Annotated in this window: 54 protein-coding genes and 1 tRNA gene (2 of these 55 running past the window's edge); 41 read left to right on the top strand and 14 right to left on the bottom strand. The window is 60.7% G+C overall.

Translation table 11 applies throughout. From position 1 onward, the window contains the following. Both JFN90_RS07495 and hrpB read left to right on the top strand, forming a co-directional pair. Nucleotides 1–370 carry the 3' portion of an HAD family hydrolase gene (locus JFN90_RS07495; protein WP_199394492.1) on the top strand. The gene continues 305 nt to the left of window position 1, outside the view, so only the last 370 of its 675 coding nucleotides appear in the window; its start codon lies beyond the left edge, outside the window; it ends in the stop codon at nt 368–370. A 4-nt stretch (nt 371–374) separates the two neighbouring features. After that, nucleotides 375–2852 (top strand): ATP-dependent helicase HrpB, encoded by a 2478-nt coding sequence (gene hrpB, locus JFN90_RS07490; protein ID WP_199394491.1) that lies wholly within the window; start codon nt 375–377, stop codon nt 2850–2852. Between the two features lie 3 nt (nt 2853–2855). Here hrpB and JFN90_RS07485 read toward each other — a convergent pair whose 3' ends face one another. Continuing rightward, the gene (locus JFN90_RS07485) at nt 2856–3527 is read right to left on the bottom strand and encodes a M23 family metallopeptidase (protein WP_328755409.1); all 672 of its coding nucleotides are present in this window, start codon (nt 3525–3527) and stop codon (nt 2856–2858) included. A gap of 387 nt (nt 3528–3914) precedes the next feature. Between JFN90_RS07485 and JFN90_RS07480 the strand changes: the two genes are divergently transcribed. The 6 genes from JFN90_RS07480 to gluQRS all read left to right on the top strand — a co-directional run bounded on the left by JFN90_RS07480 (nt 3915) and on the right by gluQRS (nt 10105). Next, nucleotides 3915–5996, top strand: a complete 2082-nt coding sequence (locus JFN90_RS07480; protein ID WP_215906734.1) for a glutamine synthetase III family protein — start codon at nt 3915–3917, stop codon at nt 5994–5996. 371 nt (nt 5997–6367) lie between these two features. Continuing rightward, nucleotides 6368–6706 carry a P-II family nitrogen regulator gene (locus tag JFN90_RS07475; RefSeq protein WP_012531513.1) on the top strand — a complete coding sequence of 113 codons (339 nt, stop codon included), beginning with the start codon at nt 6368–6370 and terminating at the stop codon, nt 6704–6706. A gap of 38 nt (nt 6707–6744) precedes the next feature. Further along, the gene (gene glnA, locus JFN90_RS07470; protein WP_199394488.1) at nt 6745–8157 is read left to right on the top strand and encodes a type I glutamate--ammonia ligase; all 1413 of its coding nucleotides are present in this window, start codon (nt 6745–6747) and stop codon (nt 8155–8157) included. Between the two features lie 191 nt (nt 8158–8348). Continuing rightward, a complete protein-coding gene (locus tag JFN90_RS07465) occupies nt 8349–8696 on the top strand; it encodes a hypothetical protein (protein ID WP_199394487.1) in 348 nt (115 codons plus the stop codon). A 65-nt stretch (nt 8697–8761) separates the two neighbouring features. Then, a complete protein-coding gene (gene ppnP / locus JFN90_RS07460) occupies nt 8762–9073 on the top strand; it encodes a pyrimidine/purine nucleoside phosphorylase (RefSeq protein ID WP_199394486.1) in 312 nt (103 codons plus the stop codon). Between the two features lie 105 nt (nt 9074–9178). After that, complete coding sequence (gene gluQRS / locus JFN90_RS07455) at nt 9179–10105, top strand: tRNA glutamyl-Q(34) synthetase GluQRS (protein ID WP_199394485.1); 927 nt, start codon at nt 9179–9181, stop codon at nt 10103–10105. Here the strand turns inward: gluQRS and JFN90_RS07450 are convergent. Both JFN90_RS07450 and JFN90_RS07445 read right to left on the bottom strand, forming a co-directional pair. Continuing rightward, entirely contained in the window at nt 10096–10302 is a 207-nt protein-coding gene (locus JFN90_RS07450; protein WP_199394484.1) for a hypothetical protein, read from the bottom strand. The two genes, gluQRS and JFN90_RS07450, sit on opposite strands and share 10 nt — an antisense overlap. Continuing rightward, nucleotides 10299–10733, bottom strand: a complete 435-nt coding sequence (locus JFN90_RS07445) for an acyl-CoA thioesterase (RefSeq protein ID WP_199394483.1) — start codon at nt 10731–10733, stop codon at nt 10299–10301. The genes JFN90_RS07450 and JFN90_RS07445 overlap by 4 nt, the downstream gene beginning before the upstream one ends. Before the next feature lie 261 nt (nt 10734–10994). On the opposite strand from JFN90_RS07445, the gene JFN90_RS07440 reads away from it, so the two are divergent. Further along, nucleotides 10995–11069: transfer RNA gene (locus JFN90_RS07440), tRNA-Gly, on the top strand. Between the two features lie 194 nt (nt 11070–11263). On the opposite strand, the gene mobB is transcribed toward JFN90_RS07440, so the two are convergent. Both mobB and mobA read right to left on the bottom strand, forming a co-directional pair. After that, nucleotides 11264–11767, bottom strand: coding sequence for a molybdopterin-guanine dinucleotide biosynthesis protein B (mobB, locus tag JFN90_RS07435; protein ID WP_199394482.1), 504 nt, complete (start codon nt 11765–11767; stop codon nt 11264–11266). Continuing rightward, nucleotides 11764–12360, bottom strand: coding sequence for a molybdenum cofactor guanylyltransferase (gene mobA / locus JFN90_RS07430; protein ID WP_199394481.1), 597 nt, complete (start codon nt 12358–12360; stop codon nt 11764–11766). The genes mobB and mobA overlap by 4 nt, the downstream gene beginning before the upstream one ends. Before the next feature lie 199 nt (nt 12361–12559). On the opposite strand from mobA, the gene JFN90_RS07425 reads away from it, so the two are divergent. The 17 genes from JFN90_RS07425 (at nt 12560) to JFN90_RS07345 (ending at nt 30925) form a co-directional block, all read left to right on the top strand. Next, complete coding sequence (locus JFN90_RS07425; protein WP_199394480.1) at nt 12560–13063, top strand: type VI secretion lipoprotein TssJ; 504 nt, start codon at nt 12560–12562, stop codon at nt 13061–13063. Continuing rightward, a complete protein-coding gene (gene tssK, locus JFN90_RS07420) occupies nt 13060–14454 on the top strand; it encodes a type VI secretion system baseplate subunit TssK (RefSeq protein ID WP_199394479.1) in 1395 nt (464 codons plus the stop codon). Before JFN90_RS07425 ends, tssK begins: the two co-directional genes overlap by 4 nt. 2 nt (nt 14455–14456) lie before the next feature. Further along, nucleotides 14457–15122, top strand: a complete 666-nt coding sequence (locus JFN90_RS07415) for a DotU family type IV/VI secretion system protein (RefSeq protein WP_199394478.1) — start codon at nt 14457–14459, stop codon at nt 15120–15122. A 15-nt stretch (nt 15123–15137) separates the two neighbouring features. Next, nucleotides 15138–18578, top strand: coding sequence for a type VI secretion protein IcmF/TssM N-terminal domain-containing protein (locus JFN90_RS07410; protein ID WP_199394477.1), 3441 nt, complete (start codon nt 15138–15140; stop codon nt 18576–18578). Nucleotides 18579–18586: 8 nt separating this feature from the next. After that, nucleotides 18587–19906 (top strand): type VI secretion system protein TssA, encoded by a 1320-nt coding sequence (gene tssA, locus JFN90_RS07405; RefSeq protein ID WP_199394476.1) that lies wholly within the window; start codon nt 18587–18589, stop codon nt 19904–19906. A 21-nt stretch (nt 19907–19927) separates the two neighbouring features. After that, nucleotides 19928–20455, top strand: coding sequence for a type VI secretion system contractile sheath small subunit (gene tssB, locus JFN90_RS07400; protein ID WP_199394475.1), 528 nt, complete (start codon nt 19928–19930; stop codon nt 20453–20455). 13 nt (nt 20456–20468) lie between these two features. After that, on the top strand, nt 20469–21953 hold the full coding sequence (gene tssC / locus JFN90_RS07395) for a type VI secretion system contractile sheath large subunit (RefSeq protein WP_199394474.1): 1485 nt from the start codon (nt 20469–20471) through the stop codon (nt 21951–21953). Nucleotides 21954–21987: 34 nt separating this feature from the next. Next, nucleotides 21988–22485, top strand: coding sequence for an Hcp family type VI secretion system effector (locus JFN90_RS07390; protein ID WP_199394473.1), 498 nt, complete (start codon nt 21988–21990; stop codon nt 22483–22485). Nucleotides 22486–22514: 29 nt separating this feature from the next. Further along, nucleotides 22515–23015 carry a type VI secretion system baseplate subunit TssE gene (gene tssE / locus JFN90_RS07385; protein WP_199394472.1) on the top strand — a complete coding sequence of 167 codons (501 nt, stop codon included), beginning with the start codon at nt 22515–22517 and terminating at the stop codon, nt 23013–23015. Between the two features lie 4 nt (nt 23016–23019). Next, complete coding sequence (gene tssF / locus JFN90_RS07380; RefSeq protein WP_199394471.1) at nt 23020–24786, top strand: type VI secretion system baseplate subunit TssF; 1767 nt, start codon at nt 23020–23022, stop codon at nt 24784–24786. Next, the gene (gene tssG / locus JFN90_RS07375) at nt 24783–25775 is read left to right on the top strand and encodes a type VI secretion system baseplate subunit TssG (protein ID WP_199394470.1); all 993 of its coding nucleotides are present in this window, start codon (nt 24783–24785) and stop codon (nt 25773–25775) included. The genes tssF and tssG overlap by 4 nt, the downstream gene beginning before the upstream one ends. Further along, a complete protein-coding gene (locus JFN90_RS07370; RefSeq protein WP_199394469.1) occupies nt 25772–27706 on the top strand; it encodes a type VI secretion system Vgr family protein in 1935 nt (644 codons plus the stop codon). Before tssG ends, JFN90_RS07370 begins: the two co-directional genes overlap by 4 nt. Before the next feature lie 56 nt (nt 27707–27762). Then, the gene (locus JFN90_RS07365) at nt 27763–28161 is read left to right on the top strand and encodes a hypothetical protein (protein ID WP_199394468.1); all 399 of its coding nucleotides are present in this window, start codon (nt 27763–27765) and stop codon (nt 28159–28161) included. Nucleotides 28162–28424: 263 nt separating this feature from the next. Continuing rightward, nucleotides 28425–29165, top strand: a complete 741-nt coding sequence (locus tag JFN90_RS07360; protein WP_199394467.1) for a DUF3793 family protein — start codon at nt 28425–28427, stop codon at nt 29163–29165. A gap of 46 nt (nt 29166–29211) precedes the next feature. Beyond that, nucleotides 29212–29502, top strand: a complete 291-nt coding sequence (locus JFN90_RS07355) for a DUF2325 domain-containing protein (RefSeq protein ID WP_199394466.1) — start codon at nt 29212–29214, stop codon at nt 29500–29502. 89 nt (nt 29503–29591) lie between these two features. After that, the gene (locus tag JFN90_RS07350; protein ID WP_199394465.1) at nt 29592–30239 is read left to right on the top strand and encodes a phosphatase PAP2 family protein; all 648 of its coding nucleotides are present in this window, start codon (nt 29592–29594) and stop codon (nt 30237–30239) included. Between the two features lie 239 nt (nt 30240–30478). Next, complete coding sequence (locus JFN90_RS07345) at nt 30479–30925, top strand: hypothetical protein (protein ID WP_199394464.1); 447 nt, start codon at nt 30479–30481, stop codon at nt 30923–30925. Nucleotides 30926–31221: 296 nt separating this feature from the next. Here JFN90_RS07345 and JFN90_RS07340 read toward each other — a convergent pair whose 3' ends face one another. Beyond that, nucleotides 31222–33492, bottom strand: coding sequence for a Tex family protein (locus tag JFN90_RS07340; RefSeq protein WP_199394463.1), 2271 nt, complete (start codon nt 33490–33492; stop codon nt 31222–31224). A 215-nt stretch (nt 33493–33707) separates the two neighbouring features. Here JFN90_RS07340 and JFN90_RS07335 point away from each other — a divergent pair, with 215 nt between their 5' ends. The 8 genes from JFN90_RS07335 to JFN90_RS07300 all read left to right on the top strand — a co-directional run bounded on the left by JFN90_RS07335 (nt 33708) and on the right by JFN90_RS07300 (nt 40480). Further along, nucleotides 33708–34163, top strand: coding sequence for a deoxycytidylate deaminase (locus JFN90_RS07335; RefSeq protein ID WP_199394462.1), 456 nt, complete (start codon nt 33708–33710; stop codon nt 34161–34163). Continuing rightward, the gene (gene nrdR / locus JFN90_RS07330; protein WP_183348112.1) at nt 34160–34612 is read left to right on the top strand and encodes a transcriptional regulator NrdR; all 453 of its coding nucleotides are present in this window, start codon (nt 34160–34162) and stop codon (nt 34610–34612) included. Before JFN90_RS07335 ends, nrdR begins: the two co-directional genes overlap by 4 nt. Nucleotides 34613–34620: 8 nt before the next feature. Next, nucleotides 34621–35724: a bifunctional diaminohydroxyphosphoribosylaminopyrimidine deaminase/5-amino-6-(5-phosphoribosylamino)uracil reductase RibD gene (gene ribD / locus JFN90_RS07325; protein WP_199394461.1), complete on the top strand. Its 1104-nt coding sequence runs from the start codon at nt 34621–34623 to the stop codon at nt 35722–35724. Between the two features lie 135 nt (nt 35725–35859). After that, nucleotides 35860–36504 carry a riboflavin synthase gene (locus JFN90_RS07320; protein WP_199394460.1) on the top strand — a complete coding sequence of 215 codons (645 nt, stop codon included), beginning with the start codon at nt 35860–35862 and terminating at the stop codon, nt 36502–36504. Between the two features lie 136 nt (nt 36505–36640). Continuing rightward, complete coding sequence (locus JFN90_RS07315; protein WP_199394459.1) at nt 36641–37843, top strand: bifunctional 3,4-dihydroxy-2-butanone-4-phosphate synthase/GTP cyclohydrolase II; 1203 nt, start codon at nt 36641–36643, stop codon at nt 37841–37843. A 133-nt stretch (nt 37844–37976) separates the two neighbouring features. Then, nucleotides 37977–38444, top strand: a complete 468-nt coding sequence (ribH, locus tag JFN90_RS07310) for a 6,7-dimethyl-8-ribityllumazine synthase (protein WP_199394458.1) — start codon at nt 37977–37979, stop codon at nt 38442–38444. Then, on the top strand, nt 38445–38882 hold the full coding sequence (nusB, locus tag JFN90_RS07305; RefSeq protein WP_199394457.1) for a transcription antitermination factor NusB: 438 nt from the start codon (nt 38445–38447) through the stop codon (nt 38880–38882). Nucleotides 38883–39172: 290 nt separating this feature from the next. Beyond that, the gene (locus tag JFN90_RS07300) at nt 39173–40480 is read left to right on the top strand and encodes a homoserine dehydrogenase (protein ID WP_199394456.1); all 1308 of its coding nucleotides are present in this window, start codon (nt 39173–39175) and stop codon (nt 40478–40480) included. A gap of 193 nt (nt 40481–40673) precedes the next feature. Here JFN90_RS07300 and JFN90_RS07295 read toward each other — a convergent pair whose 3' ends face one another. From JFN90_RS07295 to JFN90_RS07285, 3 genes are all read right to left on the bottom strand, one after another. Continuing rightward, the gene (locus tag JFN90_RS07295; RefSeq protein WP_199394455.1) at nt 40674–41222 is read right to left on the bottom strand and encodes a hemerythrin domain-containing protein; all 549 of its coding nucleotides are present in this window, start codon (nt 41220–41222) and stop codon (nt 40674–40676) included. Nucleotides 41223–41225: 3 nt separating this feature from the next. After that, nucleotides 41226–41684, bottom strand: a complete 459-nt coding sequence (locus JFN90_RS07290; protein ID WP_199394454.1) for an iron-sulfur cluster-binding oxidoreductase — start codon at nt 41682–41684, stop codon at nt 41226–41228. 66 nt (nt 41685–41750) lie between these two features. Then, entirely contained in the window at nt 41751–41987 is a 237-nt protein-coding gene (locus tag JFN90_RS07285) for a hypothetical protein (protein ID WP_199394453.1), read from the bottom strand. 210 nt (nt 41988–42197) lie between these two features. Here JFN90_RS07285 and JFN90_RS07280 point away from each other — a divergent pair, with 210 nt between their 5' ends. The 7 genes from JFN90_RS07280 (at nt 42198) to JFN90_RS07250 (ending at nt 50627) form a co-directional block, all read left to right on the top strand. Then, a complete protein-coding gene (locus JFN90_RS07280; protein WP_199394452.1) occupies nt 42198–42839 on the top strand; it encodes a peroxiredoxin-like family protein in 642 nt (213 codons plus the stop codon). Nucleotides 42840–43278: 439 nt separating this feature from the next. Next, a complete protein-coding gene (locus tag JFN90_RS07275; protein WP_199394451.1) occupies nt 43279–44364 on the top strand; it encodes a 6-phosphofructokinase in 1086 nt (361 codons plus the stop codon). Nucleotides 44365–44463: 99 nt separating this feature from the next. After that, nucleotides 44464–46455: a methyl-accepting chemotaxis protein gene (locus JFN90_RS07270; RefSeq protein ID WP_199394450.1), complete on the top strand. Its 1992-nt coding sequence runs from the start codon at nt 44464–44466 to the stop codon at nt 46453–46455. 566 nt (nt 46456–47021) lie between these two features. Continuing rightward, the gene (panB, locus tag JFN90_RS07265) at nt 47022–47825 is read left to right on the top strand and encodes a 3-methyl-2-oxobutanoate hydroxymethyltransferase (RefSeq protein ID WP_199394449.1); all 804 of its coding nucleotides are present in this window, start codon (nt 47022–47024) and stop codon (nt 47823–47825) included. Then, nucleotides 47822–48661 (top strand): pantoate--beta-alanine ligase, encoded by an 840-nt coding sequence (panC, locus tag JFN90_RS07260; RefSeq protein WP_199394448.1) that lies wholly within the window; start codon nt 47822–47824, stop codon nt 48659–48661. Before panB ends, panC begins: the two co-directional genes overlap by 4 nt. 4 nt (nt 48662–48665) lie before the next feature. Further along, nucleotides 48666–49070, top strand: coding sequence for an aspartate 1-decarboxylase (gene panD / locus JFN90_RS07255; RefSeq protein ID WP_183351179.1), 405 nt, complete (start codon nt 48666–48668; stop codon nt 49068–49070). A gap of 315 nt (nt 49071–49385) precedes the next feature. Beyond that, on the top strand, nt 49386–50627 hold the full coding sequence (locus JFN90_RS07250) for an amidohydrolase family protein (protein ID WP_199394447.1): 1242 nt from the start codon (nt 49386–49388) through the stop codon (nt 50625–50627). A 20-nt stretch (nt 50628–50647) separates the two neighbouring features. On the opposite strand, the gene JFN90_RS07245 is transcribed toward JFN90_RS07250, so the two are convergent. The 5 genes from JFN90_RS07245 to JFN90_RS07225 form a co-directional block, all read right to left on the bottom strand. After that, nucleotides 50648–53038 carry an ATP-binding protein gene (locus JFN90_RS07245; RefSeq protein ID WP_199394446.1) on the bottom strand — a complete coding sequence of 797 codons (2391 nt, stop codon included), beginning with the start codon at nt 53036–53038 and terminating at the stop codon, nt 50648–50650. 86 nt (nt 53039–53124) lie between these two features. After that, the gene (locus JFN90_RS07240; RefSeq protein ID WP_199394445.1) at nt 53125–54318 is read right to left on the bottom strand and encodes a cache domain-containing protein; all 1194 of its coding nucleotides are present in this window, start codon (nt 54316–54318) and stop codon (nt 53125–53127) included. A gap of 399 nt (nt 54319–54717) precedes the next feature. Then, nucleotides 54718–56112, bottom strand: coding sequence for an ArnT family glycosyltransferase (locus JFN90_RS07235; protein WP_199394444.1), 1395 nt, complete (start codon nt 56110–56112; stop codon nt 54718–54720). Further along, nucleotides 56021–56710 carry a glycosyltransferase family 2 protein gene (locus JFN90_RS07230; RefSeq protein WP_199394443.1) on the bottom strand — a complete coding sequence of 230 codons (690 nt, stop codon included), beginning with the start codon at nt 56708–56710 and terminating at the stop codon, nt 56021–56023. Before JFN90_RS07230 ends, JFN90_RS07235 begins: the two co-directional genes overlap by 92 nt. Before the next feature lie 36 nt (nt 56711–56746). Next, nucleotides 56747–56944 carry the 3' portion of a hypothetical protein gene (locus JFN90_RS07225; RefSeq protein WP_199394442.1) on the bottom strand. 102 nt of this gene lie beyond the right edge of the window, so 198 of the gene's 300 nt are visible here — the last part of the coding sequence; the start codon falls outside the window, past its right edge; the stop codon is at nt 56747–56749.

The following is a 56944-nucleotide window of genomic DNA, read 5'->3' as shown; positions in this document are numbered from 1 at the left end:
CGGCACCCTGCCGCTTGCCCTGTGCAGCGGCGCCTTGCAAAGCGACATCGAGCCGATCCTGGCCCAGTTGGAATTGACCGACGCCTTCGACGTCAAGGTGACCGCCGACGAGGTCGCGGCGAGCAAGCCTGATCCCGAGAGCTACCGGCTCGCCGTGCAGCGGCTCCAGGAGCGCTTTCCCGGGAAAGTCCAGGTGGCCGGTGCCATCGCCGTCGAGGACACCCCTGCCGGCATCGCCTCCGCGACCGGTGCCGGACTTAAGGTCCTGGCTGTCACCAACAGCTACCCGGGCGAGCGGCTGACCGGCGCCTGCCGCGTGGTCGATTCGCTTGCCGGTGTCGATCTCGAGGGGCTGCGTCTGCTGGCCTGATCCCATGCTTAAACCTGCCGTCATCGACTCCATACTCCCGGAACTCCTCGCGGTACTGCAAAAGGGCAACGTCGCCGTGCTGCAGGCGCCTCCAGGAGCGGGCAAGACCACGCGCGTCCCGCTGGCCCTGCTCGCTGCGCCCCAGCTTGAAGGCCGCATCATCATGCTGGAGCCGCGTCGCCTGGCCGCCGTGAACGCCGCCCGCTACATGGCCCAGTGTCTGGGAGAAGAGGTCGGGAAAACGGTCGGCTACAGCATCCGTTTCGAGCGCAAGGTGTCCAAGTCCACCCGCATCGAGGTGGTGACCGAGGGGATCCTGGCCCGCCGCCTGCAGGGCGACCCGCTGCTGGAGGGGGTGGCGGCGGTCATCTTCGACGAGTTCCACGAGCGCAGCCTCACCTGCGATCTCTCCCTTGCTTTGTGTCGCGACGTGCAGCTTGGGCTGCGCGAGGACCTGCGCCTGCTGGTCATGTCGGCGACCCTCGATGCCGAGCCGGTGTCGAGGCTCTTGGGGGGCGCGCCGCTGATCACCAGTGCAGGCCGCCAGTTCCCGGTCGACGTCCGTTATCTGAAGACAGAGCCGGCGACCAGACTCGCCGAGACCACCTGCGCCGGGGTCATGAAGGCGCTCGCCGAGACCGAGGGGGACGTCCTGGTCTTCCTGCCGGGCGCCGGGGATATCAGGCGCTGCGAGAACATCCTGCAGGGACAGATCGGCTCCCAGGTGATGATCGCGGTCCTGTACGGCGATCTCCCCTTCGCCGCGCAGGAGCTGGCCATCCTGCCGGGGGAGCGCCGCAAGGTGGTGCTCGCCACCAACATCGCCGAGACCAGCCTCACCATCGAGGGGGTGCGGGTGGTGGTCGATGCCGGCTACTCCCGCCAGCTCCGTTACGACCCCTCGACCGGGCTGAACCGCCTTGATACCATGCGCATCTCCGCGGCTTCCGCCCAGCAGCGTACCGGCCGCGCCGGCAGGGTTGCCCCGGGCGTCTGCTACCGCCTCTGGACTGAGCACACCCAGAATACCCTCCTTCCCTTCACTTCCCCCGAGATCAAAGTTTCCGACCTGGCACCGCTGGCGCTGGACCTTGCGCAATGGGGTGTTGCCGATCCCGCTTCACTGAGCTTCCTTGACGCTCCCCCGGCCGCCCATCTCGCCGAAGGTCGCGCCCTCTTGCGCGCCTTGGGCGCGCTCGACGCGCGCGGCACCCTCACCGATCTTGGCGCCAGGATGGCTGCGCTCCCCATGCACCCGCGCCTGGCCGCCATGCTGGTGGGGTCTCTCGCGGCGGGGCACGCGCCGCTTGCCTGCACGCTTGCAGCCATCCTTTCCGAGCGGGATATCCTGCCGCGCGGCAGCGGCAGCATCTCCGAAAGCGACCTTTTGGACCGCCTGGACGCGCTCCGTGAACGGCGCGACCCGCAGGGGGCACGTACGGTTGAGCGCCTGGCTGCCTACTTTCGCGGCACCCTCGGGGTGGCGGATGCGGCCGCGCATGCCGATGCTGCCACCGTGGGGCGCCTGCTCCTGATGGCCTACCCCGATCGGGTGGGGCGTGAGAGGAGCCCTGGTACCGGGCGTTACCTGATGGCCAATGGTACCGGCGCCAAGCTCTCCCAGCGCAGCAACCTGAGGGCGCAGCCCTTCATCGTTGCCGTCGAGGTCGAGGGCGGGGCGGCTGAGGCGGAGATCCACATGGCGAGTGCCGTCTCCCTCGAGGCGATCCGTTCCGGATGTACGGCAGGCATCACGCGCGAGCGCAGGGTGTTCTGGGATGAGCGCGAGGGGAGGGTGGTGGCCCGCGACGAGGAGCGCTTGGGCGCCGTGGTACTGTCTGAGCGGGCGGCGGTCCCCGAGAAGGAAGAGGTGGCTGCGGCGCTGTTGCAGGGGATCGTTTCCGGGTCGGGCATTGGCGGGCTTAATTGGAGCGAGCAGGCGGCGCAGTACCGTAACAGGGTCCGTTTCCTGGCCCGGGCGCTTCCCGAGGAGGAACTGCCCGACCTGTCCGACGAGACGCTCGCGGCCAGTATGGGGCAGTGGCTGCTACCTTACCTGCAGGGAGTGCGCAGTCTGGCCCAGCTGGCCAAGGTGGACCTGCTACAGCCGTTGAAGTCGATGCTCGACTACCGGCGGCAGCAGCTCGTGGAACGGGAGGCACCCACGCACCTGCAGGTCCCCAGCGGGTCGCGGGTTGCGCTGGAGTACCCCGCAGAGGGGGAACCGTTTCTGGCGGTGAAGCTTCAGGAGATGTTCGGGTTGGCTGAGACGCCGCGGCTGGCGCGGGGGAGGGTGCCGGTCCTCATTCACCTCTTGTCCCCGGCGCGGCGCCCCATCCAGGTCACCGCCGATCTGAAGAGTTTCTGGAACGGGGCCTATCGCGAGGTGTGCAAGGAGTTGAAAGGTCGCTACCCGAGACACCCCTGGCCCGACGACCCCTGGAACGCTCCGGCGACGAGGCATGTGAAAAAGAGAATGTGAGGGTCAGTTGATATTGGTAAAGACCAGTGACCCGTCCTTGTGCAGGTAGCTTCTGATGCTGCCGGTCATCTCGGGGATGCCGGCGCCGTTGTCGAGGTAGTTCCGCGTCACGTTGACGCCTTTTTTCCATAGCTCAAAATGCACGTGGGGCCCGGTCGATCTGCCGGTCGAACCAGAAAGCGCCACAGTCTGCCCCGCCTCCACCTGGTCCCCCACCCTGACCTCGAGCTGGGAATTGTGCCCGTACATGGAAACCATGCCGTCGGCATGTTGTATGGTCACCAGGTTCCCGTAGCCGCCATGCGCCGCGCTCTCTATCACCCTGCCTGCCGCAATTGCCTTCACGCTGGTGCCGGTCGGCACCGCTATATCAACCCCATTATGATGCCGCTGGTGGCCGTCGATCGGGTCATGCCGCATGCCGTAACCGGAGGTGATGACCCCCTGCACTGGAAGTTTTGCATCGATGCCGGAGAGGTCGGGAGCCTCCTTGCCAGGTGACGAAGGCTGCAGTTTCGCGCTTTGCTTGGGTTTGTTCGCTTCGCGCAGCACGCGGACGGCGCCGCTGTTGGTAGGGGTGTTGGTGAAGATCTCGACGCCGCTCTCGTCGGTGTAGCGGAAAAAATCAGCTCGCGCCGGCGAGACGCAGAACGCGCAAAGCACCGCTGCAGGCACGAGTGTACGCGCCAGCCGTGATGTTCTGTTCCACCGTCGTGCGATTGCGGTCGCCTGTTTCATCACCGATAATCCTCCGCCCAGACTCTGTGGTGCCTGATCCCGCACTTGCAGCAGCCGGTACTATAGTATGATTGCCCGCGCTTGGCAAGGGACGACTGGCTGGGAGCGTTGGCCGCGCAGGCCCGGCAGGCGCCGCCCGCCCCTGACCTGTCAGTGGGGTGGGTAAAGATTAATCAGGTGGGTGTGGGGCTGGGCACTTCTCTTGCTTAATATAGGTGGCTTTAGCGCGATTGAACTGTAAATCCCTGGAACTTCGAAAACCCATATAAGCGCTGTGCTTATTTTTTAGACACTGCTGCATAAAAAGGAGGCTGTATCGTGGAGATGTTTGGGCAAAACGTGTTTAACCAGTCCGTTATGAGAGACAAGCTGCCGAAAGCCGTTTTCAAGAACCTGAAGAAAACCATAGACGAAGGTCTGCCGCTGGATCCCTCCATCGCAGATGTAGTCGCAGCTGCAATGAAAGAGTGGGCCGTCGAGAGAGGCGCAACGCACTTCACCCATTGGTTCCAGCCGATGACCGGCATCACCGCTGAAAAGCATGACGCGTTCCTTTCGCCGACCGAGAGCGGGGCACTGCTGGAGTTCTCCGGTAAGGAACTGGTCAAGGGCGAGCCGGATGCCTCCTCTTTCCCCAGCGGCGGCTTGAGGGCGACCTTTGAAGCCAGGGGTTATACCGCCTGGGACTGCACTTCCCCCGCCTTTCTGAGGGAAGAGGCTGACGTCGTCACCCTCTGCATCCCCACCGCCTTCTGCTCCTACACCGGTGAGGCCCTCGACAAGAAGGTTCCTCTGCTCCGTTCCATGGAAGCGCTTTCCGCGCAGGCTGTGCGCGTTCTCAAGCTGTTCGGCAACACCGATGTCACCAGGGTTACCTCGACCGTCGGCGCCGAGCAGGAGTACTTCCTGGTTGATAAGTCTTTCTACCTGAAAAGGCCCGACCTGATGATGGCCGGCAGAACCCTTTTCGGCGCCATGTCCTCCAAGGGGCAGGAAATGGAAGATCACTACTTCGGCAGCATCAAGGAAAGAGTGCTGTCTTACATGAAGGAAGTGAACGAAGAACTGTGGAAACTCGGCGTCACCGCTAAGACCCAACACAACGAAGTGGCACCGGGACAGTTTGAACTCGCACCGATCTTCGAAAACACCAACATCGCCACCGACCACAACCAGATGGTCATGGAAGTTCTCAAGCGTGTTGCCCTCAGGCACGACATGGTCTGCCTGCTGCACGAGAAACCGTTTGCCGGCGTCAACGGTTCCGGCAAGCACAACAACTGGTCCATGAGCTCCAACGACGGCCAGAACCTCCTCGAGCCGGGTCACACCCCGCATGAAAATGCACAGTTCCTGACCTTCCTCATGGCAACCATCAAGGCTGTGGACACCTACGCCGGGCTGCTGCGCTGCTCCTGCGCCAACGCCGGCAACGAGTATCGACTGGGCGCCAACGAAGCACCTCCGGCGATCATTTCGGTCTTCCTCGGCGAGCAACTTGCCGACATCATCGATCAGATCGTAGCGGGCGTAACGAAATCGTCCTCCCTGAGCGGTCACATGGACATCGGCGTGAATACCCTTCCCTCGCTCCCGAAGGACGCCACCGACAGGAACAGGACCTCGCCGTTCGCCTTCACCGGCAACAAGTTCGAGTTCAGGATGCTCGGTTCGTCCTTCTCCATCTCGGGCCCGAACATCATCATCAACACCATCATTGCCCAGGCGCTGAAGGAATTTGCCGACGTGCTGGAGAAATCCACCAACTTCGAAGCCGATCTCGACCAGCTGCTGCAGGAAACCGCGAAAAAACACAAGCGCGTGATCTTCAACGGCAACAACTACTCCGACGAGTGGGTCCAGGAAGCAGCCAAACGCGGCCTGCCGAACATTCCCAGCACTCCCGACGCACTGAAGGAGCTGGTTTCCAAAGAAGCGCAGGAGGTGTTCGCCGCCCATAATGTCTTCAGCGAAAAGGAAGTTCACGCTCGTTACGAAATCATGCTCGAGCAGTACGTCAAGACCCTGAACATTGAAGCGCTGACCATGATCGACATGGCCAACCACAGCATCATCCCTACCGCCATTGAATATGCGACCACGGTGGCATCCTCCATCAATGCGGTTACCGCCGTATCCAGCAAACTGGATGTCTCCACGCAGAAGGGACTGCTGGAAGAGTTGAGCGACAAGCTGGCCGCGATGAGCGCCAACACCAAGGCGCTGGAGAAGGCGCTGGAAGATGCTCTTAATATCGCAGATGCCGACAAGCAGGCGGCCGCATTCAGGGCAAACGTATTCGCCAAGATGCTCGAACTGCGCGCCACCGCCGATGCACTGGAAAAAATTATCGCTGCCAAGTACTGGCCGCTGCCGACCTACAGGGAAATGCTTTTCGTCCTGTGATCCACGATTCTTTACTTGCCTGACAATAGGAGCCTCATGATGGGGCTCCTATTTTAGCTTTGCCACAGTCGGTCACATTGGCAGGATGCATTAATAAGTATCTGATTAATAACATCAAGGTCTCACGGACATATCGCAGGCAGTTGCCTGCATAACATTTAGGCAGCAGCGTTGCCGGCGTCAAGGTCGGAGATAGGCTGTTCCGGCTAAATGTCTGGAATTTGGTGTAGTAAGCAGATCGCTCTGGCCATTGGCCGATGTCTTGCAGCAGGGTCGTCAACCATCAGCCCTCGTTTTATTAGAACTTGCAATTCCATAGCAAGATATCTATAATTCGCGGCGCACTGAACAACAAGCGGAGGATAACTGCCTTGAAAAAAGTCGAAGCAATCATAAAACCTTTCAAGCTTGATGAAGTGAAAGAAGCACTCAATGAGATCGGCATCCAGGGTATCACCATCGGTGAGGTGAAGGGTTTCGGTCGTCAAAAAGGGCACACCGAGCTTTACCGCGGCGCCGAGTACGTGGTTGATTTCATCCCCAAGATCAAGATGGAAATCATTGTCTCTGACGAAGTGGTCGGCAAGGTTGTCGACGCCATCGAACAGGCAGCGAAAACCGGCCGCATCGGCGACGGCAAGATCTTTGTCACCCCCGTAGAAGAAGTAGTCCGGATCAGGACCGGTGAGAGGGGCGAAGACGCTCTCTAATTGGCTGATTCTTTACTTAATTTGAAAGGAGACAGTAGATGACACCAAAACAAGTAGTGGAATTTGCCAAAGAAAACGGCGTGCTGATGGTCGACTTCAAATTCATGGATTTCGTCGGCATCTGGCAGCACTTTACCGTGCCGATGAGTGAGTTCGGCGAGGATACCTTCGAGGAAGGCCAGGGTTTCGACGGTTCTTCCATCCGCGGCTGGCAGCCCATTCACGCTTCTGACATGATCATTCTGCCGGATCCGACCACCGCAAAGATGGACCCGTTCACCGCTGTTCCGACCCTCTCCCTGATCTGCGACATCTTTGACCCGATCACCAAAGAGAGCTATACCCGCGACCCGCGTAACATCGCGAAGAAGGCTGAGAGCTACCTGAAGTCCACCGGCCTCGCCGACGTCGCTTACTTCGGACCGGAAGCCGAGTTCTTCATCTTCGACGACGTCCGTTACGACTCCACCGCCAACTCCTCCTTCTACGCCGTGGACTCCGTGGAAGGCGCCTGGAACACCGGCCGTGAAGAGTTCCCGAACCTCGGCTACAAGCCGCGCCACAAGGAAGGCTACTTCCCGGTTGCCCCGACCGACTCCCAGAACGATCTCCGCAACGAGATGGTGATGGAGCTCCAGAAGGTCGGCATCCGCGTCGAGTGCCAGCACCACGAGGTCGCCACCGGCGGCCAGGCTGAGATCGACATGCGCTTCTCCTCGCTCGTCGACATCGCCGACCAGCTCCAGTGGTTCAAGTACGTCATCAAAAACGTCGCGAACCGCAACGGCAAAACCGTCACCTTCATGCCGAAGCCGCTTTACGGCGACAACGGCTCCGGTATGCACTGCCACATGTCCCTGTGGAAAGACGGCACCAACCTCTTCGCCGGCGACAAATACGGCGGGCTTTCCCAGATGGCTCTGTACTACATCGGCGGCATCATTAAGCATGCCCGCTCGCTGTGCGCCTTCACCAACCCGACCACCAACTCCTATAAGCGTCTGGTGCCGGGTTTCGAGGCTCCGGTGAACATGGCTTACTCCAGCCGTAACCGTTCCGCTTCCCTGCGCATCCCGATGTTCTCCACCAACCCGAAGGCGAAGAGGATCGAGTACCGTACTCCGGACCCGTCCTGCAACGGCTACCTCGCCTTCGCAGCACTGCTGATGGCGGGTCTTGACGGCATTGAGAACAAGATCGATCCGGGCCAGCCGCTGGACAAGGACATCTACGGTCTTTCCCCGGAAGAGCTCTCCACCATCCCGTCCGCTCCGGGCAGCCTGGAGGAGGCGCTCAACGCCCTCAAGGAAGACAACGAGTTCCTCTACAAAGGCGACGTCTTCACCCCGGACGTCATCGACAAGTGGATCGAGTACAAAACCGAAGCCGAAGTCAACCCGGTCCGCATGCGTCCGGTACCGCTCGAGTTCGCCCTGTACTTCGACATCTAGGCAGTTCTGCTCCTACGGGCAGCTAAAAAGGCGGGGGATTTTCCCCCGCCTTTTTCGTGTCTGATGCAGAGGGGTTGCGGCTCTGTTATGACGTCTGCAGGTAAGTCTTTATTCTTGAAGGCGCCTTGAAAAACTGTTACCTTCACCGTTCGCGGCTCCGCGCAGAACAGGGCGCCGGGCGGGAGGAACGATTGCAGCAGCATGAGAAGGTGGCAAAGCTGGTGGGATGGTTCGCCAAGGCGGCGGTGCGCCATGCCGAGGCGATGGAAGCCATGGCCGAAGACCTGGCTGCTGCCGAAGTCGCGGACTTGAACCGCTACTACAGCGCCCTGGAGCGGGAAGATGGTGTGGAGGAGTTGCTGCGTCTGCTCGAGGATCCCGATCCGGTCGTTGCCGGCATGGTGGCCGTGTATGCCATCCGGGAGGCTCCAGAGCGGTGCCTGGCGACGCTCACCGTGATTGCGAGGCAGCCGGGGCTGCTCGGCTTTCGCGCCCAGACCGCCCTGGAACGCTGGGAGAGCGGCGAGTGGCAGAAGTAGAGGCAGGTGTCTCAGATGCTTTATATAGGGTTTGTGTCCGATTTCACACTATGGAGGAGCTAACTGTGTCTGAATTCAACAACGTAACGGTGGTCAAAGAGGCCAATGTCTATTTCGACGGCGGGGTGACCAGCCGTACCATTTTCTTCGCCGACGGATCCCGCAAGACTCTGGGCATCATGATGCCCGGCGAGTACACCTTCAACACCGGTTCCGCGGAGCTGATGGAGATCATGGCCGGCGAGATGACCGTGCTGCTCCCGGGCTCCCCCGACTGGGTTACCATCAGGGGTGGCGAGGCCTTCGAGGTCCCCGAGAACTCCAGCTTCAAGCTGAAGGTCAGCGCCGTCTCGGACTACTGCTGCTCTTTCCTCTAAGACCAAACCGTTGGCCACGGAGAAACTCTGAGAACTTCTGAGGAACCTCACGTCGGGTTTCTCGGGGCGTCTCCGAATCTCCGTGGCTGATCTCTTTCGTGGTTTATGCCAACAGATAAAACTCAGACAGTCGGCCGCTTCGCGCCCTCCCCAACCGGGCCGCTGCACGTGGGCTCCCTGGTCGCCGCGCTCGGCAGTTACCTGATCGCGAAGAACGCGGGAGGTCTCTGGCTGCTGCGCATGGAGGACCTGGATCTGCCACGTGTGGTGCCCGGAATCGCCGACGACATGATGGCGACGCTGGAAAAGCTCGGCTTTCATTGGGACGGGGAGGTGCTGTTCCAGAGCAGACGCACCGAGCATTACCGGGCGGCCGCGGAGCAGTTGCAGCAGCGTGGGCTCGCCTACGCCTGCGGTTGCACCAGGAGCGAAATCGCCCAGATCGCTTCTGCCCCGCACGAGGATGGTCTGGTCTATCCCGGGCTGTGCCGCGATGGGCTGCCGGCCGAGAAGGTGGAGCGGGCGCTGCGGGTCAAGGTCTACGACGAGGTGATTTCCTTCGATGACGGGATCATGGGGCGCTACAGCCAGCACCTCACCGCCTCCTGCGGAGATTTTGTGATACACCGGGCCGACGGCCCCTACGCCTATCACCTTGCTGTCGTGGTTGACGACGCCGCCTCGGGTGTCAACCAGGTGGTGCGAGGGGCGGATCTCCTGGCCTCGACGCCGCGCCAGATCTACCTGCAGCGCATCTTCGGCTTCCCCACACCGTCGTACTGCCATCTGCCGCTGGTCACCGGGCCCGACGGCGCCAAGCTCAGCAAGCGCGACAACGCGGTTTCCCTCGCCGCCGGCCGTGACCTCACGCGGGAAGGGGGGGGGCTGCTGTTCGCGGCACTGTGTTTCCTCGGGCAATCCCCGCCGCCGGAACTGCAGCATGCGGCCCCGGCGGAACTTCTGGGGTGGGGTGTCGCCCATCTCGACGTCGCCGCCATTCCCAAAACCCCCGCGCCCTTTCCTCACCCCTGATCGAGGAAGGGGGGCGCCGCCTCCGGCACCGTCGCCGGTGGGGCCTTCTCCCGTCGCTCCAGTCCCCCGCGGATCTGGTCGCTGGTCCTTCCGCTCAGGCCCGGCTCTTTCAGCATGTGCCTGATCATGGCGTCGTTCAGCGTTTCGCATCCCGGCAGAAGGAGCGCCGACAGCAAAAGGAGCATGCGCGGACTCATCCCTTCTTTCTCCTTTTCTCCACCTCGCGCCATTTTTCCAGTTCCGCCTCGGTCACCGGCTGCCACTGCGGCACCGGCGCGGGGTGCCAGTTCTCGTCGACGGCCACCATGGTGAAGACGCCGCTGGCGGCCAGGCGCTTGTTGCCGTCGGTGACGTTCTCCGCCTCCACTTCCACCTCGACCTCCATGGAGCTGTGCCCCACGTGGATGATGGTGGCCCTGGAGTAAATCACCTCGCCCACGTTGATGGGGGTGTGGAACGTGATGCGCTGGGCGCAGGCGGTCACCACGCGCTTACGGGAATAGCGCCAGCAAACCACGCCGGCGGTCTTGTCCATGATGCTCATGATCACGCCGCCGAAGATGTTGCCGTACGAATTGGTGTCCTTAGGCAGCAGCGTCTCGATCAGCTCCGCTCTTCTGTTCTCCATGGAATTTTCCTCTTTGACCTTTGTTGGTTTGGGGAAGGTGCCCGATGGGGGGCCTGTCAGTGAGGCTGTCTCAGTGCGAGGACCATGAGCACGATGCACATGGGCTAGTCACTGTGTCGTCATTTTTCGTGTCAGCAGTATAGCCTATGGTGCCCGATATAGTACGACATTTAGCAATTTGAGAGCTGAAATTTTTTGCTGACATTAAAAAAAGAGGTTGACTGGCCAGGCCGCTTTTGCTATAAACAGGATCTCTGTTGAGCGGGAATAACTCAGTGGTAGAGTGCAACCTTGCCAAGGTTGAAGTCGCGGGTTCGAACCCCGTTTCCCGCTCCAATTAATTAACAAAACCCCGGTAGCCGAAAGGCTCCCGGGGTTTTTGCATTGTGGCGCGTGAGATGGTGAACACCAACCTTGGTGACTGGCCCTGTGCCGCGAACAGGTGTGCCGGTGCAGGTCGCGGCGGCTCACCCGTAAAAAAAGGGGCACCCGCCGGTGCCCCTCTGTTACATCCATTCCAGGCATGGTTGTTACTGGAGAAAGGTCTCCTCGATGAAGTCCGCGACGGCGCTCGGGTCGTTCAGGTCCAGCACAGGGACATCGAGATCGAGGTCGCCGTCGCTGGCCACCGCGACCAGGGTGGGATCATAGCTCTCGCCGCGGCAGAGGAGCGTGGTGCTCCGCTCCTGCCGGTTCACCTCGATCTTGGGCATGCCGCTTTTCTTGAAACCTTCGGTTACCACGATGTCCATATCGCCGAAATAGGTCTCGATCAGTTCCTCGATGGGGGGGGCTTGGGTGTGCTTCTTGATGATGGCGAGCTTCTCCGGCGACGAGATGAGCATGGTGTCGGCGCCGGCCGCGGTGAGCCGGTAGCTGTCCTTGCCGGGATGATCGATATCGAAACGGTGCGCGTCGTGCTTGATGACCCCGACCCTGTAGCCGCGTGCCTTGAGGTGAACGATGACCTTCTCCAGCAGGGTCGTCTTGCCGGTTCCGGATTTTGCCACAAAGGATACTGCCTTGACCGTCATGTAATTCCTCCTGTATTGACAACGTCTTGCGGTGTATTGAGATTGAGGAAGGCGGTGCCGGCCGGGTCGAGCCGGGCAATCTCCTCGGGACCAACCTCCTTGACCTTCGCCTGCGGGTACCAGGCGTAGGCGCAGCACTCGCCCCCCGCCAGGAGTTCCCCGATCGGTGCCAGGCACCTCTTCGAGTACAGCGCGAAGAGCGGTTCGTACCCCTGCCTGGTCTTGGGGACCACCGCGTCGAAACCTTCTCTGAGCGAGCACAGGTGCTGCAGGATCGATTTGCTGGGGAAGGGGAGGTCGCAGGAGGACACGAAGATCCATTCGCTGTCCGCGCCGGACAAGCCGGTATAGACCCCGCCCAGCGAACTGCCGGGGATGAGGTCGGGAAGGACGCGCACCGGGTAATCTGCGAAACGCTCCCCCCGGTCGCCCACCAGCACCACCTGGGCAAAGCACTCCCGGAACAGGTCAAGCACCCGCTCGAAGAGGGGCTTTCCCTGCACTTCGAGGAATGCCTTGTCCCGGCCCATGCGGCGGCTTTTGCCACCTACCAGGATCACCCCCGTTATGTCGTCCGCCACGAAATGCGGCATCACGCTGGCTCCGATTCTTCCCCTGTTGCTATCCCCAAACAAGCCTCGTTTATACCATAAGTCCCATCGGCGGTGGCACAAATTAAAATCCAGCCCCGGTGTTTGCAGTTAATAAATTTATGCTAACCTGTGCGTTGTCCTTGGGCGCGACATCCGAAAGCATGCCGCCTGGCATGTCAACACGCGCGTAGGAGAGCCCATGTTTAGGATACTTCTCGTCGCTGCATTCCTCGGTTGCTTGGCTGGCTGCACGATGAACATGCGCCTGGCGCAAAGCGGCGCCTCCACGCCGCCGGCCAACGTGATCCGGCTCAAGGTCCAGGCGGATCCCCTGCTTAATCGCTATGACAAGAGCTCCCACGCGCTGCTGCTGTGCCTGTACCAGCTCAAAGAGCCGGACGGCTTCAGGCAACTGGCGCTGAACAAGGACGGCGTGCCCAAGCTCCTCGAATGCGGTCGTTTCGATGCCTCGGTGATAAACGCGCGGCTCCTGGTTGTTCAACCGGGACAGGAGTTCAGCCAGAGTTGCGACAAGGGGGAAGGAGCCCGGTACTTGGGGCTCGCCACTGGATACTACACCCTGGGTAAGAGGAAGGTTACTGAACTGCTCTTCATACCGCCCGGCGCCGCGGAGAACGGACCGCAGGGGGTACTGCACCTGGACCTTGGGGCCCAAGAGATAACCAATGCGAGGGTCGAATGAACACGGCGCAGCGCTCCATCTTCTGGCATCAGGGCATGTTCCTGCAGCCGCAGCATTTCCAGCTTGCCGAGCGCGGCGCGCACTCCCTGCTGATCCCCTACCACAGCCACCTGGTGCCGCACTTCTGGGGCATCTCCCGTGCTGCGGTCAGAACCTCCTCGAAAGGTTTCCGATCCATCGAAGTTGACAGCGGTGCCTTCCTCTTTCCCGACGGCACCTACGTCGAGCTGCCCGGGAACGCCGTGGTGGAAGCGCGGCTCATCCCAGAAGAGGCGGTAGGCAAGGGCGCACCCTTGACGGTGTACCTGGGGCTTAAGAAATGGCAGGCGCGGGCGGAGAACGTGGCGGTCCGGGAGCCGGGTGATGCCGCGGGGCGATCCGATACGCGCTACCTGGCAGCTGCCGACGCCACGTCCTGCCCCGATCTGTACGCAGGCGGTCCCGCGGCGGAAGTACGGCAACTGGACTACGTCCTGAAGCTCTTCTGGGAGAGCGAGCTGGACCTTCTGGGAGACTACCTGCTGCTCCCTCTCACTAGGCTGGAGATGCGGGGAGAGGAACTCGAGATCGCTCCTGATTTCATTCCCCCTTCGCTCACTATCGCCGCTGTGCCGCTGTTTGCGGACCTGGTGCAGAGGATACGGGACCTGGTCGCGGTGCGCTCCCGTCGCATGGAAAGCTGCAAGAAGCAGCGCGGCATCCAAGAGGCCGAGTTCGGCTCCAAGGATCTGGTTTACCTCCTCGCCCTGAGGACGGTGAACCGTTACCTGGCCGAGCTCGACCACTTGATCCGAGCCCTGGTCCACCCTTGGCAGCTGTACAGCGTCCTCGCCCAACTCGTAGCCGAGCTCTCCTGCTTTTCCGAGTCCGTCGCCTGCTCGGGGGATGAACTGGCCGGCGGTACCACTTTCCTTCCCGACTACAACCACCTCGACCTGGGCGGTTGCTTCGCACAGGCACACGATCTGATCCTGAAGCTCCTGGACCAGGTTTGCACCGGCCCGGAGTACGCCGTGAGGCTCTGCTTTGACGGCACCTGTTTTCAGGCCGATCTCACCCCAGCCCACTTCCAGGGAAAAAAACGCTTCTATTTGGCGCTGACAACCGAGGCGGACCACGCTTTCGTTCTCGCGTCCCTCACCGGCCTGGCCAAGCTCGGCGCGCGGGAGAGGCTCCCTCTGCTGATTGCCCAGGCCTTGCCGGGCATCCCCCTGGAGCACTTGCCCAACCCGCCCCAGGAGCTTCCGCGCCGGGCCTCATCCCTGTACTTTGCCCTAGACAGCCGCTCCGAACATTGGGACCTCGTGCAAAAATGGAAAAACGTCGCTCTCTCCTGGGATCAGGCACCTGACGACCTGGAGGCCGAGCTGATGATCGTCACCAGGGGCTGATCATGAGACTTGTCGATTGCTTCATGCCGTTGCTGGCCCATGTCGTGGAGTTCCGTAACGCACTGCCGCAGTGTCCGCCGGAGTATGCCCTGGTCAAAGGGGAGATCCGGGAGCTCCTGGCACAAGCGGAATCGCTGTCGCTGGCGGCGGGGTGCGACCCGGATCAGTTCGACCAAGCCAGGTTTATCGTCTGTGCCTGGGTCGACGAGACCCTGCTGGCCTCGCAGTGGCCTGACCGGCAACACTGGCAGCATGAGCAATTGCAGCGACTTTTCTATCAGACCACCGATGCCGGCGTGGAAGCTTTCGAGCGCCTGGAGGCCCTGGGGCCGCAGCCGGAGGTGCACGAAGTCTATTGCACCTGCCTCGCCCTCGGCTTCAAAGGGCGCTACATCGGGGAGCAGGGGGAGTATCTGCTGGAGCAGTTAAGGTGCGCGCAGTTGAAGCGGTTTCTTGGGAGAACGGACTCTGTTCCGACGCTGGATGGCCTTTCCCTTTTCCCCGAGTCCCTGCCTGATGTACCGCCCACGGCAACTCCGAGGCCGCAGACTGATTTTGCCATCACCCCGCTGTCGGTGGTCCTGATGGCGGCGCCGGTCATCCTCTTCGCCATCATGTACCTCGTGTACCGATACGTGCTGAACGGTTTGACCCTTCCGAACCTCTAGCGGAGGAGGTGCGTCGTGAAGTTCACCGTGCTCACCTACTGTAAATATCTGCTCTTTGGCGCGGCGCTGCTTCCCACCGCGGTGATCTCTTTCGTCATGATCCCACTCCTGCCCTGGCCGTGGCGGATAGGAATCTTCCTCCCCTTTATCTTGCTCTTGCTGTGGGGAGCGCTGGAAGGGATCAAAAAGCTCGTCCAGCAGAGGAAGCCGCGGCCGGACGCGCTCCCTGCATCAGCGCAGCCGGCGCCCGAGGCATCGTTCCGGCTCGATGCCTCGCCGATGGAGCCGGCGCGGCGGGACCGCATTTTCGATCTGCAGCAGAGTTTTCGGGCGGCGGTCCGGACCCTGAAGGGATCGCATCTCAAGCAGGAAGGCGACCCTCTGCATGTGCTTCCCTGGTACCTGTTGCTGGGCGCCACCGGATCGGGCAAGACCAGCGCGGTGCGAAGCGCCCGGCTGCTGTCGCCGTTTTCGGAAGGGGCGGAGGAAGAGGCGACGACGAATTGCTCCTGGCACTTCTATGACCAAGGCATCGTCATAGACACCGCCGGGCGCTACGCGCTTCCGGTCGATCCGGCTGCCGATCACGACGAGTGGCTCACCTTTTTGTCATTGCTGAAGAGGTACCGCAGGAGCGAGCTCGTCAATGGCGTCATCGTCGCCGTGGCTGCCGACCAACTGGTGGCCGGGGACCACGCGTCACTGGAGGAGCAGGGACGGCAACTGCGCTGCCGCATCGAGGAGATGATCCGCCACCTCGGCGTCACCTTCCCGGTGTACCTGCTCATCACCAAGTGCGACCTGGTAACCGGCCTGACCGAGTTCTGCGGCGAGCTCCCTCCTGAGACTCTGGACCAGCCCATGGGGCTTTTGAACCGCGAGCTGGACGCCGATGTGCCGCACCTGCTGGAGCGGTTTTCCCACTCGATCGACTCACAGCTGCGCATGTTGCGTCTTTTGCTGCTGCATCGTGCGGCGATCACGCCACCCAGCGGCCGCCTGCTCCTCTTCCCCGATCGCTTGCGGGCGCTGCGCCCTGGGCTCGAGCTATTCATGCCAGCCGCCTTCGGCCGCAATCATTACCAGGAGACGCCGCTTCTGCGCGGCATCTACCTCTGTAGCGCTGTCCCTGTTCGCCCCACCCCCCACAGAAGCCACGGCGAGCCGCACCCACTGCCCGTGGCTCACGCACCGTTTCTCCACGACTTTTTCGAGAAGGTTCTGCCCCGGGACCGCGGTTTGTGGAGCCCCAGTGCCCGGACCATGAAGTGGCGGCGCCTCTCGGACAACCTGGCCCTGGTCTGCTGGCTGATAGTCGGTGTTTCTCTGTGCGCCATGCTCACCTGCGCCTTCGTGAAGAACATTGCCGTGTTGCGCCAGGCTTCCATTGCGTCGGCCGGCATGCCGCACCTGCAGGGGGATACCGCCGCCGATCTGGCCGCTCTGGAAAACATGCGTCGCGCCGTCGTGGACGTGGAGCTGAAGAACCGGAACTGGTGGGTGCCCCGCTTCGGCCTGACCCGCGCCAGCGAGGTCGAGCAGGCACTCAAGGCGCGCTACTGCCAGGAATACAAGAAGCACCTGCTGGCGCCGTTCGATGCGGAAATGGCGGGGGCGTTGGAAACCGTCTCGCCGGCGCTGCCTGATTCCGCGTTCGGAGGGTTGGTCCTGCACATGAGCCGACGCTGCAATCTCCTGAAGGGGAGGCGTTCGGGCGAGGATGGGACCGGACTGGCGGCCCGCCCGATTCCGGAGTACCGGGTGCTGGTGTCGCAATCGCAGGGGTGGTCCGATCCCGCAGCCGGCAACCTTTACCTCGCCTATGTCGCCTGGCTTGGCGATCCCGCCCAGATGTCCGAGGAGTTGCAGCGCCTGCAGCAGTTGCTCAAGCGCCTGGTGCTGTTGAAGGGAGCCGACTTCAGTTGGGTGCTGGGGTACGTGAACCGGGAGGAAACGGCGACTCCGATTGCGCTGCAGGAATTCTGGGGAGGATCGAGGGTGCTCTTGGGGGAACCCACGTTGGCCCCTTGTTTCACCCGCAAAGGAAGAGAGCGCATCACCGGGCTGCTCGGGGAACTCGCCGCCGCGTACCCGGAGCGGGACATCATGGAAAAGGCGCGGGCTGAGTTCTGGCGCAGCTACCGGGAGGCCACCTTTAATGCCTGGCAGACCTTTGCCGCCCAGCTGCCCAACGGCGCGCTGAGGCTGCTGGCGCCCAAGGAGTGGCAGAGCACGGCGGCCACCATGGGTGGCGAGCAGGGCCCCTACTTCACCTTCATGCGACGCGTCCTGACGGAACTGCAGCCCTTTGACTCCTCGGAATCGTTGCCGGTCTGGGTGGCCGAGCTGTACCGCTTCCAGGCATTGAAAGGCGCCGGGCCCGCCGGGGTTGCAGCTTCGCTGTCGGCACAGGCAAGCAGGGTGGCAGGGAGCATCGGCCGGCTAGGGGGCAACAAAGGGAGTCTTTCCGGCGACGGCCAGGGCGCCAACCAGGCCAGAGAATACCTGAACGCCGTGGCACAAATTGCTCCGGTGGCGAAATCAAGGACGCTGGCACACCGGATGGCGCTGCAGGCCTTCAGCGATTCCGGTGAGGCCGGCAAGTCGCCCCTGTTCCAGGCGGCAGAGGCCGCCCAGCGGCTGAACCAGCTCCTCGCGCAGGGGCAGGGAGACGATACCTTCGCCCGTCTCATTTACGGCCCCATTACCTTCTATGGCACCTACATCCGCATGGAAACGGCCTGCGCGCTGCAAGCCCAGTGGGAGCAGACGGTGCTGAAGGAGGTGCAGGGAAGCCGGGATCCCCAGACGCTGCAGTACCTCCTGGGCAAGGACGGGCCGGTCTGGAAATACGTCGGCGACTACGTGAACCCCTTCATCGGCTGGAGCCCCGCGCGCGGCTATTTCGCGAAGTCCGCCCTCGGCGGCTCCATCCCCTTCAAGCCCGAGTTCTACTCTTTCCTGGCACAGGGAGGAAGGGCCAAAGTTGCCACCGCAGCCGGTTCACCCAAAGCGGTGTACCAAGTGACCATCAAGGGGCTACCCACGGACGCCAACGCCGAAGCCCGCATCAAGCCCCAGGGGACGCGTCTGGAGCTGCATTGCGCCACGGGGGTGCAGTCCATCGTCAACATGAACTACCCGGTGAGCAGGCCTTTCGTCTACATGCCGGAGTCTTGCAGCGACGTCGTGCTGCAGATCGATGTGGGCGAAACCACCCTCACCAGAAGATATCCCGGCAGCCGCGGCTTTACCGAATTCCTGCGTGAGTTCCCAGCCGGGCGGCACACCTTTTACCCCAGCAACTTTCCCCATGAAAAAGAAGCCCTGCAGCGGTTGGGGGTGCGCTTCATAAAGGTAAATTACCAGCTTTTCGGCGCGGGAGACCTGGCTGCACAGCCGGCCGAGCCCCTCCCCGCGCGGGTCCCGGTAAAGATCGCCGAGTGCTGGGACTAGGGGGTGCCATGATCAGTGACCTTTGCATCGAGGATCTGTTGCAGCCCATCTCCTCAGAAAGCCCTGCCGGAAGCGACCTCCGCTACACGACCGTCTACGAGGAGATCATGGAGGCGCGTCGCTACGAGGATGCCACCGCCATGGGAGACTGGCAGCACGACGTCAAGCAGCCCAACTGGGAAAAGGCGATTTCCCTGGCTACCACTGCCCTCAGAGAAAAGACCAAGGACCTGCAGATCGCGGTGTGGCTTGCCGAAGGGCTCACGGTCACCGAAGGCTTTGCCGGTCTGGAGTCGGGGCTCGAACTGATCACCGGGCTCGCCGAGCGCTTCTGGGACACGGTTTACCCGCTGACGGAGGAGGGGGACCTGGAATATCGCGCCACTCCCTTTCAGTTCCTGAACGGGAAGGTTGCTTTGCAGGTCAGGCAGATTCCGCTTACCGACCCGGAACTCACTCCCGGATACTCCTGGCTTCAATGGCGTCAATCCCGGGAGGTGGGCTGCGAGGCAGATGTGACCAACCGCTATGGCGAAATCGACGAGGACAAAAAGAGCCGGCGCGAACAGCTGCTGGCGGAGTCGGCGGTGAGCGCAGAGGATTTTGATACCGCGGTCGCACGCTCGGGTGCAGGCTTTGCCGCGACGCTACGGACAGGGCTCTCCCAGTGCAACCACAAAGTGCAGCGGCTGGCGACGGTACTCGAGGAGAAATTCCTGGACGCGGCACCGACTCTAGCCGAGCTCGCCTCTGCCATCGACGGCTGCAGCAGGCTCGTCGACACGCTGTACCGCGCGCAGGTCGGACCAGCGGCATCCGCTACCCCAGTGGGACTGCAGCAAGAGGCATCCCTTACCGTTCTGAGCGAACTGCACGGGGAGGATACCCAAATACGCCTGCCCGATCTTCCCGCAGCCCCTTCAGGTGGGTCTGGAGCAGAACAGCCGGAGCACTCGCTGTGGCGGGATGCCGTGGCCATAGTCGGGGCCGGGCGGTTGCAGGATGCCCTCGCCATGCTGCTGCACGCCGGCAACGCCACCGATTCGGTACGGGATCGCGACCGGGTCCGGCTCCTGATGGCCAAGCTGTGCCTGGAAGCGGGAAGGGCGGACCTGGCCCGACCCATCGTGGAGGAGCTGTACGGCATTATCGAAGAACTACATCTGGAGCGCTGGGAGTCGCCGCTTTGGGTTGCCGAAGTGCTGGTGGCGTATTACCGGTGTCTGCAAGATGGGGGACCCCGCGATTGCGACGCGGATCTGGCCCAGCTCCTTTTCAAGCGTATCTGTCTGCTCGATGTCACCAAGGCAATGCCGTACCCCCACTAAGGGCGCGGCAAAGGAGAGATCATGGCTACTTCGGAGAGTTTGCAACACAGGCTGGAGCGGGTGAGGGCGCCCCGGGTCCGTATCACGTACGACGTCGAGGTCGACGACGGCGTGGAGGTGAAGGAGATTCCCTTCGTCGTGGGAGTGCTGTCCGACCTGTCCGGTTCGCCGGAACCCCCTCTGTCCAAGCTTAAGGAGAGGAAGTTCGTGGAAGTCGACCGGGATAGTTTTAACCGCGTAATGGAAGCAATCAAACCGCACCTTGCCTTCAGGGTCGACAACACGCTGTGCGGCGATGGCTCCCAACTCGCGGTGGATTTGCGTTTTGCCTCACTGGATGACTTTCATCCCGAGCGCGTGGCCCGGCAGGTGGAGCCGCTGCGCAAACTGGTCGAAGCGCGCGGGAGACTTTCCGATCTATTGAACCGGCTGGACGGAAACGACCGGCTGGACGAACTGCTGCGGGATCTTTTGACCGGTGGTGACGCGCTGAAGAAGATCTGTCACCGCCCCACCGGCGGCAGCGGTACCGGCGGCGAGAGCGCCTGAAAAGGGGGGAGCCATGGAAGAGTTCGACCAAGAAAAGGGGATCCGCTTCGCTGAACCACAGCCTGCCCCGGAACTGCTCGATCTGATCGTGAGCGAAGGGCGGCTTGCCCGCTACGAAGACCAGAAGCCATATGCCAGGGAGATGCTGGTCGAACTGGTGCAGCAGGTGCTGGCCGGGGAGATGGTGCCCGGCGGCGACATCGAGCGGATGATCCACACCAGGATCGCCGAGATCGATCATCTCATCAGCGATCAGGTGAACCGGATCATCCATCATCCCGAGTTCCAAAAGCTTGAGGCATCCTGGCGCGGACTCTCCTATCTCGTGCACCAGACGGAGACCGGCAGCGACCTGAAGATCCGCGTACTGAACGCCTCCAAGCAGGAACTGGCCCGGGACATGGAGAAGGCGTCAGAGTTCGACCAGTCGTCTCTTTTCAAGAAGGTGTACGAGGAGGAGTTCGGCAGCTTCGGCGGCGCCTCCTACGGCTGCCTGGTCGGGGACTACGAGTTCGGCAACACGCCGCAGGACCTGGCGCTGTTAACCCGCATGTCCGAGGTTGCCGCGGCGGCGCACGCTCCGCTCATCACCTCCGCTTCCTCGACCATGTTCGGCGTGGACAGCTACGCGGGGCCGGACGGGCCGAGGGATCTGGCCAAGGTTTTCCAGGGTGCCGACTACGCCCGGTGGCGTTCCTTCCGGATGTCGGAGGATGCCAAGTACGTGGCGCTGTGCCTGCCGCACGTGCTGATGCGGCTGCCCTACACGCCGGACAGCGACCCGGTTGAGTCGTTCCAGTTCGAGGAAGAGGTCGCCGGCGACCACGGTAAATACCTCTGGGGCAACGCCGCTTACTGTCTCGCTGGCCGCATTACCGACGCCTTCTCCAGGTACGGCTGGACCGCTGCCATCCGCGGCGTCGAAGGGGGAGGGGCGGTGGCCGATCTCCCCATTCACAGCTTCGACACCGGCGAAGGTGAACTGGCGGCGAAGTGCCCGACCGAGATCGCCATCACCGACCGGCGCGAGAAGGAGCTTGCCGATCTTGGTTTCGTCCCCCTGGTGCACTGCAAAGGAACCGACTTGGCCGCCTTCTTCAGTGTCCAGAGCGCCCACAAGCCCAAGATCTACGACACCGATGCCGCCAATGCCAACGCGAGGCTCTCGGCCCAACTGCAGTACATCCTCTGCGTGTCGCGCTTTGCCCACTACCTGAAGGCGATGATGAGGGACAAGATTGGCAGCTTCGGGACCAGGAAGAACGTGGAGGATTACCTGAACCGGTGGATCAGCCGGTACGTGCTCTTGGATGATGATGCGGGACAGGAGATGAAAGCGCGTTTCCCGCTGCGCGAAGCCCGTATCGAGGTCTTCGATCAGCCGGGCCGGCTGGGATGCTATCGGGCGGTCGCCCACTTGAAGCCGCACTACCAACTCGATGAACTGACCATCTCGCTGAGGCTCGTCGCCAACCTCCCTTCGCCCCGGACGAACTGAGCGAAGTTGAGACCACCATGAAAGGGAGGAAGTCATGGCCTTTGATGCGTTCCTGAAGATAGAAGGGATACCGGGAGAGAGCAGCGACGATAAGCACAGGGACTGGATCGAGGTCCTCTCCTACAACTTCTCCGTCACCCAGCCCACCTCCGGCACCGCCAGCAGCGCCGGCGGCGCCTCCGCCGAGCGGGCGAGCTTCTCCGATTTCAGCGTCGTCAAGGTGCTGGACAAGGCGAGCCCGAAGCTCTTTGAAGCCTGCGCCACCGGCAAGCACATCCCCAATGTCACCCTGGAGATCTGCCGGGCAGGCGGGGATAAATTGAAATACATGGAGTACAAGCTTTCCAACGTGATCATCAGCCTGAACCGCTCCGGCGGCAGCGCGCACGGCGGCGAAGCCATCCCCGTCGAGGAGATCGCCTTCAACTATGGCAAGATCGAACTCGCCTACACCCAGCAAAACCGCTCCGACGGCACCGGCGGCGGGCAGGTGGCCGCAGGGTGGAACCTGGAGACCAACAAGAAAGTGTGATTGAAACGGGCACGAACGCGGGAGGACCCATGCGTTACCAGCCGGAACCGAGAAGATCCTTACTCGACAGGCTCACCGACCCGGAGCCGGGCGGTCTCGCTGCATCCGCCTGCTCTCGTCGCGGCAGCGTCAAGTCGCTGATCGACTCGGTGCTGCGCGACCTGGAGAACCTCTTCAACACCAGGTCCTTCGCCACAACTTATCCTCACAGGGGGCTGGCTCCGCAGGTGCCAGTCCCCCTCCCTTCCCATCTGAAGCGCTCCCTTTTGAGTTACGGCAGCCGCGATTTCAGCTCGGACAACCCGCGCTCGCACCAGGTGCAGCAGGCGATACGCCTGGAAATCGTGCGACTGCTGGAGACTTTTGAACCGCGGTTGACGGAGGTGACCGTGAGGCTTGGCCAGGTCCAAGGGGAGCGGAGCCTCAGCTTCCGGATCGATGCCGTCTTGCAGGTTGAGCCGGTAACGGTCCCCACCGCCTTCGATACCCACTTCGACCTCAACAGCGGTTCCTACACCATCCTCTCGTGATCCTATGCCCGATGACTTCCTCGACTACTTCGAAAGAGAATTAAGCTTTCTGCGCGAGATGGGGAGCGACTTCGCCAGGAGGTATCCCAAGGTCGCCGGGAGACTCCTGCTCGAGCCCAGCAAGTGCGAGGACCCGCACACGGAGCGCCTCATCGAGGCATTCGCTTTCCTGTGCGCCCGCATCCAGCGCAAGATCGACGATGGCCTGCCTGAGATCACCCAATCGCTCTTGCAGGTTCTCTATCCGCAACTGGTCACCCCGATCCCATCCGTTTCCCTGGTGAAGTTCGGGCCTAACTTCAGGAATCTCCCCGAGGCAGGCTATCACATCCCAAAGGGAACGGAGCTGTTCTCAAAGCCGGTGCATGGAGTCTCTTGTCTCTTCAGGACGGTCTACCCCGTGACCCTCTGGCCCATCGAAGTCGTCGACGCCCGGCTCGAGGAACCGCGGCGTCAGGTCAGGGGCGCGCAGCAGGTAGTGAGGATCAGGTTGAGGGTGCACCGGGGGGCCTTTCAAGGCGATGTGCTCCGCTTCCACCTCAACGGGCAGCCCCAGCATGTGTTCCCGTTGTACCAGTTGTTGCTGAGCCACGTGTGCCTGATGGAGTGTGGCGCGGCGGATGCGCCAGCGAGCGAGAGGCTGGAGCTTCCACCTGGCGCCCTCCTTCCCGTGGGGTTCGCCGCGGAGGAAGGGCTTCTCCCCGCTCCCGAGCAAATGTTTCCCGGGTACCGGCTGCTCTTGGAGTACTTCACCCTCCCGCAGAAGTTCCTGTCTTTTGAGATAGTCGGGCTGAAAGGAAAAGCTTTCGGTGAGCTGCTGGATTTATTGCTCTACCTGGACCGGCCCGCGCCTGAGTGCCTTGTCGTCGGGAGTGACACCTTCTGCCTGTATGCCACTCCTGTGGTCAACATCTTCAACAAGGTGGCGGAGCCGATCCGGCTGGATCATGAAAGCTCCGACTACCGCGTCGTTGCAGACCTGAGGCGGGAGGACGGGATGGAGGTGCTCTCCATTGACGACGTTACCGCCGTCACTCCGGATTCGCCTTCGGAAGTAAAGCGTTACAGCCCGGTGTTCGGCGTTGAAAACGGGCCGGGCTGCGAGGGTGAACTCCCCCTGTGGCACATGCACAGAAGGCCTTCGTCGCGCCCGCATGACGGTGGCACCGATGTCTTTCTTTCCTTTAGCAATGGCAACGTGAATTGCCCGGTACCGGAGACGGTGCTGGTCCGGTGCAGCTGTTCAAATCGAGACCTTCCCGCGAAGCTCCCTTTCGGCGACCCGGCTGGAGATTTTCAAACTGAGCTGCCCGCACCGCTTCAAGCTATCTCCTGCCTCATCAAACCGACCACCTCCCTGCGTCCCCCCCTTGACGGCGGGCGACAACGAAGCCTCATCTCACACCTGTCTCTGAACTATCTTTCCCTGGTTGATACTGGTGCCGGAGCTTTGAGAGAGATTCTGCACCTCTATGACTTTTGCGGCTCTGCTTCCACGAGGCAAGAGATCAATGGCATCGAGTCGGTGAGCTCTCGTCCCGTCACCAGGCGGATGGGGGCGGGCTTTTGCCGCGGCGTGGAGGTGACCATCGAGTTCGACGAGGAGAAATACATCGGCAGCAGCCTGTACCTTTTTGCCGCGGTGCTGGAGCGGTTTCTCGGACAGTACGTGTCGGTGAACTCCTTCGTGCAAGTCATCGCCAAGACCACTCGTGACAACAGCATCTTCAAACAGTGGCCACCGCGCAGCGGTGACCGGGTGCTGTTATGACAAAAGATCCCGCCCGCCACGGACACCGCTTTTTCCCGACCGTGCATCGCCTGGAACGGGCGGGACGGTCCACTCCCGCAGTGGGAGAGGCCCTGTCACCGGGAGCCGAAACGATTCGATTCACCTCTGCCAAAGGGTTTGCCTTCCCCCCAAGCGATATCGGACGGATGACCGAAGACGAAGACGGCGTGGTGCATGTCGAGGTTGCCGCGCTGGGGCTGATCGGCCCATCCGGCGTGCTGCCGCATTGGTACCACGAACTCCTCTTGGAGCGTGACAAAGCCCAGGATACGGCGATGGGAGCTTTCTATGACATCTTTCACCACCGCCTGGTCTCTTTGTTTTACCGGGCATGGAAGCGCAACCGTCTGTTGCCGCAGAAAAAGGCCGACAACAGTGACGTTTTTTCGGGGCACCTGCTGAGTTTCCTGGGGTTGGGGACCAACGGCCTCAGGGAGCAACTTCCCCTTTCAGAGGAGGCGCTGCTTCACTTCAGTGGCCTTGCCGGCCGCCCGGCAGCAACTGCCGCTACCATCGCTCAGATCGTACAGTCGCTGTTCGGACTGGCCACCGAAGTGGAGCAGTTCGTGCCGCGTGTGGTCGAGTTGGAACCATCGGATTGGACTATCGTTGGGAAGGGGAACTGTAGGCTTGGCGTCGACACTGTCTGTGGCGGCCAGATCTGTGACATCACGTCGACGTTCCGGCTGTCTCTGGGGCCGATGGGATACCGTGAGTTTCGCGGGTTCTGGGAAGGGGACAAGCTGGCAAGGCTTCTGTCGTTGGTCCGGTTCCTGGCGGGGGCTGAATATGAGTGTGAAGTCCGGCTGAAGCTAAAGAAAGAGGAAGTCCCCCCATGCCGGCTCGGTGCAGCAACCTCCGATGCACCAAGGCTTGGCCGTTCCACCTGGCTCAAAGCGCCAGACTCCGTTCTTGACGCGGACCCGCTGGTGACCTTCAATCCCGACGAAGTGAGGCGTACAGCATGACGTTCACACAGCGCGACCGGCTCATTTCCATCCGCACCTCTCTAGGTGAAGACGCCCTTCTCTTGATGGAATTAACCGGAGAGGAGGGTATCTCCCGCAGTTTTAACTTCGAGCTGTCTCTGCTGTCCGAGCGTCACTCGATTCCGCTGCAAGCCCTGCCCGGCAGCAATGCAACTGTCTCCATCACCCTTGCTAACGGCAACAAAAGATACCTGAACGGGATCATTTCCACTTTCACGCAGGGCAGATCGGGCGGCGAGGACGGTGAAGATAGTCCGTTCTTCTTTTACAGATGCACACTGGTTTCCTGGTTCTGGACCCTTAGCAAGAGTGCCGACATAAGGATCTTTCAGAACCGCTCCACCCCCGAGATAGTAGAGCAGGTATTCCAGAGCCATGGTTTGTCCTGGTACCGCTTCGATCTGCGCGGAAGTTACGACAAGAGAGAGTTCTGTGTCCAGTACCGGGAAACTGCCTTCAACTTTATATCCCGTCTTCTGGAGGAAGAAGGTCTCTTCTATTTTTTCCGGCATGAGGATGGGACGCACACGATGATCATCGCCGATTCTCCCGATGCCAATCCGCCCTGTCCGTTTCAGCAGAACGTCTCGTCGCGCTCAAGCGCGACCGGCACCAGGGAGGAAGACGTCATCACCGCCCTCGAAGTCACACGCTTCATTCATCCCAGCAGATACTCCCTTAACGACTACAACTTCGCCATTCCAAGGACAGGATTAAAAACGGAATCTCCCTGTGTAGCCCAGTCACAGTGGGCAAAATGCGAGGTGTACGATGCTCCCGGTTGCTATGGCAGCAGGAGCGCAGGCGACAGGCTGGCACGGATACGTATGGAGGAAGAAGAAACTATGGCCACCGTTCTCTTTGGCAATAGCGATTGTCGTGCCTTTGCCAGCGGCTATCGCTTCAGGCTGAGAGATCACTGCAACCGCGACTTGGAGGGGAAAGAGTTACTCCTGGTGTCCGTAAAGCATGATGTAACGGAAGCATACGCTACCGGTTCCATTTCCAGTTACCACAACAGTTACGTCTGCATACCTCACCAGACGCCATATCGTCCGGCGCGTCTGACACCAAAGCCAGTCGTGCAGGGACCGCAGACGGCTGTCGTTGTCGGGCCTCCGGGAGAGGAGATCCATGCCGACCAGTACGGACGGGTGAAGGTAAAGTTTCACTGGGACCGGGCGGGGAAGGGCGATGACAGCAGCTCCTGCTGGATCAGGGTGGGGCAACCTTGGGCCGGTAACGGCTGGGGCGCCATGTTTTTGCCGCGTGTTGGCCATGAAGTCCTGGTCGAATTCCTGGAGGGTGATCCTGACCGGCCGGTCATCATCGGCCAACTCCATAATGGCGTGAACTTGCCGCCGTACCAACTACCCGCGGAGAAGACCAGAAGCTGCCTCAAGTCGTGCTCGACTCCCGGTGGAGAAGGGCACAACGAGCTTCGATTCGAGGATAAGAAAGGTGCGGAACAGTTGTATCTGCACGCGCAGCGGGAGCAGGTGAACCGGGTGGAGGAGGATTCGCTGGAGTGGGTCGGGCAGGACCGTCACCTCATCGTTACCCGGGACCGGCTGGAGAAGGTGTCCCGCGATCAGCACGTTGAAATTGTGGGCGACAGTAATGAAGCCATTGGCGGAACCCTTTCCCTTTCACTGGGAGCGGACCTGCAACTCAAGGTTTCCACAAAATGCGCTTTGCAGGCCGGGGAGGAGGTAATCATCCTGTCCGGAAAGGCTGTGGTGATCGAATCACTGACTCAGGTCTCATTGAAAGTCGGAGCAAACTTCATCGATATCAGCCCGGCGGGAGTCAACATCGTCGGTAGCAAAGTGCTGATTAACCAGGGAGGCAGTCCGGCGGTTTCTGTGCGAGCCTCGCCTGAGAAACCAAAGCCGCCCAAAGAGCCTTAGAAGACCCGGTTCGTGCGGTGACGATCCGGCCGCAGTCATCATCTGGGGGAGGAGTCATGGAAATTCGAGTGGAGCAGATGAACGAGGTGGCGCGCGCGGAGTTTGTCGAGAGGCTGGACGCGGCATTGATGCGCGACCTGAGCGACTACTACAAGATCGGACGGGACCAGCGCCTTGAGTTCCTGACTGCCGCGGTCGAACTGGCGGAGAACAAAGGGTTCAAGTCGGAACAGGGCGTGGCTTCGTACGTGCTGGCCCTGTGGTACCTGGACATCGACTTCGAGGAGAAGAGTTCCGCGCTGGAGTCGCTGCTGACTTCCCCTCTACCTGAGGTGCGTCGCGTACGCGCACTCAACCTGTGGGTGGAGACTGTTCTGGGTGACCCAGACAATATCGCAGCCGCTGATGATGCTCTGAGGAGATCACTTCAGCTCACTGAGCCTTGGGGGCACTGACAGTAAAAGTCTGGGGCTCGGCTTCTGCCGCACGGCAGAGGCCGGACCTCCTGGCAATGAGAGTCTCACCTTCAACCATCGCCGCCCTTAACATCCGCAAAAAGCATCCTTCCGAAATTAGCTGTTGACATCAGTCATCAACTTCTTTATAAAACTGATAACGGTTTTCATTATCGCGAATCAGTTCGGGTGAGTGATCTGTTGCCAGTGCGGATAAGCTGCTGAGAGATTGCAGATTCAATGTCAGGGACTGTGGAGGGGGCATGAACGGTTTGGTCGGAGTTAAAGACGGTCTTTTAAACGGCGTTGATGCCCCTGGCGCTACCCTTAAATCCAGGGCTGCGTGGCAGGATTTCGCCGGGCTCTACCCGACCGACGAAGAATGTCTCGCCTCCTTCCTGGCGCTGGAACTTGCCGAGGTGCTGCAAGGGGCCAAGCCAGCGAACCTGGTCTGCCTCACCAACAAGCGCCGCTCCTGCGGTCGCAACCTCTACCTCCTCTGGAAAGAACATGGCGCCCCGCTTCTTGAAGAGAGCGGGCTCAAGGTGCGGGTTCTCGACGACCGCGGCTCTTCGATCCTGCTCCTGCTCTACTCGCAGGAGGCCCTCGGCTCCCTCATCGCTCAAAAGAGTGTGCGCATCATCCTGGGGAAAGCGGGTTACCGCGACGTCGACCACTTCGACGGCGTTCTGGACGAACTGGCGACGCGCGTGACGGGGGAGGGCTTCCCTCACGAAATCGGCGTGTTCCTCGGTTACCCGCTGAAGGACGTCATCGGCTTCATGGGGTGGGCGCCGCTTGCCTTCACCGTGCAAGGGCCGTGGAAGATCTTCGGCAAGCCGGAGCAGAGCCTGCGCCTGGCCGAATGCCACCGCGAGTGCCGCAGCAGGATGTCGCTGCTGCTTGCTTCCGGTTGCAACCCGCTGGAGTGCCTGAAAAACAGCATTAACGACGCCGCTGATTCGTACCAGCAGCACGGCGCCCCTTTTTTGGCAGCATCGTGAAAGTGAATATCAAAGCCGAGGTGCGGACGCCTCGGAGGAGGGCAAGATGTGCATAGCTCTGATCGGCGGAATGGATCGCTTGGGAAAACACTACCTCGAGGAAGCGGAACGTGCCGGGGTGAAGCTGCAGTTTTTCAGCACCTCGGAAACCAACATAGCGGCGAAACTCAAAAAGGCAGACGCCATGGTGATCTTCACCAACAAGGTTTCCCATCGCGTGAAGATCGAGGCGATGCAGGTGGCGAAGGCAAATAACATCCCGGTGCTGATGGAACATGCCTGCGGCGTCTGCACCTTCAGGAACTGCCTGCAATGCCTGGCTCACAACTGTCACTAAGGCAGATGCTGCAAATTCGGCTTCATATTGGACCGCATCTGTGTTAGGTGTAGCCGTGTTCGACATCACGCCGCTGCACCAGGATCTGCATGACCGACGTTTCTGACAGGACATCCCGCAATCTGGCGCTGAGCGGGGCGCTGCTGGTCCCGTTCACCGTCCTTTGCGTCTGGTACCTCGATGTACCGCTTGCCACTTTCGTCACCGACTACCTTTACGCCAACCGGCACTGGCGCTTGGTCACCTCCGACCTTCCCGACCTGCTGCTTGCGGTAGTGATCGTCGCCACGGCCGGCTCTTTTTTCTTCTACCTCTTGCGCTCGGAGAAGGGGATCCTCGACCGCGCCACGCTTCTGGCCAAAGAGGTACTCTGGCTGGCACCCGCCTCCTATCTGGCCAAGGCACTGCTGAAGGTAGCCTTCGGCCGTTCCAACACGCGCTACTGGCTCACCAACCCCGGTGCCTACGGCTTTCACTGGTTCCAGATGAAAGAGCACTGCGAGGGTTTCCCGTCCGGCCACATGCTGGTGATCGTCGCCCTTTTGGCTGCCGTTTGGCGCTTCTATCCCGAAGCCCGCACCCTTGGCATCCTCGTCTCCATCCTGCTTGGAGTTGCCCTGATCGCCACCAACTATCACTTCCTGAGCGACGTTGCCGTCGGCGGTTACCTCGCCATCGTTCTCGAAGTCATGATCGCCCGCCTGCTTTTTTGCCGCCGCGGTACCGCGGCAGACTGAGCGGGGCAATCCCGTACTGCCGCGCCCAGTGAGCCTTCCCTTAGGGTTTTTTCCCTTGCATCGCCGGCCGAAATCCCTTATATTTCAACAGCACATCGAAGATATCATGAACGCTTAAACCAACGATACGTAAGCAGATGAGCGGGGAGTGCCGCCGCGATCAGATAACGCATGGAAAGGGTTTAGCCGCCGACGGTTAAGCCCTTTTTGTTTGAGCATAAAAAGGTCAGGGAGGCCCAATGGAAAGAAGAGCTTTAACGGCAGGAGACATGGTGGAATCGCAATGCACGCGTTGCAAGGCACTGCTGAACCACACCATCGTGGCGATGGTGGCGGGGCAGGTAGTCCGGGTAAAATGCAACACCTGCGGCAGCGAGCACAACCATCGTCCCGCGAAAGAACCAAAGGCCGCCACCGTGAAGGGAGCAAAGGCTGAAAAAGAGGCAAAGGCCCCGCGTACCAGGGCTGCCAAGGCACCGGCGATATCGGACGAAGCAATCTGGGAGGACATGATCCGTCCTTTCGACCCGGATCTCGCGACAGCCTACAGCATGGAAGGAAAGTTCAAGACCAACACGCTGATCAGCCATCCCACCTTCGGGACCGGCGTCGTGGCGTCATGCCAGGCAGGCAAGGTCGAGGTCGTCTTCAAGACCGGCCGCAAGCTTTTGAGAAGCGCCTGCTAACGGCGAATAAGTAGCGAGAACAAGAAAAGGGGCTGTCGGATCCATTCCGGCAGCCCCTTCTTGTTTAAAAAACAAACCATTGGCCACGGCTTGCGGACCGAAGCGCGTTAGCGCGTAGGTTCGAGAAAATCTGAGGAAATCTGAGAAAATCACAAACGTGACAGGGCTCAAGTCAGTGCATCATCGTTCCTTGTCAGCCGATTCAGAAACGGGACACGAAATGAAAGATCTTGAGCAATAAACAGGTTTGCTCCTCTCAGATGTTCTCAGATTTTCTCCGTGGCCAATGGTTTTGATTATTTCTTAATCCTGAACCCGGCGCGCTCCCACCCGGAGACATCGTTGGCAGGCTTTTGCTCCTTCGCCTTCGGTTGGTTCTTCGGCGTCGCGTTCTTCTGTGCCTGCTCCGGTGCGGCCTGCTTGATGGAGAGCGAGATCCGCTTGGCCTGCGGGTCCGCGGAGAGTACCTTCACCTTGACGATCTCGCCCACCTTGACCGCCTCGTTGGGGTCCTTGCAGTAGCGGTGCGACAACTGGCTTACGTGCACGAGTCCGTCCTGGTGCACGCCGATGTCGACGAAGGCGCCGAAGGCTGCCACGTTGGTGACCACCCCCTGCAGGATCATCCCCTCTTTCAAATCCGCTATGGTGACCACGTCATCCCGAAACGCCGCAGTCTGGAACTGCTCGCGCGGGTCGCGCCCCGGCTTCTTCAACTCCGCCAGGATGTCACGCAGGGTAGGGAGGCCGATGCTGTCGGTGACGTAGCGCTCCAGCTTGATACCGCCACTAAGGGCGGGGTCGGAGGCGAGTTGGGCCACGGTGACGTTGAGATCCGCCGCCATCCGTTCGACGACCGCGTAGTTCTCCGGGTGCACCGCGGTGTTGTCCAAGGGATTTTCTCCGCCGCGAATGCGCAGGAAGCCTGCCGCCTGCTCGAACGCCTTGGGGCCGAAGCGGGCCACCTTCAGGAGCGCCTGCCGGGTCGGGAAGGCCCCGTTCTCATCGCGGTGTTTCACGATGGCGCGTCCCTGGCTTTCGGAGAGACCGGAGACGTAGGAGAGGAGTGCCCAGGAAGCGCTGTTCAGATCCACGCCGACGTAGTTGACGCAGGATTCCACCACCGCGTCCAGCGCCTTTTTCAACAGCGACTGGTTCACGTCGTGCTGGTATTGGCCGACGCCGATGCTCTTGGCGTCGATCTTGACCAGCTCCGCTAGCGGGTCCTGCAGCCTGCGGCCGATGGAAATGGCGCCGCGGATGGTGAGGTCGAGTTCCGGGAACTCCTCGCGGGCGATGTCCGAGGCCGAGTAGATCGAGGCGCCCGCCTCGTTCACCATGACCGTTTCGGCCTTCACCCCGGCCGAACGCAGCGCCTCGCGCACGAATACTTCCGTCTCGCGGCCGCCGGTGCCGTTGCCGATGGCGATCAGGCGCAGGTCGTGACGCTCCACGAGCCGGACCAGCTCGGCCCCGGCGCTCTCTGCCTTGGGCCCGCCGGTGTGCGGGTAGATGGTGGTCTGCTCCAGGAAACGTCCGGTGTCACTGATGGCGGCGAGCTTGCACCCGGTCCGCAAGCCGGGGTCGACGCCGAGTACGCGCCGTCCTCCAGCCGGGGGAAGGAGCAGCAGGTTTCTCAGGTTCTGCGCGAAGACGGCGATGGCGGCCTCGTCGGCCCTGGTCTTCGCCTCGAGCCTCAGCTCCACCTCGATGGACGGCGCGATGAGCCGCTTGTAGGCGTCCGCCGCGACCGCTTCCAGCACACCCTTGAAAATGCTTTCCCTCTTGATCAGCCCGCCCTTCAGGCGCGCCACGATCTCCTCTTCCGGCGCGAGCAGGGTAAGACGCAGCACCTCTTCCTTCTCGCCGCGCCTCATCGCCAGCATCCGGTGTGACGGTATCGTTTTGAGAGGCTCCTGGTACTCGTAGTACATCTTGAACTTCCCTTCCCGGTCGGCGCCTTCGCTTAAAAGCTGCGCGGAGAAGATCCCCTGTTCACGGGTCAGGTCGCGCACCATGGCGCGCCGGTCGGCGTCCTCGGCAAGCTGCTCGGCCAGGATGTGCGAGGCTCCTTCCAGTGCGGCGGCCGCGTCGGGGACTCCCAGGTCCTCGTTGATAAACGGTGCCGCGGCAGCCGCCGCCGAGCCGGCGGTGAGTTCCTGGGCGAGGACCAACTGGGCCAGCGGCTCCAGGCCGCGCTCGCGCGCGATGGTCGCCTTGGTGCGACGCTTGGGCTTGTAGGGGAGATAGAGGTCTTCGAGTTCGGTCTTTTTGCGGCAGATTGCGATGCGCTGTGAGAGTTCCGGGGTCAGTTTCCCCTGCTCCTCGATACTCTTCAGCACGGTCGCCTTGCGCTCGGCCAGTTCGCGGTGGTAGTTGAGCAGGTCCTCGATCTCGCGGATCTGCACCTCGTCCAGTTCGCCGGTCTGTTCCTTGCGGTAGCGCGCGATGAAGGGGACGGTGCCCCCCTCGTTCAAAAGCGCCACCGTCGCCAGCACGCCGCCGCGCGGCAATCCGCTTTCTTCTACAACTATTTCAAGTAACTGTGCTGTATCTGTCGCGTGCATGTTCAATCTCCTCAGGAAAAAAGAGGTACTTCTTACACTCTTTGGCCGCACTGGGCAAGAACTTTCCAGTCCGTTGCACCGGGGAGAGCGACCGGCCCAGTACGGGAAGCGCTGCCGCCACTTCATGAGAACCCGCGGCCATGTTCTTTCACGCCGCTTGACCGGGCCAGCGAAAACGGCTATTCTGGCCAAATTTCACATGAGAGGGGCTCGTTATGGTGCGTCCGAGTTGGGATGAATATTTCATCGAGATCACACGCCTGGTTGCCAAGCGTTCCACCTGCCTGAGGAGGCAGGTCGGCGCCGTCCTGGTGAAGGACAAGAACATCCTGGCGACCGGCTACAACGGCGCGCCTTCCGGTACCGCCCACTGTCTGGATATCGGCTGCCTCCGCGAAAAGATGGGGATCCCCTCCGGCGAGCGCCACGAACTCTGCCGCGGCCTGCACGCCGAGCAGAACGCCATCATCCAGGCCGCCAAGCACGGCACCTCTATAGAAGGGGCGACCCTGTACTGCAACACCATGCCCTGCATCATCTGCTCGAAGATGGTGATCAACTCCGGGATCAAGCGGGTGGTCTACCTCTCCGGCTACCCCGACCAGCTGGCCGAGGAGATGATCCGCGAGTCCGGCATCCTGGTCGAGAAGTACGAGGAGCCGCAGCCATGAAATGTCCCTTCTGCAGTTTCAGTGACAGCAAGGTGGTCGATTCCCGCCCCGATAAGGGAGGCGCCGCCATCCGTCGCCGGCGCGAGTGCGAGTCCTGCGGCAAGCGTTTCACCACCCACGAGCGGGTCGAGGAAGTGCTCCCCCTGGTGACCAAGCGTGACGGCCGGCGTGAACCGTTCGACCGTCTCAAGCTGGTGAACGGCCTGCAGAAGGCCTGCGAGAAGCGGCCGGTTTCCGTGGAGACCATCGAGAAGCTGGTGGACCGCCTGGAGACCCGCATGCAGGAGAGCGGCGAACGCGAGATTCCCACCACCACCCTGGGCGAGTGGATCATGAACGAACTGCACGGCATCGACCAGGTCGCCTACGTCCGTTTCGCCTCCGTGTACCGCTCCTTCAAGGACATCAACGAGTTCATGGTCGAGCTGCAGGACCTCCTGAAAAAATAAAGGGAACCATGTCCGGAGAGCATCTCAAAATGATGCGCCTGGCGCTGGCCGAAGCCAGGAAAGGCGTGGGCAAGACCGCTCCCAATCCGGCGGTCGGCTGCGTCATCGTGAAGGACGGCGCCGTGGTCGGCAAGGGGTGGCACAAAAAAGCGGGGACGCCCCACGCCGAAGTGCATGCCTTGCGCGCGGCCGGAGCTCTCGCCGAGGGCGCCGACGTCTACGTGACCCTGGAGCCCTGCTCCCATTTCGGCAAGACTCCTCCCTGTGCCAAGGCGCTCGTCGAGGCCCGGGTCGCGCGCGTCTTCGTGGCCATGGTCGATCCCAACCCGCTGGTATCCGGCCGGGGCATCGGCATGCTGCGCGAGGCCGGCATAGAGGTCGAGGTGGGGCTTTTGGAGGCGGAGAGCCGGGAGCTGAACCATCCTTTCATCAAGTGGATCCAGACCAGGCGCCCCTACGTGGTGCTGAAGAGCGCCCTCACCCTGGACGGCATGAGCGCCACGGTCAGCGGCGATTCCAAGTGGGTCACCAGTGACGCCGCGCGGCGCGAGGTGCACCGGTTGCGTGGCAGGTTGGACGCCATCATGGTCGGCGTCGGCACCGTGGTGAAGGACGATCCGCTTTTGACCTGCCGGGTCCCCGGCGGCAAGGACCCGCTGCGCGTCATCGTGGACTCGACGCTCAGGATCCCACGCCACGCCGCCCTGTTCAGCTTGAAGTCGCAGGCGCCGACCGTCATTGCCACCTGCTGTGACGATCCGGCGCGGGTCGAGGCGGTGGTGGCGCACGGCGTCGAGGTGCTGGTCTGCAAGGAAAAGGAAGGCCGGGTGGATCTCGATGACCTCCTGGCGCGGCTAGGCGAGCGCGGCGTGCAGTCCGTCCTCTTGGAAGGGGGGCACCATCTCGCGGGCGCCTTCGTGCGGGGCGGGCTTATCGACCACTGCATGTTGTTCCTGGCGCCCAAGTTCGTCGGCGGCGCCGGCACGGGGCTCTTCGCCGGCGAGGGCGTGCAGCTCATGGCGGACGCCATCAAACTCGAAGAAGTGAAAGTAAAGCGCATCGGCGTCGACCTGCTGGTGGAAGGAACGCCGGTAAAAAAGCAAAACCATTAGCCACGGAGAAATTCGGAGAACATCGGAGAAAGACGAAAAGCCTGGAAAGGCTGTAAAGTTTTACACCTTCAAAAGGTTTTGCTTCTCTCAGATTTCCTCAGATTTTCTCCGTGGCCAATGGTTTAAGAGGTTTTGATGTTCACAGGTCTCATAGAAACAGTAGGCGAACTGGTCTCCATCGAGCGCCGCGGCGCGTCGGGGAGCCTCACGGTCAAGACCTCGCTCCCCCTGGACGAGATCAAGATCGGCGACTCCATCGCCATCAACGGCGCCTGCCTCACCGTGGTGCGCAAAGGAGGCGGCGCCGTCACCTTCGACGTCTCCCCCGAGACCATCGACCGCACCGCCTTCAAGAACTTGAAAAGCGGCGCGCCGCTCAACATGGAACGCGCCATGCGCCTGTCCGACCGCCTGGACGGCCACCTGGTCTCCGGCCACGTCGACTGCGTCGCCACCGTCACGCAACGGCGCGAGGTGGCCAACAACCTCGTCTTCACCTTCCGGTTCCCGCCGCAGTTCGCCAAATACATAGCGGCCAAGGGATCGGTCGCCATCGACGGCATCAGCCTCACCGTCAACGAGGTCGGCGCGGACAGCTTCAGCGTCAACATCATCCCGCACACCGCGGCGAAGACGACCCTCATCTCCAAGCGGGCGGGGGACGAGGTGAACATCGAGACCGACCTCCTCTGCCGCTACCTGGAACGTCTCCTCGCGGGAAGGGGAGCAAACGAAGGCGGGGTCACCATGGACCTCCTGGCTAAAAACGGCTTTATCTAGCTGCTTTTGCTTCCACTTGGACGAAAATTTTGATATGGTCAACGCCCTAAGGTTTGTTGTCCAACCAAATCGGCGCGAGCGACCTGTGGCAAGGCCGCTTCTGCAACCCGATACTGAACGAGGAGAGGTTACATAAATGTCTGTTGCAAGCATCGAGGAAGCCATTGAGGAGATCAGAGCCGGGAGGATGGTGATCCTGGTGGACGATGAGGACCGCGAGAACGAAGGGGACCTCACCATGGCGGCCCAGTGTGTGACCCCGGAGGCGATCAACTTCATGGCGCGGTTCGGCCGCGGCCTGATCTGCCTCACCATGACCGCGGAGCGCTGCGACCGCCTCGACCTGCCCCCGATGGTGCAGGACAACACCTCTTCTTTCGGCACCGCCTTCACCGTTTCCATCGAGGCGAAGAAGGGGGTCACCACCGGCATTTCCGCCGCCGACCGCGCCCACACCATCCTGACCGCGGTGGCGCCCGGCGCCCAGGCCTCCGACCTGGCACGCCCGGGTCACATCTTCCCGCTGCGCGCCAAAACCGGCGGCGTTCTGGTCCGCTCCGGTCAGACCGAAGGCTCGGTCGACCTGGCGCGCCTGGCCGGCCTCGAGCCTTCTGGCGTCATCTGCGAGATCATGAACGAAGACGGCACCATGTCGCGCATGCCCGAGTTGAAAAAGTTCGCCAAGGAGCACGGCATCAAGGTCTGCACCATCGCCGACCTGGTGGCATACCGCCTGAAGCACGAATCGCTGGTGCGCCGCTCCGTCGACGTGGCGCTCCCCAGTTCCTTCGGCAACTTCCGCGCCATCGCCTTTGAAAACGACATCGACAAGCTCGAGCACCTGGCGCTGGTCAAGGGCGAGGTCAAAGGGGACGAGCCGATCCTGGTGCGCGTGCACTCCGAGTGCCTGACCGGCGACGTGTTCGGTTCCGTGCGCTGCGACTGCGCGGAGCAGCTGCACGCCGCAATGGAGCAGATCGAGAAGGAAGGAAAGGGCGTCATTCTTTACATGCGCCAGGAAGGGCGCGGCATCGGCCTCACCAACAAGCTGAAGGCCTACGCGCTGCAGGACCAGGGGCACGACACCGTCGAGGCGAACCTGGCACTGGGGTTCAAGGCCGACCTGCGCGACTACGGCATCGGGGCGCAGATCCTGGTCAACCTGGGCGTGAAGAAGATCCGTCTGATGACCAACAACCCGAAGAAGCTGATCGGTCTGCAGGGCTACGGCATCAACATCGTCGAGCGCGTCCCCATCGAGATCAAGCCTTCCAAGGCCAACGAGAAATACCTGAAGACCAAGCGGGAGAAGATGGGTCACCTGCTGGAAAATATTTAAAACAGATAAAGATTAAGACTAAGACTAAGATCCAGGAACCCCATAACCTCAGGCTGTGGCTCCGTGAGCCTTATTCTTTGTCTTAATCTCAATCTTTGTCTTAATCTCAATCTCGATTTTCACTGGAGTTACTATGCCTAAATATTTAGAGGGAAAGCTGAACGCAGAAGGGCTCAAGGTCGGCATCATCGTCGGCCGTTTCAACAGCTTCATCGGGGAGAGGCTCCTCGAGGGCGCGCTGGACGCCCTGTTGCGCCACGGCGGCGATGACCAGAACATCACCGTGGCACGCGTGCCGGGTGCCTTCGAGATCCCGCTGGCCGCGCAGAAAATGGCGCAGACCGGCAACTACGACGCCCTGATCTGCCTGGGCGCCGTGATCCGCGGCTCCACCCCCCACTTCGACTACGTCGCGTCCGAAGTATCCAAAGGGATCGCCCATGTCTCCCTGGAGACCGGCATCCCCGTCGCTTTCGGCGTGCTGACCACTGACACCATCGAGCAGGCGATCGAGCGCGCCGGCACCAAGGCCGGCAACAAGGGCTTCGAGGCCGCCGTTACGGTGATCGAGACCGCAAACCTGTTCAGGGAGATGAAATAATTGACCACACGCAGAGAAGGTAGAGAACTGGCGCTGCAGGCGCTCTACTCCAAGGACCTGGTGACCCAGGACCCGAGCAGCACGCTCAAACGCATCGTCGAGAGCTTCGGAGAGGGTGAAGACCCGACCCTGTCGGCCAATTCCAAGGCGTACGCCTTCGCGGCCGAACTGGTGAACGGTGTTGCCAGCCACCTCCAGGAGATCGACGGACGCATCGCCGAGAAGTCGAAGCACTGGAGCATGGCCCGCATGGCGCGCGTGGATCTGAACATCCTGCGCCTGGCCGTGTTCGAGCTGTTGTACCGCCCCGACATTCCGAAGAACGTCACCATGAACGAGGCCATCGAGGTAGCCAAGAAGTTCGGCGCCGACGATTCCGCGTCCTTCGTCAACGGCATCCTGGACGAGATCGCCTCCACCGTGACCGACAAGGAATAACCGGGTAAACCCCAAAGAAATTAACAGGGATAAAGGGGATAAAAGGGATACACCCACCCCAGGGATACCAAGTCCGACCAGGATCGAAATCGCCAACGAGCGATGCTGACCGGTTAGGCGACAATGCCGGCCCAACGTCCCCCCCTTTGCGAAGGGGGGACAGGGGGGATTTGCTTCAGCGCAGATTTGCCTGAGGGCCGATTTGCTTTAAGTCGTTATCCCTTTGATCCCTTTTATCCCTGTTCGAAACGCCTTTGCTTTTAAATTCTGATATCGATCAAAGAGGGATTATGGAAGAGATTAAGGTAGGCCTGCTAGGTTTCGGCACCATCGGTGCCGGCGTCGTAAAGCTGCTCAAACAAAACTCCGCCCTCCTCACTGAGAAGACCGGTGCCCGGATTTCTCTGAAAACCATCATCGACCTGGATGTCACCACCGACCGCGGCGTCTCCACCGAGGGGATCACGCTTTCCAGGAACGCCGACGACGTCTTAACCGACCCCGAGATCTCCGTCGTGATCGAACTGATCGGCGGCTATGAGCCCGCCCGCAGCTTCGCCCTCAAGGCGATCGCCAACGGCAAACACGTGGTCACCGCCAACAAGGCGCTTCTGGCCGTGCACGGCGAGGAGATCTACGCCGCGGCCAAGAAGAACAACGTCGAGGTCCTCTTCGAGGCGGCGGTAGGCGGGGGCATTCCCGTCCTCTCCGCCATCAAGGGGAACATGGCGGGCAACCGTTTCTCCACCGTGCTCGGCATCGTGAACGGCACTTGCAACTACATCCTCACCAGGATGACCCAGGAAGGCGCCGACTTCGCCGAGGTGCTGAAGAGCGCGCAGGAGCTAGGCTACGCCGAGGCCGATCCCACCTTCGATATCGAAGGGGTCGACACCGCGCACAAGCTCTGCCTGCTCCTGTCGCTTTGCTTTGGCACCAGGATCGACCTGAAGGACGTCTACTCCGAAGGGATCACCTCGATCACCTCCGAGGACGTCGACTTCGCCCACACCTTCGGCTATCGCATCAAGCTGCTCGCCATCGGCAAGATGGACGGCGGCCAGATAGAGGCGCGCGTCCATCCCACCATGATCCCGATCGACTACCCGCTGGCCGACGTCCATGGCGTCTTCAACGCCATCAGGCTCACCGGCGACTTCGTCGGTCCGGTCATGTTCTACGGCCGCGGTGCCGGCATGGAGGCCACCGCGAGCGCCGTGGTCGGTGACGTGGTCGATCTCGCCCGCAACCTGTGCGCCGGCATCACCCGCCGCTGTACCCCGCTTGGTTTCCTGGACGAGAACGTCACCACGCTCCCGATCAAGCCCATCGGTGAGATCATCAACAAGTACTACATCCGTTTCCAGGCGCTCGACCGCCCCGGCGTATTGGCCCGCATCGCCGGTGCCCTGGGTGCGCGTGGCATCAGCATCGCCTCCATGCTGCAGAGCGCCAGGAGCGCCGACGAAGTCCCCATCGTGATCACCACCCACGAGGCGCGCGAGGAGGACGTGAGGAAGGCCCTGGCCGAGATCGACACCTTCGAGGTGATCCGCGCCAAGAGCACCTACATCAGGATCGAAGACAACCTCGAATAATAGGGCGTCAGCAATGGTAAAAAAAAGGGCGGAGTCAATGACTCCGCCCTTTTTACGTTTATACCCGGAACACAGAGTACCCGGAGGTCCACAGAGGACACAGAGGGAAGCGATTCGGGGGGGGACCAAAACCTGTTTCTTACTCTGTGTCCTCTGTGGCCTTTCTCCGTGTCCTCTGTGTTCCGCTTTAGGTTTACCCCTTCTCGTACTTCTCCACGACCTGACGGTAGTGCTCCTCGAATCCTGCTTCGGATTTCTCCTCCGCCTTCTGGTACCCGGCGGTGATGCCGCGGCGCACGCCCTCGGGCAGGATCCGCTCGGCGAGCGGGTAGAGGATATCGTCCTCCTTGGCGATGTGATCGCGCAAGAGATCGAGGTATCCTCGGGCGTTGGCGACGATCGCCTCTTCCTGCCCCGCCTCGCCCTTCAAGGCCCTCGTTGCCGCCTCTTCCATCGCCTTCACGTAGGCGCGCCCGAGATCATGCTCCATCAGCATGGCCGCTACCGGGCTGTTTTCCCGCGGCATGCCGTTGGCCACCAGTGCTTCGAACAGGACATCCTCCTCCTTGGCGTGGTGGAAACGGTCGGCGTAGTTCCTGATGAAGTCCACACCGTCCAGGTAGAACTGGTAATCCTTGAAGCTTCCTTCCTCGGTGAGCCGTGCGTTTCTTTCCAAAAGGGCGAGCATGCGCAGGATCAGCTGGTGCTCGTCCTTGAGCCTTTGGGTGATGTCCTGTTTCATGGCCTAGTTTCTCCTCTCCCCGTTGATGCCGATGATCGCGGTCTCCAGCGGGATCTCCTTGCCGGACTGCGCCAGCGCCTGGCGCACCATCACGTCGAGGCCGCGGCAGCAGGGGACTTCCATGATGGCGACCGTGATGCTCTTCACGTTGTTCTCGCTGAAGATCCGGGCCAGCTTCTCCACGTAGGGGGTGCTGTCGTCGAGTTTCGGGCAGGCGATCGCCAGCGCTTTACCTTTCAATAGGTCGCTGTGGAAGCTCCCCAGGGCGAAGGCCACGCAGTCGGCGGCGATCAGAATCTCGCTGTCCTGGAACCAGGGGGCGGTGGGCGGGACCAAGTGCAGCTGTACCGGCCACTGCCTGAGCTCGGAAGCCGCCTTCACGGTGTTCTCATTCTCGGTTGCCTCGTTCCTTTCGATAACCCTTGCCATGCTGCCGGGGCAGCCGCATCCTGCATGTGCCATGTTCGTTTCTCCCTTGTATATGGTTCTGTTCGTTGTGGTTGTGACGTGCGTGCCGTTTCGATTTCGCTAGGCGACCTTGCGATTTTCCTCTTTTGCCGCCAAATAGTCATTTATTTCATTTTCCACCGCCGCTTCCTGCTCCTGCGTGAGACCGTGAATGGAGACCACGTCCTTCAGGAGGCAGATGCCGACCTTGCAGGTGACGCATCCGATCTCGTAGCGGTTCAGGATCTCCCCGATCTCCGGGTGAGTCGCTATCACGTTTTGAATCGCCGTATCGCCCAAGCCGTTTTTGAATTCCATCTGCTTCCTCCCGTGTTCTTGATGATCTGACAATACCCCTCCCGCTCCAAATTGTTTATGACCTGGGTCAAAAAGATGCGATTGTCTGAATCTCTGCTTTCGGGGCGGAATTGCGGAGAAACATTGACGTTTTGGCGGATCCGCGTAGAATGGAACGCTGGCGCGGCGGCCAAAAAGCGGCGGTCGCGAGGAAAAAATCGGAGGTGCGTCATGGAACAGGACCTCAGATCTCAGATCGAACGACTGGAACAGGGCAAGGGGCTGGCGCCGGAGGTGAAGGCACAGTTGGAGCGCGCCTATGCGGAGATCGCTCAGAAGGTGATAACCGCCAAGGTTCCCAAGGCGGGTGATCTCGCTCCCGACTTCGTCCTTCCCAACGCGGTGGGGATTCCGGTGGCGCTGGCGGATGCGCTCGCGCACGGACCTGCCGTCGTCACCTTTTACCGGGGCATCTGGTGACCTTACTGCAGCCTTCAGTTGAGGGCATACCAGAAGATACTTCCGGAGATACTGCAGCGGGGCGCCTCGCTGATGGCGATCTCGCCGCAGAGTCCGGACAAGTCGCAGGCGACCTTGTTGAAGAACTTCTTGCAGTACGAGGTGCTGAGCGATCTCGGCAACGTGGCGGCGCGCAGTTACGGCCTGGTGTACCGCCTTCCCGACTGGGTCCAGGGTCTCTATAAGGACTGGGGGGTAAACCTTCCCGAGTTCAATGCCGATGAGTCATGGGAGCTCCCCATGCCCGGCACCTTCGTGGTGGGGCATGACGGGAAGATCATCACGAGCTACGCCGACAGCGACCCCAGAAACCGCCTGGAGCCCCAGGCCATCCTCGACGCGCTGAAAGCTTAATCAACAGCAAAGGCTCTAACGCAGAGGCGCAGAGCCGCGGAGGCGCAAAGGGAAAAACAACAACTTGTGTGGCAATCAAGTGCTTTCAAAGCGTTATTAACGCAAAGCCGCAAAGTCGCAAAGGAAACCTTTAGTCAGTTTGGTTGTCTGCTTTGCGTCTTTGCGCCATCTCGTCTTTGCGTTAGAGGCTTGAGTTTCTGTATTTTTTAGTTTGTTTACCTGCTTTGCGCCTTCTCGTCTTTGCGCTAGCGATTTGAGTTTTTAAGCTTTTTTAGTTTGTTTGCCTGCATTGCGTCTCTGCGTCTTTGCGTTAATAAATGCAGTTCGTTTCCCGTTTTTTGTCATTCCAGTTTTTTCTGCTTTGCGTCTGGCGCCTTCGCGTCTTTGCGTTGAAGCTTTCCGGTTTTAGAAGTTTTCGATTTTCTTTCAGGGGGGAACAATGGCCACGAAGATAGGCATTTTGACCGGCGGCGGGGACTGCCCGGGGTTGAACGCGGTGATCAGGGGGGTGGTGAAGTCTGCAGTCGGACGCGGTTGGGAGGTGGTCGGTATCGAGGACGGCTTCGATGGCTTCCTCCACCAGGAAAAATGCCGCCCGCTCGGGCTCGAAGAGGTGCGCGGCATCCTCCCCCGCGGCGGCACCATCCTCGGCACCTCCAACCGCGGCAACCCCTTCGCCTTTCCCATCATGCGCGAGGGGAAGGTGGAACTGGTCGACGTCTCCGACGAGGTCCGCTCCCGGATCGTCAACCTCGGCCTCACCGCCCTCATCGTCGTGGGCGGGGACGGCTCGTTGAAGATCGCCCAGGAGATGATGAGGCGCGGCATCCCCATCGTGGGCGTCCCCAAGACCATCGACAACGACCTCATGGAAACCGACGTCACCTTCGGCTACAACACCGCCCTGGAGACCGCGACCGACGCGCTCGACAAGCTTCATTCCACCGCTGAGAGCCATCACCGGGTCATGGTGCTCGAGGTCATGGGGCGCTACGCCGGCTGGATCGCGCTCGAGTCCGGCATCGCCGGCGGCGCCGACGTCATCCTCATCCCGGAGATCCCCTACGACATCGAGAAGGTGCGCGACGCCATCATCGCGCGCTGCAAGCGCGGTCGGCGCTTCAGCGTGGTGGTGGTCGCCGAAGGGGCCTATGCCAAGGGAGGGGACCGCGTCGTCAAGGAGGCCGCCGGCGGCAAATCGGTGGTGGAAAGGCTGGGCGGGGTAGGGGAGGCGCTGTCCCGGGAATTGGGGGGCGTGCTGGAGATGGACATCAGGGTGACAGTGCTCGGCCATCTGCAGCGCGGCGGCACTCCTTCCACCTTCGACCGCTGCGTCGGCAGCAGGTTCGGCGTCAAAGCGGTGGAACTGGTCGAGGCCGGTGCTTTCGGCCAGATGGTCTGCCTCAAGGGGCGGCACATCACCTCGGTCCCCATCGAGGACGCCGTCCGAAGCCTCAAGTTGATCGATCCCTCAGGGGAGATGGTGCGCCATGCCGAGGCCTTGGGGATCATGCTGGGACGCTAGCTTAAGGATATGGTTGACTTTGGCTAATGTCTGGATTAGACTGCGAAAAATTTCTCCGGCCGTACCCAGCGGCGAAGAACGCAACGAGGTGGCTTACCTATGAACAACCCGATCGCCGGAGCCAACAGGAGCCAGCTGTACGCGCTTGCCGGCTTTTTTCTCGGGGCCATGGCCCCCCTGGGATGGATCGTCCTGCGTCTTTTGATGTTCTCCGACCCCAACCTCCCGATTTCCGCACAGATTTTCTCCGAAATGACCCACAGCGCGCAGGGGATGGCGCTCTACGTCTACATGGGCGTCGGGACCGCGGTGGTGCTGTCCGTGGTCGGCTTCTTCATCGGCAGGGCCATCGACGAACTGCATCAAAAGGGCGAAAAGCTGGACCAGCTGGTCCAGGAAGTGGACGGCCAGAAGAAGCTCTTCGAAAACCGCTACAAGGTCCTGGACAACAACATCAAGAACTTCCACAAGATCGGCAGCCGGATCCAGAAGGCGGTTCGCAGCGACGACGTGCTGGCACTCTGCGTGGAAGGGCTGCACGAAGTGCTGGGGTACGAGCGGGTCAACGTGCTCCTGGTCGACCCCGAGCGCAAGAACCTCTACTTCGCCGCCAGCGCCGGCAATGATAGCGTGGTCGGGCCCGAGGTCACCGTTCCCCTTGACCCCCGTGCCGGCGTCATCTACAAGACTTTCGTCGAGAAGCAGGTCTTCTTCGTGGAAGACATCTCCAAATACCCCGCCGAGTACCTGCTGCAGTCCCCCTACGACAGCATCGAGCCGCTGCGCTCCTCGACCTTCATCCTCTGCCCCATCGTCCTCAAGGGCGAGACCATCGGCGTGTTCGGCCTCGACAACAAGAAGAGCCACCGCGCCCTCAACGATACCGACGTCGACACGATCCGCCTCTTCGCGGACCAGGCCGCCGCGGCCATGATGCGCATCAGCCTGTTGCAGTCCATCGACCGGCTCACCCTGGAACTGGGCAGGACCTTCTCGGATCTGTCCCAGAGAAGGGATAATTTCTCCTCCAACCTGTACCGCCTGATGAACGCGGCCGAGTCCCTTTCCGGGGGCGCCCTCAAGATCGACGCCGCCAGCCACGGCGTCATGGAGTCGGTGGACAACGCCAGCGCCTCGGCGGCCCAGATCTCGGTAGCCACCGACCAGATCACCCAGAACATGGATGCGCTCTCCGACTCCGTGTACAAGTCGGTCTCGGCTATGGAGCAGATCACCTCGACGCTCAGGCAAGTGGAGAAGAACACCGGGCATTCCCACTCTCTTTCCAGCCGCGTCAACGATCACGCCGAACAAGGGACACGGATCGTGCAGGAGACGGTGGGCGCCCTGGCGGAAATCCAGCGCTCCGTCGATCTCTCTTACGAGGGGATCAAGCGCCTGAGCGCCAACAGCGGCAGGATCGAAGGCTTCGTCAGCGTGATCAACGACATCACCAAGAGAACCAACCTCCTGGCGCTCAACGCCTCCATCATCGCCGCGCAGGCCGGCGAGTACGGCAAGAGCTTCGGCGTGGTCGCCGACGAGATCAGGAACCTCTCGCTGCAGACCGGCCTTTCCACCGGCGAGATCACCGGCATCATCGAGGAGATCATGTCCGAGTCCCGCATCGCTGCGGACAACGTGACCAGCACCAAGGAACTGGTCAAGAAGGGGGTCAAGCTTGGGCAGCAGACCGGCGCCTCCCTGGGGAGCATCCTGGAAAGTTCGCAGAAAGCGCTGGACATGACCGAGCAGATCAAGCTCGCCACCGAGGAGCAGGCGGCCAGCGTGCAGTTGGTGACCCGTTCCATCGAAGATGTGAGCGCCATGACCATGCAGGTTTTCAAGGCGTCCAAGGAACAGGGGCAGGCGACCAAAGCCGTGGCGCGCGCCCTCGAGGACGTCAAGGAGATGACCCACGACATGGTCAGCGCGGCCGGGCGGCAGAGCGTTGATAGCGGCGAGGTCAAAGGGAGCATCGACTACGTCACCAAGATGGCCGAGGCGATCTTCGACGGCATCGAGCAGCGCCAGCAGGAGAGCAGCCAAGTGGTCAGGGAGCTCGAGCAGATCAGGGCGAGCGCCGAGTAAATACTACAAGCGGTTACGCGAAAGACGCCAAGTATGCGCGATGATCGCAAAGAGAATCTGGTCGGTTGGTTTTCCCCTTCCTGTGATTTTCTTTGTTTCCTTGCGGATACTTAGCGTGCTTCGCGTAACCGCTTTTTCTTTGTTGCTTCTCCTGTTTTTTAGAAAAGTCTGGACTTTTTCGAAAGGGTTATGTTAGTTTCTAACGGCGTTTGGCCCGCTATAGATAAGTGGAGCCGCCAAGAACGCCGACAACAGTACATACCGCCTGGATTTCGCGAGGAACCGGTACGGGAAGCGATAAGCTGAGCAGGACTGCGCCGCAACTACGTGCGCACTGTCCTTTTTACAGCGTCTTCCTCACCGGAGACGTTTTTTTTTGCCCGCGAGGCGGGCCGGGAACATCCGACGTGGCAAAGGCCGGGTGCCCGGCACGCTCCGGTACCTCGTTTTGTTCACCCGTATACAAAAATGGGGACGTTGACAGAACGCAAGCGACCCGCTGTCGGGGCGAATAATTATTCGCCCATGCCTTTCCCTACCGTTACCACCAAGGAGCCGACTCGAAGATGCAAAAAGCCAAAACCGTTCTCGACTTTCACAAGATGAAGGCGGAAGGGGAAAAGATAACGGTCCTGACCAGCTACGACTTCCCCTTGACCGGCCTGATCGACGGCGCCGGCATCGACATGATCCTGGTCGGGGATTCCGTCGGCGTCGTGGTGGCGGGGCATGACAACACGCTCCCGGTCACCATGGAGGACATGATCTACCACACGAGGGCCGTGATGCGGGCGCGCCCCAAGGCCTTCGTGGTCGCCGACATGCCCTTTCTCTCCTACCAGACCGACCTGAAGAGCGCCCGGCTCAACGCGGGACTCCTGGTGAAGGACGGCGGCGCCGCCGCGGTCAAGATCGAGGGTGGCGTGAACGTCGCCGAAACCATCGCCGCCATCACCGCGATGGACATTCCCGTCATGGCGCACATCGGTCTCACCCCGCAGTCGCTGCACCGCATGGGTGGCTACAAGGTCCAGGGCAAAGGCGACGCACAGGCGGAAAAGCTCATCGAGGACGCCCGCGCGGTCGAGGCGGCCGGCGCTTTCGCCGTGGTGCTGGAAGGAATCCCCATGGGCCTTGCCCAGCGCATCACCGAGGAACTCACCATCCCGACCATCGGTATCGGCGCCGGTCCCCATTGCGACGGTCAGGTGCTGGTGATCCACGACATCCTGGGGCTGTGCAGCAAGTACTCCCCGAAGTTCGTCAAGCGCTACGCGGAGCTCGCCCCGATCATCGGCGAGGCCGTCGCCAACTACATCGCCGACGTCAAGGGCGGCGCATTTCCCGAAGAGAGGCATTGTTTCAAATGATAGTCATCGAAAGCGTCGCCGAGATGCAGCAGTTCGCGCGGCAAAGGCGGGGCGAGATCGCCCTGGTGCCCACCATGGGGTACCTGCACGAAGGACACGCGTCCCTCATGGTGGAGGCGCGCGGGCGCGCCAAGACTGTCGTGGTCAGCATCTTCGTCAATCCGACCCAGTTCGGCGTCAACGAGGACCTGGACAGCTACCCGCGGGATTTCGAGCGCGATATGAAGGTCGCCGCTGCGGCCGGAGTCGACGTCATCTTCGCTCCCAAGGCCGCCGACATGTACCCCGCCGGCTACCAGAGCTACCTGAACGTGGAAGGGCTCACCACCGAGCTTTGCGGCGCGAGCCGCCCCGGGCATTTCCGCGGTGTGACCACCGTGGTCGCCAAGCTCTTCAACATCGTGATGCCTGCCGTCGCCATCTTCGGCAAGAAGGATTTCCAGCAGCTCGCCGTGATCCGGCGCATGGTGCGGGACTTCAACTTCGACGTCGAGATTGTCGGCATGCCCATCGTGCGCGAGGCTGACGGCCTGGCGCTGAGTTCCCGCAACGCGCGGCTCACCCCGGAACAGCGAGAGCCGGCACTTTGCCTCTCCCGTTCCATCGCCGCCGCCCGTGACGCCTTCCGGGGCGGCGAGAAGAGCGTCGCCGTCTTGAGGGATAAGGCGCTGGCATTGATCGAGCGGGAGAGCGCCGCGGAGCTCGATTACCTGGAGTTCAGGGATCAGGACACCCTGCTTCCGTTGCAGATAGCCGATGAGAGGACGCTGCTCGCACTGGCCGTGCGGGTCGGCTCAGTTAGATTAATTGACAACACTGTACTTGGGGAGGAATAAGAATATGGACAGGAAGATGCTGAAGAGCAAGATCCACCGCGCCACCGTCACCGGTGCCGACCTGCACTACGAGGGGAGCATCACCATCGATCTCGACCTCATGGAAGCCGCCGACATCATCCCGTACGAGGCCGTCTGCATCTGGGACGTCACCAACGGCAGCCGTTTCGAGACCTACGCCATCGAGGGCGAGCGCGGTTCCGGCGTGATCTGCATCAACGGCGCGGCGGCGCGTCTGGTTGCTCCGCAGGACCTGGTGATCATCGCGAGTTTCGTCAACATGGAGAACGCCGAGGCCATTGCCCACGAGCCCAAGCTGGTCTTCGTCGACGAAAAGAACAAGATGCTCCCCACCCGCAAGGAAGCCGCCGGCCAGGCCACTCTGAAGAGCGTGCACTGGAAGAACTAGCTGCCGATCGATTAGCACAATTGGGGACGCTGATGGAAACGTAATTCGTCAGCGTCCTTTTTCTATGGCCCATCCCGGCTGGTGCCGAGTTTAAAAGTTGCACTCGAACCCGCGTCCCCCGCTTTTGCAAAGGGGGAGCCTGCCCCCCGTAGCCTTGGCGAAGGGGGGACAGGGGGGATTTGCCTTCGGGTGGATTTGCCTCCAGGAAGTTCGCTTTAATCTCAACTACCTGCTAAAATATGCTCCTATGGTTTCCTCTGAGACCTCCGTGCTCCTCCGTGTCCTCTGTGGTTCTTTGCTTGGCGGGGTTTTCGAATGAGAATATACGCTGCATCCTATCTGCTCCCCATTTCCTCTCCGCCCATAGAGGGCGGTGCGCTCGCCGTGAAAGACGGGCGCATCGTCGCGGTCGGCAAGCTCCACGAGCTGCGGGCGCAGTTTTCCGCGCCGGTCACCGACCTGCACGAGTCGGTGCTCATGCCCGGCATGGTGAACGCGCACACCCACCTTGAACTGACCCATTTCCCGGCCTGGAAACTCAGGAAGGAACTCGACTACCTCCCCAAGCGCTACGTGGAATGGATTCAGCAGGTGGTGAAGATAAAGCGGAGCCTGGAGCCGGGAGACTTGGAGCACTCGGTCCGGGAAGGAATGCGGCTTTGCGTGGAATCCGGCACCACCGCGGTCGGCGACATCCTCTCCGACCTCTCGCTGGTTCCGCTGTACCGTGACACCGCGCTTGCCGGGAGACTGTTCCTGGAAGCGATCGGACACGACCCCTTACTCTGCGACACGCTGGTGGCGCGGATGGAGGCGACGCTGGAGAACTTGCAGGGGGGGCTTCTCCCTGGTCTCTCCCCGCACACGCCCCACACCGTTTCCGCCAAACTCTTCCGCTGCCTGCAGGATCTTTCGCTGAAGATGGGCGCAGTAAAGGCGGTGCACCTCTCCGAGACGGCGGCAGAAGCCGCTTTCATGCACGACAGCACCGGCGACATTGCCGAACTGCTCTACCCGATGGCGCACTGGGAGCAGTACCTGCCGCACCCGATGCGCACCACCTCGACCCGCTACCTGGACGAGTTGGGCGTGCTGGATGCAGCCACCCTGGCGGTGCACGCGGTCCATGTCACCCCCAACGATGTCGCCATCCTCAAGGAGCGCGGCGTGAGTGTCGTGCTCTGCCCGCGCAGCAACGACCGTCTCTTTGTCGGCTGCGCTCCGCACAAGCTGCTCAAGGAAGCCGGTCTGCCGCTGGCGCTTGGCACCGATTCGCTGGCCAGCAACGATTCGCTTTCCCTCTGGGATGAAATTCATTTCCTTCAGCAGATCGCCCCCGGCGTCTTCACCTGCCAGGAACTCCTCGTCATGGCAACCCTCGGCGGCGCGCGGGCGCTGCGCATCGATGGCGACACCGGATCGCTCGAGCTCGGCAAGCGCGCCGATTTCCTGGTGCTGGGCGGTTGCAACGTCGACGCCGGCGCCGGCATCGAGGCAACCGTTCTGGCCCGGGGACGCCTGGAGCAGGTTTATCTCGCCGGAGTGCCTCTGCAGTAATTCTCCCGGCCTCCACTTCGTTACGCGTCCAGGACTTCCCGTACCGTCCGCAATAGTTGCATCGGCTGGATCGGTTTCATGATCAGCTCGATGCCCTCCTCGGGCACCCCGCGCTTCTTGATGAAGTCGGCCGTATAGCCGCTGGCGTACAGCACCTTCGCAGCCGGGTTCACGCCGGCGATCTCGTCGTAGGCCTCTTTCCCGTTCTTGCGCGGCATGATCAGGTCCATCAGTATCATGTCGATCTCGTTCTGGTGCGCCACGTACTTCTCCACCGCATCCTGGCCGTCCACCGCCTGGATCACGCGGTAGCCGAAGCGCGTCAGCACGGACAGGACCAGGTTGCGCACCGCTTCGTCGTCCTCGGCGAGCAGTATGGTCTCGTCCCCCCCCCGCGGCGGCTCGGTCTGCTTGTCGTTGTCGTGGTCCCGGATCCGGTCGGAGTGGTAGATGGGGAGGTAGATCCTGAAGGTGGTGCCATGGCCTGGTTCGCTGTAGACGTTGATGAAGCCGTTATGCTGCTGCACGATGCCATAGACGATCGCCATCCCCAGACCCGTCCCCTTGCTGACATCCTTGGTGGTGTAGAAGGGCTCGAAGATCCTCTTGCTGGTATCCGCATCCATGCCGCAACCGGTATCGGCGACGGTCAAGACAGCGTAGTGACCCGGCTTGGTCTCTCCTGATTCGTGGTCCAGCGGGCTTTCCACCTCATGGTTTCCCGTTTCGATGGCCAGTACCCCGCCCCTGGGCATGGCGTCCCTCGCATTGGTCGCGAGGTTGATGAGGACCTGCTCCAGTTGTCCCAGGTCGGCCATGATGTAAAGGTTTCCCGGGCAGGGCGTCGTCCTCAGGTGGATATCCTCTCCGATGATCCGGACCAAGAACTTGCGCACGCTTTCCACCACGTCATTGAGATTGACCGGCGCGAGGGTGATCACCTGTTTGCGGCTGAATGCCAGCAGCCCCCTGGTCAGCTGGGCCGCCCGCTCCGCTGCGGATAGGATCTGATCGACCTCCTGTTTCTGCAGCTCGTCGAGCCTTTCATCCAGCTTCAGGATACTTCCGTAGCCGCTGATCACCTGCAGGACGTTGTTGAAGTCGTGAGCGACTCCCCCCGCCAACTGGCCGACGGCCTCCATTTTCTGCGCTTGGCGCAATTGCGCCTCGAGGACACTGCGCTCGGTCTGATCGACGAAACTGACCACGGCCCCTTCGATGATGCCGTTGTTCACGATGGGATACGAGGAGTACTCCACCGGGAAACAGGTGCCGTCCTTGCGCCAGAAAACCTCGTCACGTACCGTACACCCTTTCCCCTCGCTGAAGGCGCGGACGATGTTGCATTGCGCCACCTGTGCGGGGACCCCGCTGGGCAGGGTGTGGTGGATGATGTCGTGCATGTTCTTGCCGAGCAATTCGTCGAGATGGTCGTAACCGGTCAGCTCCAGGCAGGTCCTGTTGGCGAAGGTGCATTTTCCCGATGTGTCTATGCCGTAGATGGCGGCATGGGTGGAATCCATGATCAGCTGCAGCTGCCTCTGGTTGGCCACGGCCCCCTCCTTGGCCGCCTGGCGCTCCGCCATTTCCTCCTCCAGAAGGAGGGCCTGCTCCCTCAACTGTTCCTGGGCGATCTCGCGTTCGGATACCTCGTTCAACAGTTCGGCGTTCTTCTCCTCAAGCCTTCGGGAGCTTTCTGATATCCTGCCTGCCCCGACCAGGATCAGGCTCACGCCGATTATGCCGATCAGGACGAGGGCTGCCGCGGTGCTGGCCAGTATGCGGTTGGAGCCCGCCGAGAAGACGGCAAGCGGCACCGTCACGCTGATGCCGCCACGGATGTCCCCCGTTTTGTAGCCTTGGGCGGCGTGGCATTTCAGGCAGGAGGTTTCCACCGTGAAAGGTCGCATCAGTCTCATGACTGGGCGGCCGCCCACCGTGACCACCTCGCTTACCTCCTTGGCGCCCTTTTCAAAGGCTTGCAGCGCCTTTCGTTCCCACGGGTCCGGGGCGTTTTCCCTTCTGATCGGGTTCAGGCTGGTGATATGCCCTTTGGCTACCTGTTTTTCCGTTTCGGCCAACTCGAACACCTGGCGGGTCATGTAGGCGGGGTTGATAAGGGTCAGCTCTTTGCCGGAAGGGGTCGTGATGTCTCGTTCCGGGATATGGGCCAGGTAGGGGTTGGGTTGCGTCTTCGGCGTGACCGGGGCGTAGACGCCGCCGTGTTGGGACGCCCACTGTCGGTACAGGAGGTCCTTTTCGAAAGCGATGCGGGCCTGCGCCTTGGCGATTTCATCGAGGTTGTTTTTGTGTTGAACGTAAAACCATACCAGTGACACGGCGATGAGGAGCACCCAGATGAAGCATAAAGAAAGGGCGTATCGCCTGGTCGTGAAGAGTCGGGAGAACATCGGTGTCACCGCCTGAGCTGAGTCGGACTGAGTGTTCGATCGATATCACTGTCTGAGATGTTTATCGGCAAATAACAGGTGCAGGTTTAGGTGGAATTGGCGCCCTCTTTGTGTGACGTGGCCGCCTTACGGAAGATGCGCTGTTGCTCGTCCGCACAATGGGGGCATATGCCGTGACTGAACATGGCGTCGGAATGCTCGCTGAAATACTTTTCGAGCTGCTCCCATGAGTCTTCCTGGGTACGGATCTTCTTGCAATAGGAACAGATAGAGATAATACCTTCCAGGCGCTTGATCCTGACCAGCGCCGCGTTCAACTCTTCGTTTTCCTGCTTCATCTCGTCGCCGTACCGTTTGGCCTCTGCGTGGAGCAGGGCGTTCATCTTGCTCTTGTACAAAAAACGTGCGGAAGCCGCCGTCATGGCGGTGAACAGCAACAGCAGCACCAGGCCGACCCCGGCTTCCTTGTGCCAGGAAGTCAGGTAGTCGGCCGGCGAGATGGTGGCGAAGATGTAATAGGGGTACTTGGCGACCTTGCGGAAGGTGACCATGCGTTCCTTGTTGTCCCGCGCGAAAACCGTCTTGTAGGTAGCGGTAACCGGGTTGGCCTGGATCATCTCGCGTGTTTTTTGCGAGATTATGTTGGACCCGATCTGGCTTGCCGCCTCCTTCCCCTTAGGGTGCAGGGCGACCAGCCTGAAATCCGCATCTCGAACGCCGACCGCACCGTACTTGCCGATGTCGAGGTGGGAGAAGAGCTTGTCGAAGTAGTCCACATCGATGGTCCCTATCACCACCCCCCCGAAGGAGCCGTTCCGGTTATTGTAGCGTCTGGCGGCGATGATCCTCCAATTGCCTGTCACCTTACCCTTGAGCAGATTCGACACCACTAGTTGCTGATCTGGCCCGTTGCTGAGTTTTCTGAAGTAGTCGCGGTCGCTGATATTTACTGAGGTGGTTATGCCGTCGCTGCCGCAGAGGACGTTCCCAGCGCTGTCAGCGATGGCGATCGTATCTACTTCCGGCAGTACCTGGACCTGCCGCTTGGCGTAAGCGCTCAACGCGCCCTTGTCGATGCCGTGCGACGCCAGTTGTTCTTCCGTCTCTTCGCCGACCGAGTAGAGGACGATGTTCATCTTGTCCAAGATGTCGGAGAAGTTTCCTTCAAGGGATTTGGCGAGGTTTTGCGTAGCGACTTCAGCCAGCCTGTCATAGTGCTTGCGGCTGTTGTAGAGGGAGTTGCCGACCATGAGGTAGGCAAAGAGGTTCACCAGTATCACTCCGGCCACCAGGCTGGAGAAGAAACTGTCTTTGTATCGTCCAAGCGCACGTGTTGGTGGTGAGCTATTCATTGCCGCTTGCCTCTGAGAGTGGATAAAGGAATAAGCCTCAGATTATACAGCACTTCCTGTCGCTGTCATTGCAATGTAGCGTGGAATAATTCGCACGAAGAGTGCTCCTTCCCACTTTGTCCGTCTTGTGAGGCACACGAGGTGGGATCCATGACCTGTCTCAACACGAAACGGCCTCTGATTCTGGATCAGAGGCCGTTCTTTGTTGGCGAGGCGGGGGCACGTTTGCAACGCTGCAAAGATGAGAGGCAAAGCAATGAGAGATTGCAACTTTGCAAGCCTGCCCCCAGACTGTCCAGACTTCCAATTGGTCTCGTGGTTAACCCTTCACTCAAAACGAGAGTCAACAGGTTGTTCCCTGTAGCTTTGGTAAATGCGGTACACCTCACAGAGGCCGCCAGCAGCCAGTATTGCTATTACCGGCAAAACGGGGAATAGGAATCTGTTGCCGACCGACCATGTCACTGCAACGCCTAAGGTGTTCGCAACAAGAATGGCACCAAAAATAACTAGATGCTTTTTGACAGGGTAAAGAAAGCAGCCGAGAAGGAAAAAGGTGAAGAGTAGGGTTTGCCGCGGTGTATCGGGTAGCCACAAGTCCCACACCTTGTACAACGCCAGTGCCGGTAGTTTCGTGGGGTTCGCCTTTATCCAGTGCAGCGCGGCACTCTGGCTATATGCAGCGTTCCTCTTTTCTTTGGTGAGGGTGTCGTACCTGTCAGATGGAGCAACCGGGAAAAAACCGGTGGCAGCTAGATCGTACCACCTACCTTTCTCGGCCAAGGCTTTGTCGCTGTAGGCTGCTGCCATGCTCATGGCACCCATTGTTCCGAGTGGGGCGAACTTTCCCATTACAACACAATTCCGGATGAACCAGGGAGTCGTCAGTACCATAAAGGTAACAACAAAGACGAGCGCTGATTTGACTCCTTGTTTTACAGGAGTTAAGGAGAACTTTTCCTGGTGGAGGTAGGGGATAATGACAGCCAGAATGGGGAACCAAAAAATCAGGATGCTGCGTGTGAAAAAGCCTAATGCGAGGGAAATTCCTACTGCAACCGCCCATTTGTTGGTCCACTCTTCTTGAAACTTGAGAAGAGACCATACAATTAAGACAGTGGTAAAGCACGCAAGAGCTTCCGTAAGTATCTTGTTGGAGAAGAACCAAGTCCTGCCGTCAATAGCGAGAAACGCCGTCGTCGCAATTGCCGCGGTCAACCCTAGTCTTTTCCGAACCATCACGAAAGTTGACATCGCTGCCATGGCCACAACGAGGCAATTGAAGATCCTGATTGGAGCGAACGTTCTGCCGAATGCTTTATAGAACAGTGCCATCACTGCCGGTAGCATCGGAGGCCGGTAGGTCGTTTCACCTCTCCCTGACCCGTGTGGTGCCCCCACTTCCTCATATGGCTTTTTGAAAGAGGGGTCGTCAAAGTCGAAGGCGAAGCCGTGACCTTGAGCGAGCTGCCATGCCAGGCTGTCATATTCTATGCCGTCGCTAACGCCTGGTTCAGGGACGCTGTTCAATGTTCCTTTGGTAGCTGGTACCGCAAGCAATGCCAGAAAGAAACAGATAAGAATAGCAATAGGGCCGAAGGCACGATGTTTATAACTTGTCATCATGCGATCAGTTAAAGACGTTATATTTAATAATGCAGCGAAGGGCGGAGAACCCATCTTTCCAGCCGATTTTCTTTCCCTCCTCGTATGTCCTCCCATAGTAGGAGATTCCTACCTCGTAGATTCTGCACCTCTTTTTTGCAAGTTTCGCAGTGATCTCGGGTTCAAAGCCGAATCTGTTTTCCTTGATCTCTATGGATTGAATAACCTCGCGGCGGAAAGCTTTGTAGCAGGTCTCCATGTCTGTAAGGTTTAGATCCGAGAACATGTTAGAAAGAAGGGTCAGGAATCCGTTCCCTATTCTGTGCCAGAAATAGACGACGCGGTGCTCTTCGCCTCCGGAGAAGCGTGAGCCATACACAACATCAGCTTTGCCGTTTAGAATTGGAGCAATGATTTTGGGGTACTGGCTGGCGTCATACTCCAAATCGGCATCCTGTATAATAACAATGTCCCCAGTAGCGCTTTTTATGCCAGTCCTTAGCGCAGCGCCCTTTCCCTGATTCTGGGAATGGTAGTGAATCATGCTGACTTGGCCAGCAAGTTTCGACTTGAGGATCTCAATAGTGCCATCTGTGGAGCAGTCGTCCACGATGATGACTTCTTTTTTTTCATATGGTGAGGCCAGAACCCGGCCGACAACCTCCTCAATGGTACTTGCTTCATTGTAACAGGGGATTACTACAGACAACTTCATTCCGACTCCTCTCTAATTTGACTACCATCTGATTTGTTACATCTGGCTGGGCTGGTCCTCGTGGTGGCAGGTGCAGGAGGGGCTGTAAGAACCGTCGCAACAGACAACCCTGCCATCGGAACAGCCACAGACACCGCCATGCCATGAGCAGCAGCCACGGCGGCCAAGTTCGTCTTTTTCGGATGTGGTGGCCTTGCAAAGCTCGTCCTTGACTGGTGAAGCCGCCAACACTGA

Source organism: Geomonas propionica, assembly GCF_016458235.1.
GTDB classification, from domain to species: domain Bacteria; phylum Desulfobacterota; class Desulfuromonadia; order Geobacterales; family Geobacteraceae; genus Geomonas; species Geomonas propionica.
Note: the sequence above shows the minus strand (reverse complement) of the source record. Positions and strands in the feature narration are given on the sequence as shown.

Bases quoted from the DNA above. Each gene is read 5' to 3' on its own strand.
- ribH (WP_199394458.1), top strand. From the start codon at position 37,977: ATGCCTAAATATTTAGAGGGAAAGCTGAACGCAGAAGGGCTCAAGGTC.
- panC (WP_199394448.1), top strand. From the start codon at position 47,822: ATGATAGTCATCGAAAGCGTCGCCGAGATGCAGCAGTTCGCGCGGCAA.
- JFN90_RS07335 (WP_199394462.1), top strand. From the start codon at position 33,708: ATGGTGCGTCCGAGTTGGGATGAATATTTCATCGAGATCACACGCCTG.
- JFN90_RS07245 (WP_199394446.1), bottom strand. From the start codon at position 53,038: ATGTTCTCCCGACTCTTCACGACCAGGCGATACGCCCTTTCTTTATGC.
- mobA (WP_199394481.1), bottom strand. From the start codon at position 12,360: ATGCCGCATTTCGTGGCGGACGACATAACGGGGGTGATCCTGGTAGGT.
- panD (WP_183351179.1), top strand. From the start codon at position 48,666: ATGGACAGGAAGATGCTGAAGAGCAAGATCCACCGCGCCACCGTCACC.
- JFN90_RS07350 (WP_199394465.1), top strand. From the start codon at position 29,592: ATGACCGACGTTTCTGACAGGACATCCCGCAATCTGGCGCTGAGCGGG.
- JFN90_RS07415 (WP_199394478.1), top strand. From the start codon at position 14,457: ATGAGACTTGTCGATTGCTTCATGCCGTTGCTGGCCCATGTCGTGGAG.
- JFN90_RS07270 (WP_199394450.1), top strand. From the start codon at position 44,464: ATGAACAACCCGATCGCCGGAGCCAACAGGAGCCAGCTGTACGCGCTT.
- JFN90_RS07290 (WP_199394454.1), bottom strand. From the start codon at position 41,684: ATGGCACATGCAGGATGCGGCTGCCCCGGCAGCATGGCAAGGGTTATC.
- JFN90_RS07250 (WP_199394447.1), top strand. From the start codon at position 49,386: ATGAGAATATACGCTGCATCCTATCTGCTCCCCATTTCCTCTCCGCCC.
- JFN90_RS07315 (WP_199394459.1), top strand. From the start codon at position 36,641: ATGTCTGTTGCAAGCATCGAGGAAGCCATTGAGGAGATCAGAGCCGGG.
- mobB (WP_199394482.1), bottom strand. From the start codon at position 11,767: ATGACGGTCAAGGCAGTATCCTTTGTGGCAAAATCCGGAACCGGCAAG.
- JFN90_RS07285 (WP_199394453.1), bottom strand. From the start codon at position 41,987: ATGGAATTCAAAAACGGCTTGGGCGATACGGCGATTCAAAACGTGATA.
- glnA (WP_199394488.1), top strand. From the start codon at position 6,745: ATGACACCAAAACAAGTAGTGGAATTTGCCAAAGAAAACGGCGTGCTG.
- JFN90_RS07275 (WP_199394451.1), top strand. From the start codon at position 43,279: ATGGCCACGAAGATAGGCATTTTGACCGGCGGCGGGGACTGCCCGGGG.
- tssC (WP_199394474.1), top strand. From the start codon at position 20,469: ATGGAAGAGTTCGACCAAGAAAAGGGGATCCGCTTCGCTGAACCACAG.
- JFN90_RS07340 (WP_199394463.1), bottom strand. From the start codon at position 33,492: ATGCACGCGACAGATACAGCACAGTTACTTGAAATAGTTGTAGAAGAA.
- JFN90_RS07230 (WP_199394443.1), bottom strand. From the start codon at position 56,710: ATGAAGTTGTCTGTAGTAATCCCCTGTTACAATGAAGCAAGTACCATT.
- JFN90_RS07300 (WP_199394456.1), top strand. From the start codon at position 39,173: ATGGAAGAGATTAAGGTAGGCCTGCTAGGTTTCGGCACCATCGGTGCC.
- ribD (WP_199394461.1), top strand. From the start codon at position 34,621: ATGTCCGGAGAGCATCTCAAAATGATGCGCCTGGCGCTGGCCGAAGCC.
- JFN90_RS07320 (WP_199394460.1), top strand. From the start codon at position 35,860: ATGTTCACAGGTCTCATAGAAACAGTAGGCGAACTGGTCTCCATCGAG.
- tssA (WP_199394476.1), top strand. From the start codon at position 18,587: ATGATCAGTGACCTTTGCATCGAGGATCTGTTGCAGCCCATCTCCTCA.
- JFN90_RS07480 (WP_215906734.1), top strand. From the start codon at position 3,915: ATGTTTGGGCAAAACGTGTTTAACCAGTCCGTTATGAGAGACAAGCTG.
- JFN90_RS07445 (WP_199394483.1), bottom strand. From the start codon at position 10,733: ATGGAGAACAGAAGAGCGGAGCTGATCGAGACGCTGCTGCCTAAGGAC.
- JFN90_RS07345 (WP_199394464.1), top strand. From the start codon at position 30,479: ATGGAAAGAAGAGCTTTAACGGCAGGAGACATGGTGGAATCGCAATGC.
- panB (WP_199394449.1), top strand. From the start codon at position 47,022: ATGCAAAAAGCCAAAACCGTTCTCGACTTTCACAAGATGAAGGCGGAA.
- tssB (WP_199394475.1), top strand. From the start codon at position 19,928: ATGGCTACTTCGGAGAGTTTGCAACACAGGCTGGAGCGGGTGAGGGCG.
- tssF (WP_199394471.1), top strand. From the start codon at position 23,020: ATGCCCGATGACTTCCTCGACTACTTCGAAAGAGAATTAAGCTTTCTG.
- JFN90_RS07360 (WP_199394467.1), top strand. From the start codon at position 28,425: ATGAACGGTTTGGTCGGAGTTAAAGACGGTCTTTTAAACGGCGTTGAT.
- tssG (WP_199394470.1), top strand. From the start codon at position 24,783: ATGACAAAAGATCCCGCCCGCCACGGACACCGCTTTTTCCCGACCGTG.
- JFN90_RS07390 (WP_199394473.1), top strand. From the start codon at position 21,988: ATGGCCTTTGATGCGTTCCTGAAGATAGAAGGGATACCGGGAGAGAGC.
- tssE (WP_199394472.1), top strand. From the start codon at position 22,515: ATGCGTTACCAGCCGGAACCGAGAAGATCCTTACTCGACAGGCTCACC.
- nrdR (WP_183348112.1), top strand. From the start codon at position 34,160: ATGAAATGTCCCTTCTGCAGTTTCAGTGACAGCAAGGTGGTCGATTCC.
- JFN90_RS07365 (WP_199394468.1), top strand. From the start codon at position 27,763: ATGGAAATTCGAGTGGAGCAGATGAACGAGGTGGCGCGCGCGGAGTTT.
- gluQRS (WP_199394485.1), top strand. From the start codon at position 9,179: ATGCCAACAGATAAAACTCAGACAGTCGGCCGCTTCGCGCCCTCCCCA.
- tssK (WP_199394479.1), top strand. From the start codon at position 13,060: ATGAACACGGCGCAGCGCTCCATCTTCTGGCATCAGGGCATGTTCCTG.
- JFN90_RS07295 (WP_199394455.1), bottom strand. From the start codon at position 41,222: ATGAAACAGGACATCACCCAAAGGCTCAAGGACGAGCACCAGCTGATC.
- JFN90_RS07235 (WP_199394444.1), bottom strand. From the start codon at position 56,112: ATGGGAGGACATACGAGGAGGGAAAGAAAATCGGCTGGAAAGATGGGT.
- JFN90_RS07450 (WP_199394484.1), bottom strand. From the start codon at position 10,302: ATGAGTCCGCGCATGCTCCTTTTGCTGTCGGCGCTCCTTCTGCCGGGA.
- JFN90_RS07355 (WP_199394466.1), top strand. From the start codon at position 29,212: ATGTGCATAGCTCTGATCGGCGGAATGGATCGCTTGGGAAAACACTAC.
- JFN90_RS07370 (WP_199394469.1), top strand. From the start codon at position 25,772: ATGACGTTCACACAGCGCGACCGGCTCATTTCCATCCGCACCTCTCTA.
- JFN90_RS07425 (WP_199394480.1), top strand. From the start codon at position 12,560: ATGTTTAGGATACTTCTCGTCGCTGCATTCCTCGGTTGCTTGGCTGGC.
- hrpB (WP_199394491.1), top strand. From the start codon at position 375: ATGCTTAAACCTGCCGTCATCGACTCCATACTCCCGGAACTCCTCGCG.